Source organism: Bacillus sp. ISL-46 (assembly GCF_018613205.1).
This window is the reverse complement of sequence record NZ_JAGGQR010000047.1, coordinates 56,564-97,899: the sequence shown is the minus strand read 5'-3', so window position 1 is coordinate 97,899 and position 41,336 is coordinate 56,564. Positions and strand designations below refer to the sequence as shown.

Genomic DNA, 41,336 nt, shown 5'->3' with positions numbered 1-41,336 from the left:
TCACGTAGAGAGGTTCTACGTAACCGAAATCGAAGCAAAAGAGAGCTTCCGGTCACATAGAAGGTTTATCTATACCTAAAGAGTTGTTACATAGAAAGTGAGGATACAAGATGCGTTTTGATGAGGCTTATTCAGGGAATGTATTTATTAAGAGTCATCCAAATTTTGAGGAGAGTCAGGTTGTTCTGTACGGGATGCCGATGGATTGGACGGTTAGTTATCGTCCGGGGTCACGGTTTGGTCCGGCCCGTATCCGTGAGGTGTCGATTGGTTTAGAGGAGTATAGCGCTTATCTTGACCGGGAGCTGGAAGATATTAAGTACTACGATGCAGGCGATATTCCGCTACCATTCGGGAATCCACAAAAGAGCATTGACATCATTGAAGATTTTGTTGACCAAGTCCTTGCTGCCGGCAAGTTCCCGCTAGGCATGGGCGGCGAGCATCTGGTCTCTTGGCCGGTCATGAAAGCTATGTATAAAAAGTATCCGGATCTAGCGATTATCCATTTTGATGCCCACACCGATTTACGTGAGCAATATGAAGGCGAACCGTTGTCGCACTCGACCCCGATCCGCAAAATTGCGGAACATATTGGGCCGAGTAACGTATATTCGTTCGGAATCCGTTCAGGGATGAAGGAAGAGTTTGAGTGGGCGAAGCAAAACGGGATGCATATTTCGAAGTTCGAAGTGCTTGAGCCATTAAAAGAAATCCTGCCGACACTTGCCGGACGTCCGGTCTATGTCACGATTGACATCGATGTCCTTGATCCAGCGCATGCACCTGGCACAGGTACGGTTGATTGCGGCGGGATCACTTCAAAAGAGCTGCTTGCCTCTATTCATGCGATTGCCCGTTCTGAAGTGAACGTTGTCGGCGGGGACCTGGTTGAGGTTGCGCCAATCTACGACCCTTCCGAGCAAACAGCCAATACAGCGAGCAAGTTAATTCGTGAAATGCTGCTTGGCTGGGTGAAATAAATAGAAAAGCGGAAGCGCCTTGCCCAGGGGCGACAGGCATAAGACGAGCCGGCGAGAAGGTTGCTCTTTAACCTTCTTGACGGATTGGCTTATGACCCCGAGCGCCTAGGCGCTGGAGCTAGACAATTTTCAAATTTAAGTTGCCTGACCCTTTTTGAGGGCGGGCATTTTTTGATTTGTTCCCCATCAATGTTTATAATAGAAAAAGTATGCAATAGCGCAGTTAAGTCAATTACTAGGACTAGAACCATTCCAAAGAGTGTTACTGAGTTCCTTTTTAAAAAAGAAAAAAGGAAGTGCGATTTCGTTTGTCTAGTACGGAAATTCCTATGAAAATTAATGTGAAAACGACGATTCATCAGCATGGGGGCAAGGAAGTCTATGAGCTGGCGGTGTTTGGCCGTTATCTGCAAAAAGATGGGGCCTCGTTTCTTAAGTATGAAGAGGTGCAGGATGAGGGCAATGTTCGGACGATTGTGAAGGTGGCTGGGGATGAGGCGCTGATTTTGCGCGGTGGTGCGGTGAAGATGCGTTTGCCGTTTCGCTTGCACAAGAAGCTGCGCGGCAGTTATGAAATGCCGTTTGGTACCTTTGAGACGATGACGCTGGCAAAGTGGATTGAGCATTCGGATGGCTTGATTGATATCCTTTATGATTTTACGATGCAGGGCTCGCATGCCGGTACATACCATTTGGAAATTACCTTTCAGGAGGATAAACATGAACATAGTTGAACAAGTTCAAAGTAAGTTAAAGGAAGAGATTCGCGCGGCGGTGCTGAAGGCGGGTCTGGCAACGGAGGAGCAGATTCCTGCTGTTGTTCTTGAAACGCCGAAGGAGAAGGTGCACGGTGATTATTCGACGAATATGGCGATGCAGCTGACTCGTGTTGCGAAGAAGGCGCCAAGAGTGATTGCGGAAGCATTGATTGAGAATATAGACCGCTCAAAGGCTTCGATTGAAAAAATTGAACTGGCGGGGCCGGGGTTTATTAATTTTTATATGAATAATAGTTATTTAACGGAGCTGATTCCGACTGTTCTAAAGGCTGGTGAGCGGTACGGTGAGACCACGGTTGGCGGCAACGAGAAAATAATGGTGGAGTTCGTGTCTGCCAATCCAACGGGTGACTTGCACCTGGGTCATGCCCGCGGTGCAGCGGTCGGCGATTCGTTATGTAACATTTTGGACAAAGCGGGCTATGATGTTTCGCGTGAGTACTATATTAATGACGCTGGGAACCAGATTAATAATCTGGCACTGTCGGTGGAAGCACGGTATTTCCAGGCACTTGGTTTGGAAAAAGAAATGCCGGAGGGCGGCTACCATGGTGCTGATATTATTGGCATTGGGAAAACTTTGGCTGAAGAATTTGGAGACAAGTATGTGCATGTTTCCGTTGAAAAGCGCCAGGAATTTTTCCGTGAGTACGGTCTGAAATATGAAATGGCGAAGTTGAAGCAGGACCTTGAGGATTTCCGCGTTGGCTTTGATGTGTGGTACTCGGAAACGTCTCTTTATAAAAATGGAAAAATTGATGAGGCGTTGGCCGCATTGCGGGCGAGCGGTTATGTGTATGAGGAAGACGGTGCGACTTGGCTCCGCTCGACCGATTTCGGCGATGACAAGGACCGTGTGTTAATTAAGCAGGATGGATCGTATACGTATTTGACGCCGGATATTGCTTACCATAAGGACAAGTTGGGCCGCGGTTTTGAGAAGTTGATTAATATTTGGGGTGCGGATCACCATGGCTATATTCCAAGGATGAAGGCGGCGATTCAGGCGCTCGGGTTTAGCCGCGAGGCGCTTGAGGTGGAAATCATTCAGTTGGTTCACCTTTATAAAAATGGCGAGAAGATGAAGATGAGTAAACGGACCGGGAAAGCGGTCACGATGCGTGATTTGGTTGATGAGGTCGGCCTCGATGCGACGCGTTATTTCTTTGCGATGCGCAGCTCGGATACACATATGGATTTTGATTTGGATTTAGCTGTGTCGGAGTCGAATGAAAATCCGGTTTATTATGCTCATTATGCCCATGCACGGATTTCTAGTATTCTGCGTTCGGGTGAGGAGCAGGGTGTTCGCGTTGATGCGGATGCAGATTTTTCGTTAGTGGCATCGGAAAAGGAAATGGATTTATTGAAGAAGCTTGGTGAGTTCCCGTTGGCTGTTGGCGAGGCCGCACAGAAGCGCGTCCCGCACCGGATTACGAACTATATCTTTGATTTAGCGTCGACGTTCCACAGTTTTTATAATGCGGAAAAGGTGCTCGACCTTGATAATGTAGAGCGCACTAAGGCGCGCCTCGCGTTGGTGCGAGCGGTGCAGATTACACTCCGTAATGCGCTGGCGTTGATTGGCGTTTCTGCTCCGGAAAAAATGTAATTTCTCAGCTCCCTTACATGGTTAAGGGGGCTTTTTTTATTGTGGATGTTGTTATTGTTGTGTGAATATTCGGAATTATGAGGAGTGGACAGTAAACTTTTAATAATGGACAGTAAACTGGAAAAAGTGGACAGTAAGTTGATTAAAGTCGACAATAAATCGGAGAGTTGGACAGTAAACTAAGTAAACTGGACAGTAAAGGATCAAAACCTGACAGTAACTTGAAAAACAGGAAAAATTTATCTGGGTAAACTTGTCCATATTTATGAATATTACCTAATAAAAGGCAAATACTAGTAGGGAACTTTGAGCGAGGAGTGGATGAAGCGGATGAATGTGGGAAGAGCAAAGGAAATCGTCGAATCTGCCGATATGTTTAATGTCACTTACGAGGGGACGCCTGTGATCATTCAACATGTCGATGAGGCCACACAAGTGGCGCGAATATACTCAAGAACGGACCCCGATAATGAACGGGAAGTTCCTGTTTTAAACTTAATTGAGGAATAGAAAAGAGTCTTCGAAGTCGTTCGAAGACTTTTTTCTATTGTGTCTAGCCCAAGGACCCAGCGGCTAGTCTATTTCACCTCAACAGCACCGCCGCTGACCCGTTTAAAGCCGCGGATCCGGCTGAGATCTTCGATTAATTTCAGAGCGGCTTGATCCTTTGCTTTGGCCTCAATCATGAAATCAATATCCACACCGACTTCGCGTAGCATTTTCAAAAAAGGCATGATAAATTCAGGGTCAACAAAATCAGCGTGGGAGCGGAATTCCTTTTCGTTTTTGGGGGAGGAAATATGTACCTTCGGGATGTGGTGTGCATGCTTCCACGTCTGAAAAATCCTCGGCAGCAAATCCTCAAGTGCGGTTTCACACAGATTGGCGATATGGTGATGATAATCGAATACAAATGGTATCGTTTCCTTTTCACAGGCGGCTAACGTTTCTTCAGCATTATACGTTTTATCATCATTTTCCAGCGTCATCACGCGTTTAATCGGCGCTGGCAGCTTGGTTAAGTTTTGATGGAATCGTGGTAAAGTTTCCCGTTTATCACCATAAGCACCACCGATATGGATATTAATCAGTCCTTCCTGCTCCAGTCCCATCGCTTCAAACATTCGATAATGGTAGCTCATGTCGATCACGGCATTGTCGGTAATTTTCGTTTGCGATGAGGTAAACAAGGTAAATTGATTCGGATGAAAACTCACCCTCAGCCCTTTCCTTTTAACCAGTTCACCTATTTCCTGCCACACCAAGCGAAAGGGGGTCACAAAGTCCCAGTTCACTTCGGGATGGGTCGCTAGCGGGACAATCGAACTAGACATTCGATACAATTCAAGTTGATGAGCAATATTGTAGTAGAGCATCCTGAGGGTGTGGTCCAGATTTTGCTTTGTCACATCAAGCAATTTTTCCTGCCGTTCCTCGGGGCTTAACTGCTGATAGCGAGTAAATGTCAGCGTTTTAGCGGGCGAAGCATCCCATAAGCTAATCGCATGTGAAACATACCCAAACCGAATCTTCATAGACAAACTCCTTTTTTATAAAAAATAGGAAACGGCCGCAGCAATGCCTTCTTTGATGGTGCGGACAGGGTTCGGTTTGTTAAGTTCAGCTAATGTCAGAGGTTCTGAGTCATCGATGTCCTTTTTGAGAATATCCATCAAGCGCTCGATAAAGGCTGGGTCATAAATATAGCAATTGATTTCCTTGTTTAAATACATGCTTCGTTTATCAAAATTGGCGGTGCCGATATCGCAGAGTTTGTCATCAATGACGATTGTTTTGGCATGGTAAAAACCCTTTTTATATTGATACACTGCCGCCCCCGCTCGAATCAGCTTCCGTAAATAACGGAACGAAGCCTCTTGGACAAGCAGATGGTCAGCGGTATACGGGACGATGATGGAAAGCTGAACCCCTCGTTTTATGGCTTCAAGTAACTCGGCCAAAATCTTAGGACATGGAATAAAGTATGGAGTGCCAATGATCATCGAATGGGTTGCTTTTTGAATCAGACGAAGATAATTTTGCTCTAATTGATTGGCTTCCGTTGGAACAAACTGATGGCGGACAGGACCATCAGCCAGGGTCGGAAAATAGGCCGGATTCCCCATGATATCTTCCCCCGCATACTCGTGCCAATCAAACAGAAACTCACTTTGCAAAAAATTAACGCTCTGGCCGGTGATTTTTAAATGGTAATCGCGCCAGATCCCCAAGGAAGGCTCTTCGTCAATATATTCCTTCCCTACGTTAAAACCGCCGAGATACCCAATTTCCCCGTCAATAATCGTGACCTTGCGGTGATTCCGAATCTGCGAAGAATAAAAAAGGAAGGGAAGCTTGATTGTATTGCTAAAAGCAAATCGAACTCCCGCCTTCTGCAACGCCTTAACAGCCGCCTTCTTCACCTTCCAGCTGCCAAGCCGGTCAATAAGAAGCCGAACTTCGACCCCGGCCCGTGCCTTTTCTTTTAAAATAGAGAAAAACTCCTGACTAATCGCATCGTCTTTAACAATATAAAATAGCACATGAATATGCTTTTTCGCGTTCCGCAGTTCATGGAAATAGTCGGCGAATAACTTCTTTCCGTGGGTGAAAATATCAAAATTTCCATGTATGATGGCTGTTTCTCTTCGACTGACAATGGAAAGATGCTTCCTTTTACCTAAGATAAAATCTAATACAAGCCATAGAATGATGAAAAATAGGACTACGCTCGAAAAGAGTGCAAACGTCATCAGAATTCTTTCCTCCAATCAGTTTTGTTAGTTTTTCCGAAAGCGTTCATTTCTATAAGTTAGAGAAACTTTTCAAAAACTATTTGACTGAATGCTCATTCATAATATAATAGAGTTAAGTGTAGATTCTGAAAATTAATTATTTTCTAGAAGTTATCGGAAAGGGGCATTTGTATGAATGGTTTACTCTGGGTCAACCTGATTGCATTTCTCGCTGTAACCGCTTACGCAGTCAGTCTGTTTGTGTATGTCGTCAAAACCCGAATTGAATTTATTAAACTCGGGAAAAAGGTTGAGTTTGATAACAATGTGAAAGAGCGGCTTCAAAAAATTTGGGTCAATGTGTTTGGCCAAAAGAAACTGCTGAAGGATAAGAAAAGCGGGATCATGCACGTCATGTTCTTCTACGGCTTTATTCTGGTCCAATTTGGCGCGATTGATTTTATTATCAAAGGGATTAAACCTGGGGCACATTTGCCGCTTGGACCTCTTTATGCAGGGTTCACTTTTTTCCAAGAGCTTGTCACACTGATGATCTTAGTGGCTGTCATTTGGGCTTTTTATCGCCGCTATGTGGAAAAATTAGTCCGCCTAAAGCGGAACTTCAAATCCGGTCTTGTCCTTATATTTATTGGTGGTTTAATGCTTTCTGTTTTACTTGGTAACGGAATGGGTCTGATCTGGCACGGGGAAGAGGCTTCATGGACAGAACCGGTAGCCTCGACGATTTCGCTGATCTTTTCAGGGATAAATGAAACCGCCTCCATTGTAATTTTCTACATCGCTTGGTGGGCACACCTATTGTTCCTGTTAACGTTTTTAGTATACGTACCGCAGTCCAAGCATGCCCACTTAATTGCGGGACCAGCGAATGTTTATTTTAACCGGTTAGATAAACCAGGAAAGTTGAAAAAAGTTGATTTTGAAGATGAATCCCAAGAAACGTTTGGGGTTGGAAAAATAGAAGACTTTACGCAGCACCAAATGATCGATTTTTATGCTTGTGTTGAATGCGGCCGCTGTACGAATATGTGTCCGGCAACGGGAACAGGTAAAATGCTGTCACCGATGGACTTAATTGTCAAACTTCGTGACCACTTGACGAATCACGGTGCTGTGGTTACCTCGAAACAGCCGTGGGTGCCAACGATTGCATTTGCGAATACAAAGGGAAATCAACTGGCGCTTGCATCTGCAGGTCAAGGCGCACAGGAATCCGCTGCTACCCTTGCTTATAGCCCAAGCTTGATTGGCGATGTCATTACCGAAGAAGAAATTTGGGCATGTACAACGTGCCGGAATTGTGAAGACCAATGTCCAGTCATGAATGAGCATGTCGATAAAATTATTGACTTGCGCCGTTATTTGGTTTTAACCGAAGGGAAATTGGATGCGGATGCCCAGCGTGCGATGACGAATATTGAACGCCAAGGCAATCCATGGGGCTTGAACCGAAAGGAACGTGAAACTTGGCGCGAGGCCCGCGAAGATGTTCATGTGCCAACTGTGAAAGAGATGAATAAAGCCGGCGAAGAATTTGAATACCTTTTCTGGGTAGGCGCCATGGGCTCTTACGATAGCCGCAGCCAAAAGATTGCCTTATCGTTTGCGAAGCTGCTGAACGAAGCAGGCGTGAAATTTGCGATTCTTGGCAACAAAGAGAAAAATTCTGGTGACACACCACGTCGTCTCGGCAATGAATTCTTGTTCCAAGACCTGGCAGCGAAGAATATTGAGGAATTTGAAAAAGCAGAGGTCAAGAAAATCGTCACGATTGACCCGCATGCTTATAATATTTTCAAAAATGAATACCCTGATTTTGGCTTAAAGGATGTCGAAGTGTTCCATCATACCGAGGTTCTTTATGAGTTAGTTCGCGATGGCAAGCTCGTGCCGAAACACTCGGTCGATGAAACGATCACTTTCCATGATTCTTGTTACTTAGGCCGTTACAATGATGTCTATGATGCACCACGTGAGATTCTTAAATCTATTCCGGGCGTGAAGTTGATTGAAATGGAGCGGAACAGAGAGAAGGCGATGTGCTGTGGTGCTGGCGGCGGTTTGATGTGGATGGAGGAAGAAACCGGACACCGCATTAACGTGGCTAGGACCGAGCAGGCCCTGGCAGTTAATCCGTCGGTGATCAGTTCAGGCTGTCCGTATTGCTTAACGATGCTGTCAGATGGTACGAAGGCAAAAGAAGTGGAAGAAAAGGTTTCGACTTACGATGTGGCCGAGCTGCTTGAAAAAGCGGTTTGCGGGGAAGTGGCTTAGTTTTTAATGGGGAGCAGGAGTTCGATTTGTTTACATATTCATAAAATTTTTAAAATTTCGTGTAAAACAATTCAACTTCTGCTCTTTTTTATGTAGAATAAAGTATATGGATAAAAACGCTTACATTAACATTTTTTGAAAAAAGCAGGAGCCTGCGTTTCTTTTTTGGTTCCTACCCGAGCGAGCGTTCAGTCGCCGCGATTTTTTTTACAAAAGTTTGACTGAATATTAAGAAAAGGGAGAGTGTTTTGAATGGGAAGAACGGTCATTTTAAGCGGGGTTAGAACGCCTTTTGGAAAATTAGGGGGAACATTAAGCAGCTTTACTGCCTCCCAACTAGGGGGAATTGCCGTAAAAGAGGCATTAGTTCGTGCTGAAATGAAGCCTGAAGACGTACAGGAAGTCATTCTTGGAACTGTTTTACAAGGGGGACAGGGGCAGATTCCATCGCGCCAAGCAGTGCATCACGCCGGATTACCGTGGGAAGTGAAAACCGAAACGATCAATAAGGTTTGTGCGTCTGGGATGCGCAGTGTCACCTTGGCAGACCAAATCATCCGTGCTGGCGATGAAGAAGTGATTGTTGCAGGCGGAATGGAATCGATGAGCAATGCACCATATGTTTTACCAAAAGCACGCTGGGGCTTCCGAATGGGTGACGCGCAGGTCAAAGATTTAATGATTCATGATGGGTTAACCTGCAGCTTTACCGGCGCTCACATGGGCACTTACGGCAACGTAGCGGCTGCCGATATGGAAATTAGCCGGGAAGCACAGGACGAGTGGGCATTGCGAAGCCACAAGCGCGCGATTGCTGCAATGGAGAGCGGGAAATTTGCGGAAGAAATCGTATCGGTTGAGGTTCCACAACGAAAGGGTGCACCACTTGTTGTGGAGAATGATGAATCACCGCGTAAAGACACATCGATTGAACGGTTATCTAAATTAGCACCAGTATTTAATTCAACCGGCACGATTACAGCTGGAAATGCCCCAGGAGTCAACGACGGAGCAGCAGCCCTCGTGTTAATGAGTGAAGAGCGTGCAATTCGTGAAGGCAGGCAGGCGGAAGCTGTGATTATCGGCCATGCGGCGGTCGCTGTGGAAGCGAAGGATTTCCCGAAAACACCGGGACTTGTTATTAATGAGTTGTTACGAAAAACAGGGAAAACGTTGGCGGAAATAGATTTATTTGAAATCAATGAGGCCTTCGCTGCAGTTGCCTTAGTGAGCGGGAAAATTGCTGGGCTAGATCCAGAAAAAGTCAATGTCAATGGCGGTGCGGTTGCCTTAGGTCATCCGATTGGTGCCAGCGGGGCGCGCATTATCCTTACGTTAATGCATGAATTAAAGCGCCGCGGCGGCGGAATTGGGATTGCTGCAATTTGCAGCGGCGGCGGCCAAGGGGATGCCGTGATGATCGAGGTTCCGAAGGGCTGATCTCTAGGGTGAGATTTTAATTTGATTAATAGGAGTCGTGTTCAACGGAGGGTTCCTAAAAGCTAACTTTTGGAGTTAGTTTTTTCCAAATAATGTCTAATTGCACAAAACAGTTGAATTTTGGCACAAAACCATTCAAAAATGGCACAAAACCATCGGGAAATGGCACAAAACCTTGTCGGAATGGCACAAAACACCTAGAAACTCGTACAAAACACCTGAGATAACTCGAAAAGCTTGTTTGAAAAAACACAAAACACCTGAGATGGTACAAAAGCTTGTTTGAAAAAACACAAAACACCTGAGATGGTACAAAAGCTTGTTTGAAAAAACAAAAAGCACCTGAGATGACTCAAAAGTACTCTTAAAATAACACAAAACCGATGTAAAAATAGACAAAAACATAAAAAATCTAGGTCGGACTTGTTCCGGCCTTACTTCGGAGGGGAAAAAATGAAGATTTCAAAGCTTATGGTGATCGGTGCAGGACAAATGGGCTCAGGGATTGCTCAAGTTTGTGCCCAAGCGGGATACACGGTCATCTTAAATGATCTAAAACCGGAATTGGTGGAACGTGGCTTAGCAGGTATCAATAAAATACTAACACGGAACGTTGACAAAGGGCGCTTAACCAAAGAGCAAAAACAGGAAGTTCTCAGCAACATTACCACTTCAACCGACCTAAATGATGCCAGTGACGTCGATCTTGTCATCGAGGCTGCCGTTGAAAATATGGACATCAAAACAAAAATCTTTGCCCAACTCGATGACATTACCCCAGCACATACGATACTAGCAAGCAATACCTCATCACTGCCAATCACCGAAATTGCGGCGGCAACCAAGCGTCCGGAAAAAGTCATCGGCATGCACTTCATGAACCCAGTTCCAGTCATGAAGCTCGTCGAAATCATCCGCGGTCTTGCGACTGCTGACGAAGTGTACCAAGTTATTGAAGATATGACTAAAACCTTAAGCAAGGTACCGGTTGAAGTCAATGATTTCCCTGGTTTTGTCTCGAACCGAATTCTGATGCCAATGATCAATGAAGCCATTTATACGCTTTACGAGGGCGTGGCTACGAAGGAAGCGATCGACGAAGTCATGAAACTCGGCATGAACCACCCCATGGGACCGTTAACCTTAGCGGATTTTATCGGCTTAGATACATGCTTGTACATTATGGAAACGCTTCACCAAGGCTTTGGTGACGACAAATACCGTCCCTGCCCGCTCCTCCGCAAATATGTGAAAGCAGGCTGGCTCGGCAAGAAAACAGGACGCGGTTTTTATACATACCAATAAACATAGTTTCTTCGAAAAAGGGGTCGTGATGATGATGAGTACCACGATATTAGATTCCTCCAAAGGGGAGACCACCATGAATCTTTCATTCACCGAAGAGCAAGAAATGATGCGAAAAATGGTTCGCGATTTTGCCAACAGCGAAATTGCACCGTTTATTGAAAAGATGGAAAGAGGCGAATTCCCGCGCGAAATCCTCCGCAAAATGGGCGAACTTGGCCTGATGGGAATTCCTGTACCTGAAAAATACGGTGGAGCCGCGATGGACTTCACCTCCTATATCCTAGCGATTCATGAGCTTTCCAAGGTAAGTGCGACGGTGGGAGTGATTCTATCAGTCCATACCTCGGTCTGCACCAACCCGATCGTCTATTTCGGCTCAGAAGAACAGAAAAAGAAGTATGTGCCGAAGCTTGCTTCAGGGGAATACCTTGGTGCTTTTTGCTTAACCGAGCCAAGTTCCGGTTCCGATGCCGCCAGCTTAAAATCCCGTGCGGTCAAGAAGGGTGATCATTACGTCATCAATGGCTCAAAGGTGTTCATTACGAACGGCGGCGAGGCCGATGTCTATATTGTTTTTGCCAAAACGAATCCGGAACAGGGCAGCAAGGGTATTTCTGCGTTTATTGTTGAAAAAAATACCCCTGGCTTTATCGTCGGTAAGGATGAGAAGAAAATGGGCTTACATGGTTCGAGAACTGTCCAGCTCACGTTCGAGGACATGCAAGTTCCAGCAGAGAACCTTCTCGGCGTCGAAGGCGAAGGCTTTAAAATCGCCATGGCGAACCTGGATGTCGGCCGCATCGGAATTGCGACCCAAGCACTGGGGATTGCGGAGGCCGCACTGTCAGCCGCAACCACCTATGCCCAAGACCGCCAGCAATTTGGCAAGCCGATCGCCCGCCAACAAGGGATTGGTTTCAAACTAGCCGACATGGCGACAAGTGTCGAAGCGGCAAAACTATTAGTCTATCGGGCTGCTTATTTACGAACTCATGGGTTGAAATGTACCTTGGAGGCGTCGATGGCGAAATTGTTCGCGACCAAAACAGCGGTCGAGGTAACAACCGAAGCGATCCAAGTATTTGGCGGTTACGGCTATACCGAAGATTATCCGGTTGAACGCTATTTCCGTGACGCGAAAATAACCGAAATTTATGAAGGCACGAGTGAAATTCAACGGATTGTGATTAGTAAGCATCTTTAAAGAAAAGCGGAAGCGCCTTGCCCAGGCGCTGGAGCTAGACAGTAATCTAAGTTCAAATCTTAATCTTTTAATATATATTCATCCAAATAGGGGGACTTGAAATGAACTTTAAACTTTCTGAAGAACATGAAATGATCCGGAAAATGGTACGGGATTTTGCGCGCAATGAAGTAGCACCGACCGCCGCAGAGCGGGATGAGGAAGAGCGCTTTGACCGCGAGATTTTTGACAAAATGGCGGAGCTTGGCTTAACCGGGATTCCGTGGCCGGAAGAATACGGCGGGATTGGCAGCGATTATCTTGCTTACTGTATTGCCGTTGAGGAGCTGTCGCGTGTTGATGCATCGACAGGCGTGATGCTCTCCGCCCATACTTCTCTAGCCGGCTGGCCGATTTATAAATTTGGCAGTGAGGAGCAAAAGCAAACCTATCTGCGCCCATTGGCAGAAGGAACCAAAATTGGCGCGTACGGCTTAACAGAGCCGGGCAGCGGTTCAGATGCAGGCGGGATGAGAACAACCGCACGCCTAGAAGGAGATCACTATGTCCTCAATGGTTCGAAAATCTTTATTACAAACGGCGGCGTGGCCGACATTTATGTCGTGTTTGCACTAACCGATCCAACAAGTAAACAAAGAGGAACGACCGCGTTTATTATCGAGAGCGACTTCCCAGGCTTCTCGGTTGGAAAAAAGGAAAAGAAACTCGGCATTCGTTCCTCACCAACAACAGAAATTATTTTTGAAGATTGCAAGGTTCCTGTTGCCAATCGACTCGGCGCAGAAGGCGAAGGCTTTAAAATTGCAATGCAGACGCTTGATGGCGGCCGCAACGGCATCGCTGCGCAAGCCGTGGGAATTGCTCAAGGGGCGCTCGATGCTGCCGTGGATTATGCAAAGGAACGCCATCAATTTGGTAAACCAATCGTCGCCAATCAAGGAATCGGCTTTAAGCTGGCGGATATGGCAACCGGGATTGAGGCATCGAGATTATTAACCTATCAAGCCGCATGGCTGGAGTCACAAGGTCTGCCGTACGGCAAGGAGTCAGCGATGTCCAAGTTATTTGCTGGCGATACAGCGATGAAGGTAACAACCGAGGCCGTACAAGTTTTTGGCGGGTATGGCTATACAAAGGATTATCCTGTTGAGCGATTTATGCGCGATGCAAAAATCACGCAAATTTACGAGGGAACGCAAGAAATTCAACGCCTCGTTATCTCACGGATGATCACGAAATAAGGCGGTTAGAGCATGATGAAAAAGCGGGAAGTACTGGCTTCTGTAAAGGATGAACGCCTGGTTCAGAAAAGGCGTGATCAAATGATCAAAGGGGCCGTCAGCCTTTTTAAGGAAAAGGGATTTCATCGGACGACAACAAGGGAAATCGCGAAAGCGGCCGGTTTTAGCATCGGGACACTTTATGAGTACATCCGCTCCAAGGAAGACGTCCTTTATCTCGTATGCGACAGTATCTATGATCATGTTCGCGAGCGCCTCGAGCAGGATCTCGAGCAGAAAAAGGGCACGCTTTTGAGCCTGAAGATGGGTGTCCGTCATTATTTCCGAGTGATTGATGAGATGCAGGATGAGGTTCTTGTCATGTATCAAGAAGCCAAATCGCTGACGAAGGATGCCCTTCCCTATGTACTGAAAAAAGAAATGGAAATGGCGGCGATGTTTGAGAGCTTGATCACAAGGTGCGTCGACAATGGCGAGCTGCAGTTATCAGAAAAGCAGATCGAATTGATTTCCCATAACATTATTGTTGAGGGCCAAATGTGGGCGTTCCGCCGCTGGGCGCTGCAAAAATTATATACACTTGATGAATACATTGAACTGCAAACCGATCAATTATTTCACGGCATTCATTCGTCCACACAAGCAAGGTCGTAATGCTAGACGTATGGCGAACAGTGAATGGAGTTCATTTTTATAAAATGTTTTGAAACGGCTAAAAGTAGATGCGTTTATTTTTATAAAAATAGTTTAAAAGGAGGACTACGATGGGGAATTATCAGCCGAAGCATCATATTCGCTTTGTCACGGCTTCGAGTTTGTTTGACGGGCATGATGCTTCCATCAATATTATGAGGCGTATTCTTCAGGCAAGCGGGGCCGAGGTCATTCATCTTGGCCATAATCGCTCGGTTGAGGAGGTTGTGAACGCGGCGATTCAGGAGGATGTGCAGGGGATTGCGATTTCTTCGTATCAAGGCGGTCATGTTGAATACTTTAAATATATGTACGATTTACTGAAGGAAAAAGGGGCGCCGAACATCCGCATTTATGGCGGCGGCGGCGGTGTGATTATCCCGCGGGAAATAAATGAGCTGCATGAGTACGGGATTGCGTGGATTTTTTCACCGGAAGATGGCCGGAAGTTAGGGCTTCAAGGGATGATTGACCGGATGATGGAGGAGTGCGATTTTGCGACGGTTCCGCTGGATGTGGCTGAACAAATGGAGAAGCTTCCGACGGGTGATGTGAATGCGGTGGCGAAGTTGATCACCTTGGCAGAACTTCATGTTGATAAACGGAACGAGGCGGCGGCAACGGTTGAGCAGGTGCTTGACCAAGTAAAGTCACTGGAGAAGCGGATTCCAGTCGTCGGAATCACGGGTACGGGCGGAGCCGGAAAAAGTTCCTTGACCGATGAATTGATCCGCCGCTTTATTAATGAATTGCCGGATAAAAAGGTGGCGATTCTGTCGGTGGATCCAACCAAGCAAAAGACGGGCGGTGCGCTGTTAGGGGACCGGATCCGCATGAATGCGATTTTTTCGCCGAATGTGTATATGCGCAGTCTGGCGACAAGGCATTCGAAAAGTGAATTATCACTGGCGATCAGCGATGCGGTTGCCGTAACGAAGGCTGCTGGCTTTGACCTCGTGATTGTCGAAACGAGCGGGATTGGCCAGGGGGATGCGGAAATCACGGAGATTTGCGATGTTTCCTTGTACGTGATGACGAGTGAATTTGGAGCGCCGTCCCAGCTTGAAAAGATTGATATGATTGATTTTGCTGACCTGATTGTCATTAATAAGTTTGAGCGCAAGGGCTCGGAGGATGCGAGGCGTCAGGTGCAAAAGCAGTACCAGCGGAGCCATATGCTGTTTGAAAAAGACATCGATGATATGCCGGTTTATGGAACGATTGCGAGCCAGTTCAATGACCTGGGCACGAATGCATTGTTCGCGGCCTTGATTGAAAAAATTAATGACAAAATGGGCACGGGCTGGGTGACTTCTTTTAGTAAAAATGCCCTTGTGGAGAAGCAAAATGTGATTATCCCAACCGACCGTCGTTATTATTTACGTGAAATATCCGAAACGGTGCGCGGTTATCATAAGAAAGCTGAAGAACAGGCGAATATTGCCCGGAAGTTATTTCAGTTAGAAGGGGCGATCGAAGCGGTAAGCGCTGCGGCGGCGATTGCTGCTTTAGAAGTGGTGAAGCAAGAAACCGAGGCGCGTCTGACACCAGAATCACGGAAAATTCTTGATTCGTGGGCACAGACAAAGGCGGACTATTCTGCCGATAAGTTTGTGACAAGGATTCGTGATAAAGAGATTATCACGGTGTTAAAAGCGAAAAGCCTTTCAGGACTCGACATTCCGAAAGTGGTGCTTCCGAGGTATAAGGATTATGGTGAAATTCTGCGCTGGGTCTACCAGGAAAATGTGCCGGGTTCGTTCCCGTATACGGCGGGGGTATTCCCGTTCAAGCGTGAGGGGGAAGATCCGAAACGGCAGTTTGCTGGCGAGGGGACACCGGAGCGGACGAATCGCCGCTTCCATTATTTATCGAAGGATGATGAGGCGAAACGGTTAAGTACCGCGTTTGACTCTGTGACGCTTTACGGTGAAGACCCGGATTACCGCCCGGATATTTTCGGGAAAATCGGGGAGAGCGGCGTCAATGTTTGTACTCTAAATGATATGAAAAAGCTATATGCCGGTTTTGACCTGTGCCATCCGTCGACATCGGTTTCGATGACGATTAATGGACCAGCACCGATTATTTTAGCGATGTTTATGAATACAGCGATCGACCAGCAGGTGCAGCGGAAGGAAGCGGAACTTGGCCGTGTGTTAACGGTTGAGGAGTATGCGGAGGTACGGGCCTATACGTTACGGACGGTGCGCGGTACGGTGCAGGCCGATATTTTAAAAGAAGACCAAGGACAAAATACATGTATTTTTTCAACCGAGTTTGCTCTAAGGATGATGGGTGATATTCAGCAATATTTCATCGAACATCTAGTCCGCAATTATTATTCAGTGTCGATTTCGGGCTATCATATTGCGGAAGCCGGTGCGAATCCGATTTCGCAGCTGGCGTTTACATTGTCAAATGGGTTTACGTATGTGGAATACTATTTAAGCCGCGGCATGAACATTGATGATTTTGCCCCGAACTTATCGTTCTTTTTCTCGAATGGCTTGGATCCAGAATATACGGTGATTGGCCGTGTCGCACGACGAATTTGGGCAACGGTGATGCGCAATAAATACGGCGCCAACGAGCGCAGCCAAAAATTAAAGTACCATGTCCAGACGTCTGGCCGTTCGCTCCATGCGCAGGAAATTGACTTTAATGATATCCGGACGACACTGCAGGCATTAATGGCCCTGCAGGATAACTGTAATTCGCTTCATACAAATGCATATGATGAAGCCATTACGACGCCGACGGAAGAATCAGTACGCCGGGCGATGGCGATTCAGATGATTATTACCAAAGAACATGGTTTAGCGAAAAATGAAAATCCGTTGCAAGGTTCGTTTATTGTCGAGGAGCTAACGGATCTGGTCGAGGAAGCGGTACTACAAGAGTTTGAGCGTTTGAATGACCGCGGCGGTGTGCTTGGTTCGATGGAAACACAGTATCAGCGCGGTAAAATTCAAGATGAATCGATGTACTATGAAATGAAAAAGCATACCGGCGAATTACCGATTATCGGTGTGAATACGTATTTGAACCCGAATCCTCCGTCAGCGGAAGATGTCAACAATATGGAAATAGCGCGCGCATCCTACGAAGAGAAGGAACTGCAGATCGTCAATTTACGTGCCTTCCAGGAAAGTCATGCAGATGCTTCAGGGGCAGCATTGAAGCGCTTAAAAGAGGCCGCCGTCAACAATGGCAATATTTTTGCCGAATTAATGGAAACCGTTAAAGTAGCCAGCCTTGGGCAAATCACGAGAGCCTTGTACGAAGTGGGCGGACAATATCGACGAAATATGTAGAGTACGGTGTCAGGCACCATGTGAATGTTTCACATGGTGCCTGACACCAATTTTTGTAATAAAACTTTTTTTATGAGATATTAATATTTGCGTTAATCTTATATAATCGATTTAGCGTACATACTCCGAGGGTTTTGGGCAGGTGAGCAAATGAAGGTAAGTCATATATTGGTGGTTTTAATTGTTTGTGCCTGGCCATTAAATTATCTCTATCAACGTCAGTTAGGCGCGATTTCGTTCCTGCTGCTAGCAATCTTCTTTCTAGTGATATCTATTAAGGAGATGAAAAAGCAGAAGCAAGCCAAGAAAACGGATAGTGAAAAGGCTCATCCGCAAAAATTCAAGTGAAACAACGACTAGCACTAGCATAAACCGGAAGAATTTGTTTATAATGAAGAATATGTATTTTTAAGAGAAAAACGGAAGCGCCCGTTAGCGAAGTACGCTAGTTGCTGGAGCTGGAGAATTCTCAAGTTTATATTAATCAACCTTATTGCTATGTCCGTTAATCACTCATTTAAGAGTGTTAAATAGAGAAAGGAAGTGCCCATATTGAGTTTAGCACAATACTCAAAAGAGGAATTAAAAGAGTTTTCCCTTATGGAAATGGCTTTTGAATTTTTGAAAAATAGTAAGGAGCCGATTGCCTTTAGTGATCTATTAAAAGAAATTAAGAAGGCATCGGGGATTACTGAGCAAGAAATTCAATCAAGACTTGCACAATTTTACACTGACATAAATGTAGATGGCCGTTTCCTTTCATTAGGAAGTAACCGCTGGGGACTTCGCGTTTGGTATCCAGTTGATACTGCTGAGGAAGAAGTTGTCACCGTTGTGAAGCCTAAGAAGAAAAAGGCGAAGAAGGTTGTCGACGAAGAAGATTTCGATGAAATCGATGAAGTGGAAGAAATTGAAGATGATTTTGATGACTTTGATGATGAAGATGATCTCCTTGACGATGAGGATGATCTTGATATCGACGAAGTAGATGAGTTTGACGAAGACGATGATGATGATGTGATCGAGGATGAGCTCGAGATTGACCTTGATGAAGAAGACGAAGACCTCGATGATGATCTTGAGGAAGAAGAAGTATTCGATGATGAGGAAGAAGTAGAAAAAGATTAATCAACTTGACTTTTTTTGCATGCCCTTGTAGAATCACTTTTGGGCTCCTTAAAAAAGGACGATACGTTATTTACTTATAATACGCTCCCTACCAAGAGTAGGAGAGCGTTTTTTATTGTTCCAAATTTTTTCGGGCGTAAGGAAAATATTTTTTTACAAAAACCCTTAAACAAACTGAATAATGTACAAACTGTATAAGAGGGGGAAATATTTATGACAAAATATATTTTTGTAACTGGTGGTGTGGTTTCATCACTAGGAAAAGGAATTACAGCAGCATCTTTAGGGCGCTTATTGAAAAATCGGGGCGTGAATGTAACCATTCAAAAATTCGACCCTTACATTAACGTCGACCCTGGAACAATGAGTCCGTACCAGCACGGTGAAGTATTCGTTACCGGTGATGGCGCTGAAACCGATTTGGACTTAGGTCACTATGAGCGTTTTATTGACATCAACTTAAACAAGTACAGCAATGTAACAACCGGAAAAATTTATTCGACGGTTTTACGGAAAGAGCGCCGCGGTGATTATTTGGGTGCAACCGTACAGGTTATTCCACATATCACCAATGAAATTAAGGAGCGCTGCTTCCGCGCCGGTAAAGAAACGAATGCCGATGTCGTGATTACGGAGATCGGCGGAACGGTAGGCGATATTGAATCACTTCCATTCCTTGAGGCAATTCGCCAAATCAAGAGTGATATCGGCTCGGAAAATGTGATGTACATTCACTGTACGCTGATTCCGTATATTAAAGCAGCGGGTGAAATGAAAACCAAGCCGACCCAGCACAGTGTGAAAGAGCTTCGCAGCCTTGGTATTCAGCCAAACATTATTGTCGTGCGTACGGAAATGCCGGTTTCACAGGATATGAAGGATAAAATTGCCTTGTTCTGCGATATTGATGCAAAAGCTGTAATCGAATGTCGCGATGCCGATACGCTTTATTCGATTCCACTAGCGCTTCAAGATCAAAATATGGACCAAATCGTCTGCGATCATTTGAAATTAGTTACGAACGAAGCGGATATGACGGAGTGGAAAGCACTCGTTGACCGCGTCATTAACCTTTCGAATAAGACGCGCATTGGTCTTGTCGGAAAATATGTTGAGCTTCAGGATGCCTATATTTCTGTCGTGGAAGCGATGAAACATGCCGGTTATGCGTTTGATACCGATGTTGAAATTAAATGGATTAATGCCGAAGAGGTTACACGTGAAAATGTGGCTGAGTTATTGAATGATGTCGACGGTGTCCTTGTTCCGGGCGGCTTTGGTGACCGCGGGATTGAAGGGAAAATTGAAGCGACTCGCTATGCTCGTGAAGTGAAGAAGCCATTCCTTGGCATTTGTTTAGGAATGCAGCTGGCAACGATTGAATTTGCCCGCAATGTGCTTGGACTTCAAGGTGCGCATTCTGCAGAATTTGATGCGGATACAGCTCATCCGATTATTGATTTGCTTCCAGAGCAGAAGGATGTTGAGGATTTGGGCGGCACGCTGCGTTTAGGTCTTTATCCTGCGCGTATTGTTGAGGGCTCGAAGGCGTTTGAAGCGTATGAAGAAGAGGTTATTTATGAGCGCCACCGCCATCGTTATGAGTTTAACAATCATTATCGTCAAGACATGGAAGCTCGCGGCTTTGTGTTCTCTGGGACAAGTCCGGACGGCCGTTTAGTGGAGATTGTGGAACTGAAGGACCATCCGTGGTTTGTAGCGTCGCAATTCCATCCGGAATTCGTCTCTAGACCAACACGTCCACAGCCCTTGTTCCGTGACTTTATTAAAGCAACGATTCAAAAATAAGTTATGTGGTCAGGACCAGTTTAGTTTGCTGGTCCTGTTTTTTTATCTTTGGGTTTTTATAAAAAGGGTATTTGTGTCAGGTTATACAAAGGTGATTTTTATAAAAAGGAAACTCGCAGTGAAATATATATAGGGAATTTTTGTAAAAGTGGTATTATAATTGTGTGGGTAATTTCCATTTATTGTCTAATTACACAAAACTACTTCAAAATGGCACAAAACCCTTTGGAAATGGCACAAAAGCATGCCAAAAATGCACAAAACCACCTGGAATTGGCACAAAATCACCCCGAAATGGCACAAAAGCCAAAAGTCTATATTTTTGACCTCCTAACCCCCCGGGAAATAATCAAGGGCAATAAAAAAACAGGGTTATTCACCCCGTTTTACTCCTCATACTCTGCTAAAATCTCTTTAATGGTAAATTTCAAGCCGAAATAAACGAATAATGCTGCCATCGATGACGGATATCCATAACGGTTTCCAAAATCATCGGGGAGGAGGCCTTTCGTCAGCCGTAAATCGATATGGAGATCAGCCAACTCTTGCAATTTTCCACCCTCCGGTACAGCCGTGGAAACAGCCACAAAAGGAATCGCCTTTTCCTGAAGTTGAGCGGCCACCTCCATGGCGTCTTCATCACTTGAATACCGCGAGAAAATCAGCACCCGATCAGAGTCAGTTAGCTCCCCGACACGCTTAAACACCTTCACGCCCTTTAACGGTTCGGCACCCTCCAAAGCTTCAAACTCAACCGCTTTCATTTCCTTCGTGGCAAAAATATATATCGGCCCTTGCGCAAGCAAGCGGGCACCATCTTCAAAGGAATATTCCTCTTTTTCCTCAATCCGCTTCAACAGACCGGTTAATTGAGTAGTAAACATTTTTAACATAAAAACCCTCCTATTCACCCTCTTATTATAAGCATTTTTTCGCCACTGCAAAAATAAAAGAAAAATATCAAAATTTCTGCAGGAGAATTTCTCTTTCAGCGAGAAATATAACAAGTGAGAGATATAGGGATAATAAAAAAGCAATTTAAAAATAAGGAAGAGGTGGAGTTATGAAAGAGAAAATTTTAATCGTTGATGATCAGTTTGGCATTCGAATCCTGCTAAATGAAGTGTTTCAAAAAGAAGGGTATCAGACCTTTCAGGCTGCCAATGGCATTCAGGCCCTTGAAATTGTAACAAAGCATGACCCCGACCTTGTCCTATTGGATATGAAAATTCCTGGAATGGACGGAATCGAGATTTTAAAAAGAATGAAAGTAATCGATCCGGACATTCGCGTCATTATCATGACTGCTTATGGCGAGTTGGATATGATTCAAGAAGCGAAGGACCTTGGCGCGATCACTCATTTTGCCAAGCCTTTTGACATTGATGATATTCGTGCAGCTGTTCGAAAACACATCCCTCAAAAGATGAATTAACGTCATTTTTTTATAAAAAACATAAGAACTGTGGGAATAGTTAAATGGACGCGCTTTCATTATGAAAGTTTATAAAACTCTGTCTTTTTAATGGCATTTCGAACCTTGGTTTGATATGATACATATGAACTTTTCACTGGTTGGTTATCTTTTTCAGTAATACATAATCCGTAAAATTGAGGGAAAACCTTAATATGGAAGGCCCATTTTTGAAAAAGATAGCGACCTAAACTAAGGAGGAAGAGAAATGCCATTAGTTTCAATGAAAGAAATGCTCATCAAAGCAAAAGCAGAAGGATATGCGGTTGGGCAATTTAACTTAAATAACCTAGAATTTACACAAGCCATTCTTCAAGCTGCACAAGCTGAAAATTCACCAGTTATCCTTGGGGTATCTGAAGGTGCTGCCCGTTATATGTCCGGCTTCAAAACCGTTGTGAAAATGGTTGAAGGCTTAATGGAAGACTTGAAAGTGACAGTACCAGTGGCCATTCACCTTGACCACGGTTCAAGCTTTGAAAAATGTAAAGAAGCGATTGATGCAGGCTTCACATCTGTTATGATCGATGCTTCTCACCACCCATTTGAAGAAAATATCGAAATTACTTCTAAAGTAGTTGACTATGCTCATTCAAAAGGTGTTTCTGTTGAAGCGGAATTAGGAACTGTTGGCGGCCAAGAAGACGATGTTATCGCTGAAGGCGTCATTTACGCAGATCCAAAAGAATGTGAAGAACTTGTAAAACGCACAGGTATCGACTGCCTTGCACCTGCATTAGGTTCTGTTCACGGTCCTTACAAAGGTGAACCAAACCTTGGTTTCACTGAAATGGAAGAAATCGGCAAGATTACAGGTCTTCCATTAGTCCTTCACGGCGGAACTGGTATCCCATTAAAGGATATCCAAAAATCTGTTTCACTTGGAACAGCAAAAATCAATGTGAATACAGAAAATCAAATCGCTTCTGCAAAAGCTGTTCGTGAATCATTAGCTGCTAAACCTGAAGAATACGATCCACGTAAATATTTAGGACCAGCTCGTGATGCCATCAAAGCAACCGTTATTGGCAAAATTCGCGAATTCGGTTCTTCAGGCAGAGCGTAAGACAATTCTGAAAAACGGGAACAATGTCGATTTCTTATTTGTTCCAATTTATGATAAAATGAAAACCGTCCTTACCAAAGGGCGGTTTCAGTCTGTATAAGAAAACTGAAAATTTAGTCGAAAAAATGGAGGAGAAACGATGAAATTTTTTATTGATACGGCCAATTTAGAAGAGATCCGCGAAGCGCATGACTTAGGCTTATTAGCAGGGGTAACTACCAACCCATCATTAGTTGCTAGAGAAAAAGGTGTTTCTTTTCATGAACGTATCAAAGAAATTGCTGCCCTTGTTCCGGGTTCAGTAAGTGCGGAAGTCATTGCCCTTGATGCAGAAGGCATGATCCGTGAAGGTAGAGAACTTGCAGCGATTGCTCCTAATATTACTGTGAAAGTTCCGATGACTCCAGATGGTTTAAAGGCGACTCATGCTTTTGCGCAAGACGGAATCAAAACAAACGTGACCCTCATTTTCAGTGCGAACCAAGCCTTACTAGCTGCAAGAGCTGGTGCAAGCTATGTTTCTCCATTCCTCGGCAGATTAGATGATATCGGCCAAAATGGCTTAGACCTAATTTCAACAATTTCAGAAATCTTCAACGTGCATGGCATTGAATCAGAAATCATTGCAGCCTCCATTCGTAATCCAGTTCACGTGACAGAAGCCGCATTAAGAGGCGCTCATATTGCAACCATTCCATACAAAGTATTAATGGGATTATTCCATCATCCATTAACAGATAAGGGCATTGAAGGCTTCCTAACAGACTGGAAAGCTCGTACAGAGGCATAAATTTCCAGTTTTATGAAAAAATTTTTCATTGCCATACATGAAAATAGAATTTTGGTGTAAACTAAAGGATAGACAAACTGTCGGATTTTGACTTTTCATGATGGAAAAATATACCTAGAGCCTCATTCAGTAATAAGCGGATGCGTACCGATTGACTTACAAGGGCTTAGAAGGGAGTCGGAAAATGGAAAAACTTAAAATTGCGGGTGGATATCCGTTAAAGGGAACTGTACGGATCAGCGGGGCAAAAAACAGTGCCGTCGCGTTAATTCCTGCAACAATTTTAGCGGAATCACCAGTGACAATTGAGGGATTGCCGGACATTTCAGATGTTGAAATCTTGAAGGACCTTCTTGAAGAAATCGGCGGAAATGTTCAGCTCTCTGACAACGATATGACGGTCGACCCATCTACGATGATTTCCATGCCCCTGCCAAACGGGAAAGTAAAAAAGCTCCGTGCTTCTTATTACTTAATGGGTGCGATGCTCGGCCGGTTTAAAAAGGCGGTAATTGGCTTGCCTGGCGGCTGCCATTTAGGACCAAGACCGATTGATCAGCATATTAAAGGTTTCGAAGCACTTGGGGCCCAAATCACCAATGAACAAGGTGCGATTTATTTACGGGCGGACGAGCTTCGCGGCGCACGGATTTATCTTGACGTCGTCAGTGTGGGAGCAACGATTAACATCATGTTGGCGGCTGTTCGGGCCAAAGGCCGGACGGTGATTGAAAATGCGGCGAAAGAGCCAGAAATCATTGATGTGGCGACGCTGCTAACAAGTATGGGTGCGAAAATTAAAGGCGCAGGAACCGACGTGATCCGTATCGATGGTGTGGAATCACTCCATGGCTGCCGCCACACCATTATTCCTGACCGAATTGAAGCTGGCACGTATATGATTTTAGGCGCAGCGGTGGGCGAAGGCGTGTTAATCGATAACGTCATCCCGCAGCATTTAGAATCATTAATTGCTAAACTGCGCGAAATGGGTGTTCGTGTCGAATCCGGCGATGATCAAGTGTTTGTTGACGGGTCAACAAAATTAAAGGCTGTCGACATTAAAACGCTTGTTTATCCTGGGTTTCCGACCGATTTACAGCAACCGTTTACAACACTTCTGACAAAAGCTGCCGGCTCAAGTGTTGTGACAGACACGATTTACGGTGCCCGCTTTAAGCATATCGATGAACTAAGAAGAATGAACGCCAATATCAAGGTGGAAGGACGCTCAGCCATCATAAATGGCCCGATTCAGCTTCAAGGTGCCAAAGTGAAGGCAAGCGATCTCAGGGCAGGAGCCGCTCTTGTCATTGCCGGTTTGATTGCCGAAGGAATTACTGAAGTAACCGGTCTTGAACATATCGACCGCGGCTATAGTGACCTTGTCGGAAAATTAAACGGACTCGGTGCAACCATTTGGCGGGAAGCGTTGACAAAAGAAGAAGTAGAACAGATGAAGAACACATAGAAAAGCGGAATCGCCTTGCCCAGGGGCGACAGGCATAAGACGAGCCGGCGTGAAGGTTGCTTTTTGACCTTTTTGACGGATTGGCTTATGACCCCGAGCCCCTAGGCGCTGGAGCTAGACAATAGAAAAGCGGAAGCGCCGGTTTAGCCGCTGAGCGCTGTAGCCTAGACAGAAAGCAAAGTTCGGGAGATAAACGTAAGACATAGGGAGATGGAGACCGATGGAAAGAAGTTTAACGATGGAGCTTGTCCGTGTCACAGAAGCAGCAGCACTAGCTTCAGCCCGTTGGATGGGCCGTGGGAAAAAAGATGAGGCCGATGGTGCAGCTACTTCTGCCATGCGCGATGTGTTTGACACCGTGCCAATGAAAGGTACAGTTGTCATTGGTGAAGGGGAAATGGATGAAGCACCAATGCTTTATATTGGTGAAAAACTTGGGACAGGCTACGGACCACGCGTCGATGTTGCCGTTGACCCGCTCGAAGGTACCAATATTTTAGCATCAGGCGGCTGGAATGCTTTAGCGGTTCTTGCGATTGCTGACCATGGCAACCTTCTTCATGCTCCTGATATGTACATGGAAAAAATCGCGGTTGGGCCCGAAGCAGTCGGACATATTGATATTAATGCCTCTGTTCTAGACAACTTAAAAGCCGTTGCCAAAGCGAAAAATAAAGATATCGAGGATGTCGTGGCGACTGTTTTAAATCGTGAGCGCCATGAGCATATCATTGCCCAGCTTCGTGAAGCAGGGGCAAGAATCAAGTTAATTAATGATGGTGACGTGGCAGGTGCCATTAATACGGCATTCGACAATACCGGCGTGGATATTCTCTTTGGTTCTGGCGGTGCTCCTGAAGGCGTTTTGTCTGCTGTTGCCTTAAAATGTCTTGGCGGCGAAATCATCGGTAAACTATTGCCGCAAAATGATGCGGAGCTTGAGCGCTGCATCAAGATGGGCCTCGATGTCAATCGCGTCCTGCGGATGGAGGACCTTGTCAAAGGCGATGACGCCATTTTTGCTGCGACAGGGATTACCGACGGAGAATTGCTGCGCGGTGTTCAATTCAAAGGATCCTACGGTTCGACCCACTCAATCGTTATGCGTGCCAAATCAGGCACCGTCCGCTTTGTCGAAGGTCGTCATAGTTTAAAGAAAAAACCTAATTTAGTGATTAAATAGGCGATGCCGCAAGGAGGGTGCCTGACACCAGTGCGTGTCAGGCACCCTTCATGGCATAAAGTCTCTCCTAAATTAAAAAACTCCTATTACACTCGATTAGGAATTTTGAAAGAACTCCTTCACAGAAAAAATTCCCAATGAATGAGAATAGAAAATTTAGTTGATTAATTTTTTGCATAGAGGGTAAAATAGTAATTGTTTTATGCATTTTTCTGCAATTCTATTCATTTCTTACTGCTTCTATTTCAATTCCTCAACTCTCTTAATTATTATCTGATTGAAAAAAATAAAAGTGTGGTGCACAGATGGACTTAACAATTTCAAGTTTAGAAAATATGAAGCTGAAGGAGCTTTATGAGCTTGCTCGCGAATATAAAGTGACTTATTACAGCAAATTAACAAAAAAAGAATTAATTTTTGCCATCCTGAAATCTCGTGCGGAACAGCAGGGGTACTTTTTCATGGAAGGCGTCTTGGAAATCATCCAATCAGAAGGATTTGGATTCTTACGACCAATTAACTACTCGCCAAGCTCAGAGGATATCTATATTTCTGCTTCGCAAATCCGCCGCTTCGACCTTCGTAATGGGGATAAAGTTTCCGGTAAGGTAAGACCTCCAAAGGAAAATGAGCGTTATTATGGACTATTGCACGTGGAGGCTGTCAACGGGGAAGATCCGGAATCAGCGAAAGAACGGGTGTACTTCCCAGGCCTCACACCATTATATCCAAACAGACAGATGAAATTAGAAACGACTCAAAAACATCTATCGACAAGAATTATGGACGTTGTCGCACCGGTTGGTTTTGGGCAGCGTGGCTTAATCGTCGCTCCGCCAAAGGCCGGTAAAACAATGCTATTAAAAGAAATTGCGAACAGCATTACCACGAACCACCCTGAAGTGGAATTAATCATGCTGTTAATCGATGAACGTCCGGAAGAAGTGACCGACATCGAGCGTTCGGTTGCCGGTGACGTGGTTAGTTCGACGTTTGACGAAGTACCTGAAAACCATATTAAAGTAGCGGAGTTAGTGCTTGACCGCGCGATGCGTTTAGTCGAACACAAACGCGATGTTGTGATCCTGATGGATAGTATTACACGTCTGGCTCGTGCTTATAACCTTGTAATTCCACCAAGCGGAAGAACGCTTTCTGGTGGTATTGACCCAGCAGCCTTCCACCGTCCAAAGCGTTTCTTCGGGGCAGCCCGTAATATCGAAGAGGGCGGAAGTTTGACGATTCTTGCGACGGCTTTAGTCGATACAGGCTCACGGATGGATGACGTGATTTATGAGGAATTTAAAGGGACAGGTAATATGGAACTGCATCTTGACCGACAGCTGGCTGAACGTCGTATTTTCCCTGCGCTTGATATCCGTCGTTCGGGAACGCGTAAGGAAGAGCTGCTGATTCCGAAGGATCATTTGGATAAATTATGGGCGATTCGGAAATCAATGTCAGATTCACCAGATTTTGCGGAACGCTTCTTGAAAAAATTAAGACAAACTAAGTCGAATGAAGAATTCTTCGCGCAACTAGGGGAAGAGCTGAAATCTAGACGTTCGTAGTCGATGCGGTGAAGCGGTCAAATTAAGCCGGTCCTTGTCCATTAGGTATCGGACAACTCTGGTAAAGGGGGCATGATGGGTTCCTTTTTAAAAAAGAAACCAATAAATCCCAACTTGCCAAAGATGGCTTTGCTTGTTATAATGGGTGCAGTGTGTTTTTAGTATTTCAGTGCTTGTTTTTACAAGTGCTTTATATAACTCTGTTTCGAAAGATTCAGGGCGGAAGGAGATGAAAAGAATGAAAGCAGGAATTCATCCAAATTATAAAACGATAACGGTGACTTGTGCATGCGGAAACACTTTTGAAACTGGTTCAGTGAAGAAAGAAATTCGCGTTGAAACTTGTTCAGAATGTCATCCATTCTATACTGGTCGTCAAAAATTCGCTGAAGCTGGCGGACGTGTTGACCGTTTCAACAAGAAATACGGCATCAAGAGCCAACAGCAACAATAATTGTAAAAAGTACAGGCAAGCAGCAATTTACTTGCCTGTTTTTTATTTTAAATAAAATTCAAATAATTGATAGATATTTAAGGATTTGCTTGGAAGGAGACGCCGTTTTATGTATTTAATGAAGCAAAGCGGATGGGTTGAGGTTATCTGTGGCAGTATGTTTTCTGGGAAATCGGAGGAATTGATTCGCCGCGTTAGACGTGCTCAGTTCGCCAAACAAAAGATAGCTGTTTTTAAGCCGAAAATTGATAATCGCTATCACGATCAATCTGTCGTTTCTCATAATGGATCTTCTTTTGATGCGAAGCCAATTACTCATTCGATTGAGATTCTTCACCATGTGGAAGCGGATATAGATATTATCGCCATTGATGAGGTTCAGTTTTTTGATGAGGGGATTCTCAGGGTTGTTCAGCGGCTGGCTGACAGCGGTCATCGGGTGGTTTGTGCGGGTCTTGATATGGATTTCCGTGGTGAGCCGTTCGGGCAGATGCCTGCGTTGATGGCAATTGCTGAATCGGTGACGAAGCTGCAGGCGGTCTGTTCTGTTTGTGGTTCGCCTTCAAGCCGGACGCAGCGTCTGATTGATGGACGTCCAGCCTCTTACCATGACCCAGTCATATTAGTGGGTGCCTCCGAAGCGTACGAGCCCCGCTGCCGTCATCATCACGAAGTCCCTAAAACGGCGTCCTATACCGTTCATGCATAAAGAAGTAACAAATGAATGTCAGGGTTGGTTGAGTTTACATAATTAGTGCCTGACACCATTGGAAAAACTGTCTGAGAAGGGATTCTCAGGCAGTTTTTTTGTTGCCGGACTTGGAAAGAATTCTCTCGACCTGTTGTTGCCGTGACCGGGCATGATAGTAATGGGAGGTGTAAGATGCAAAAAATTATGTTGTTTCTCTCATTAAGTATGTTGTTTTTAGTAAGCGGCTGTAACGGAAATCAGGGTGGGAATCATGGGAATGAAGAAGCTTATGACCTACGGAGTGACCAATCCGCACCCAATTATATGTCCAATCGTGGCAATGACCGCAACACGCCGACGAATATGTCGGATCGGGGCAAGAATAAGCAGCATATGGTCGAAGATGATATCACCAATCAAAATCCGAACTTCCTTGACCTGAAGGGGACAGGAAGCGGCGGCGAAGCCGGTGCGAACAATCAAGGCAACGATATCGAAAAGGCCAAGCAAGTCATCGCGGATTCCAATGAATTTGAGGCAGATTCCGTCTGGATCAATGGCGACCGGATGTGGGTTTCTGTTTATAAAAAAGGAATGCAGTCAGAGCAGGGAAAAATTAAGGCCGAAGCACGACTCCATCGGAAACTAATCCAGGCCTTACCGCGTTATAACATTGAAGTGCGTGTCAAAGAAGATCGAAGGTAGCATGCTCTGATTATCAGGGCATGTTTTTTCTACGGCCGTAGCTTGAGTTCCTTTTTAAAAAAAGGATTTTGACCTGAAAAATCACTCCGCGAAAAAATTTCCCCTTAATTTGGTTTTGACGGTTGTTTCCACCTATACTATAATTAGAATGTTATGGACAAAAAATTGAGGTGAATAGACCGTGTTTGATCGTCTTCAATCGGTGGAAGATCGTTATGATAAGTTGAATGAACTTTTGAGCGACCCACAAATTATTAATGATTCAAAGAAACTTCGTGAATATTCAAAAGAACAATCTGATATACAAGAAACTGTACTAACTTACCGTGAATATAAAGAGGCGCGAGAACAGCTTCAGGATGCCAAGGCGATGCTTGATGAGAAGCTGGATGCGGATATGCGTGAAATGGTGAAGGAAGAAGTTAATGAGCTGGAAGCGCAAATCGTTGAATTGGAAGCTAAGATGAAACTATTGCTGATTCCAAAGGATCCGAATGATGACAAGAACGTTATCTTTGAAATCCGCGGGGCAGCGGGCGGGGACGAAGCGGCCTTGTTTGCTGGGAATTTATATCGCATGTACAGCCGTTATGCGGAAGCGCAGGGCTGGAAGACGGAATTGATTGATGCGAACCCGACTGGTCTTGGCGGTTATAAGGAAATTAGTTTTATGATCAACGGGCAGGGTGCCTATTCGAAGTTGAAGTATGAGAACGGCGCACACCGTGTGCAGCGTGTTCCGGAGACGGAGTCAAGCGGCCGGATTCATACGTCGACGGCGACGGTTGTCTGTTTGCCGGAAGCGGAAGAATTAGAAGTGGAAATCAACGATAAAGATATCCGTTTTGATGCGTTTGCGTCAAGTGGCGCAGGCGGACAGTCCGTTAACACGACGATGTCAGCGGTTCGGTTAACGCATATTCCAACTGGGATTGTGGTTTCGATTCAGGATGAGAAATCGCAGCACAAGAACAAAGATAAAGCGATGAAGGTTTTACGCGCACGAATTTATGATAAGTATCAACAGGAAGCACAGGCGGAGTACGATTCTGTCCGTAAATCTGCGGTTGGTACGGGTGACCGTTCGGAGCGGATTCGTACGTATAACTTCCCGCAAAACCGGGTGACGGACCACCGCATCGGCTTGACGATTCAAAAGCTCGATCAAATTTTAGAAGGCAAGCTCGATGATGTCATCGATGCGTTGATTATGGATGATCAAGCGCGCAGGCTGGAAAGTGCCTCTAATGAGTAAAAAAGTCTATGAAGCTCTCCAATGGGCTTCTTCTTTTTTAGTTTCAGCGCGTCGTGATGAGAATGCCGGGGAGCTGTTACTTCGCCATTTTACGGGGATGTCGCGGGCGCAGTTGTTTGCGAATGTCCGCGATGACCTAGCGCCGGGCGTGTGGGAAGTCTTTGAAAAAGCGGTTGGTGAACACGTGAAGGGTGTGCCGGTCCAATATATCATCGGCACGGAGGAGTTTTACGGGCGGCCGTTTATCGTCAATGAAGAGGTGCTGATCCCGAGGCCGGAAACGGAAGAACTTGTCTACGGTGCACTTCAACGGATCAAGCGGCTGTTCAGTGGAGAGCAGGTTATCAGGTTAGCGGATATTGGGACCGGGAGCGGCGCGATTGCGATTACGATGAAGCTGGAAGAAGCGGAACTTCGGGTGTCAGGCACCAAAAATCCTATCAAGCTAGGGGAAATGGTGTCAGGCACCAATAGTCCTGTCGAGCCGTTGGAAATGGTGTCAGGCACCAATTCTCCTATCGAGCCAGTGTTATTGGTGTCAGGTACTGATATTGCGGAGGTGTCGCTGGCTGTGGCGCGGGAGAATGCGGCCCGGCTTGGGGCGGAGGTGGAGTTTGTTCAGGGGGATTTGCTTGGGCCGTTTATTGAGAGCGGGGCTCGGTTTGATGTGATCCTCTCGAATCCACCGTATATTCCGCTCGGAGATATGACGGCGATGTCGGAGGTTGTGACGGAGCATGAGCCGCACCGGGCTTTGTTTGCGGGGACGGATGGTTTGGATTTTTACCGCCGCTTTATGGTCGAGCTGCCGCAGGTACTAGAGAGGCGCGCGCTGGTTGGATTTGAAATTGGGGCCGGTCAGGGCGAAGCGGTAGCGGAGCTTTTTCAAAAAGCTTTTGCGAATGCAAAGGTTGAGGTTGTGAATGATTTGAATGGCAAGGACCGGATGGTGTTTGCGGAGATCGGCTTCGGGGCTTAGGTTCCGGTCATGTGGCGAATTTACTATAATGAAAATCATAAAAAAGCTCAGAGGATGATGGCTCTGAGCTTTTTTATAGTTCAATTAGATAGGATGTCATTTCTTTTATTTTGGAGTTATTACGGGAACTGGCAAATTGGTATACGTTACAGAATGCATATTTCTTTTTGTTTTCTACGATTTGGGTACCGTTAACTGAGCCGTGATAGCCGTGGGTGATAATGGTGTTAATCTGCAGTTCGGTTACTTTATGATTCTGGTTTTGTTTGAGGATTTCGATCACTTTTTCTTTTCCTTGGATCTGATGTTGACCGATGATATTCCAGTGAAAATCGTAGGTGATATTCTCTGATAGAAAAGCGAGGTCTTTGTGTGCATAAGCGATGCTAAATTCTTTGAGAAATGCTTTTTTGGGTGCGTTGCCGCAATCGTCGGGGCAAATTACTTTTAAGTCCACGTATTCCGATTTTGAATGATCCATTTTTTACACTCCATTTTCAGTAGATTAATTTTTAATTCGATAATGACGCCAATAGGGGCGATTGGATGCAATTTATAGAATTTTTATCGAAAAAATGATGCCAATAAGCCTGATTGGATGCAATTTATAGAGTTTTTATCGAAAAAATGATGCCAATAAGCCTGATTGGATGCAATTTATAGAGTGTTTACCGAAAAAATGTTGCCAATAAGCCTGATTGGATGCAATTTATAGAGTTTTTATTGAAAAAGTAATGCCAATAAGCCTGATTGGATGCAATTTATAGAGTTTTTATCGAAAAAATGATGCCAATAAGCCTGATTGGATGCAATTTCAGCACTTTTTATCTGAAAATAGTGGCCAATGAGCAAATTACCATTCGCAGGACAGACCATCCACTTATTTTAACATTCATTTAGATTTTATCCTTTTGAGTGGAAGTACATACAATCGTTTCTTTGGAAAATATCAAAATTTAATAGTTTAAGATTCTGGCATTTTGTCCAAAATGAAGGTATCGAAGGGACGGTGCTAGAATTGAAAAGTAAAGTGATTGTTTGGGGATATCTTATCGTTTTGTCTTTAGGGACGATGTTGAGTTTATATATGCCGAAGACGGAAGCCGCGTCAAAAGAATCGATTGTGATTCCTGGTGAAGCAATTCGGCTTAGGATTCTTGCGAATAGTGATTTTGAAGAGGATCAGGCCATTAAACGGAAAGTGCGCGATGCGGTGAATGCGCAGATTACCCTGTGGGTTCAGGATTTAACGTCGATGGAAAAAGCAAGAACGGTCATCAAGTCTAAGCTTCCTGAGATTCAAGCGATATCGGAACAAGTGGTCCGCGACCAAGGGTCTGATCAATCGGTGAAAGTGGAGTTTGGCAAGGTTCAGTTTCCGACGAAATTATATGGTCAATTTTTATATCCTGCCGGAGAATATCAAGCGATTTTGATTACGCTCGGGAGCGGGGAAGGCGCGAACTGGTGGTGCGTGCTTTACCCGCCATTATGCTTCCTTGACTTTTCAAATGGTGTAGCGGTGAGTGAGGGCTTTGAGGGAGAGAAAAAGGCGAAGGCAAAAACAGTGATACCTGCTAAATCGGAGGAAAAGGTTGAAAAGGCAAAAACGGTGGCAACGGTTGAAAAGGTAAAAGAAGAAGCAAGCTCAGTTGAGGATACGAAAGAGGTTGCGGTTAAGGTAGAAAAAGAGGTTGAGGTAAAGGGTGAAAAAGAGGAAAAAGCCACAACTGTGGACGAAGAAGAAATGAAGAAGCCGGAGAGGCTGATTGAAAAAGATGCGCCAGTGTTCAATGAGATAATGGTTGAGGTTGATGATGAGCCAGTGAAGTTGGCTAAAAAGGATGCGCCTGTTTATACCGCTGATGATGAAAAGCCGGTGGAAGTGAAGTTTTTCGTCGTAGAGATGTGGGAGAAGATGTTTAATTAGACCAGTTCCAGCAATGGGGCTGGTTTTTTGTGTGGAAAAATGCGGCGAGGCTGAGGTCGTTTCTTCAATAAAATTTTACTAGATTCCCAAATCTAGCGGTTCTATTTGTTCTAGCTCATCCATATTCATAGAGTAGAATCTTAAAAAAAGAGGTGGAAGCGATGCAGGCATTGATTCGCAGAGCAAATAAACAAGACTTGGGCAGTTTACGACAGTTTTTATCCAGAGCCAATCTGGGGACGGATGGACTAACAGATGAAACGATTGACTATTTTTTGCTGCTAGAGAATGAGGAGGGCACCTTAAAGGGTTCGCTTGGCATGGAGGCCTTCACGGAGTTCGGGCTCTTGCGCTCCCTCGTTGTTACACCTGGACAAGCTGAAAAGGAAATCTTCGTTCTTTTTGATCAAATGGTCCAATTAGCGAAAGAAAAAGGGATGAAAGGTTTGTTTTTGGCAACAAATAAGAGCGTAGCCTTACCATTTTTCGAAATAATGGGCTTCCAGAGGATTGACCGGGCAGAAATACCCAGCGAATTTTATCAATCTGAACATATTCGACACGTTTTAAATGTGGATAACTCTATATTTTTGAAATTTTCATTATAATTGTGGATATACCCACAAAGTTATCCACTATTTCAAGGAAGTTGTGCACAATTTGTGGATAACACTTGTATTTATGCCCACCTTCTTTTATACTTTCAAACGTATTGAGCTAAAAATATGAGTCTAGGTGACTAAATTCGCCAAATTTCGCTAGAAGACTCATTCGTGATAAAGGTGGATAATTATGAACACAAAGGTTTGGAAAGTGGATAAGTATGTGGATAATCTTGAAAATAATCCACAGGTTGTGGATGCAGCGAATTTTTTACGGGATAACGAAGTGGTTGCCCTGCCGACAGAGACGGTTTATGGTCTTGGCGGGAACGCGAAAAGTGATCTGGCGGTTGGGAAGATTTTTGCAGCCAAAGGAAGGCCGAGTGATAATCCACTAATTATCCACATTGCTGAAAAAAAGCAGCTGAGCACGTTTGTAACTGAGGTTCCCGACAAGGCTGAAGTGTTGATGGATGCGTTTTGGCCGGGACCACTGACGATTATTTTTAAAAAGAAAGAAGGCGTCCTAGCGGAAACAGCCACGGCGGGATTGTCGACGGTTGCGGTAAGGATGCCGGACCACCCTGTCGCACTGGCATTGTTGAAAAGTTGTGGACTGCCGATTGCTGCCCCGAGCGCCAACAGTTCGGGCAAACCAAGTCCAACGAAGGCCCAACATGTCATGGACGATTTAAATGGGAAAATTGCTGGGGTGATCGACGGCGGGGCAACAGGAATTGGCGTTGAATCAACGGTCATCGATTGCACCGAAGCGATTCCGGTTATCTTAAGACCGGGCGGGGTAACGAAGGAGCAGCTTGAGGCCGTCCTTGGTGAAGTTCGTTTCGATGCCGCGTTAACAGATGAGGCGGCGCGGCCGAAAGCCCCAGGCATGAAATACCAACACTACGCCCCGAATGCACCGCTATTTATGGTGTCAGGCACCACGAAATTTCTCCAGCGTCTAATAGAAGAAAAACGGATGGAGGGTTTGCGGGTCGGGGTGCTGACTACGGAAGAGCAGGCGGATGTGTATGAAGCGGATGTGGTACTAGCATGCGGGAAGCGGGCAGAATTGGAGACGGTTGCCGCGGCGCTTTATGATACGCTGCGAAGATTTAATCTAGAAAAGGTCGATGTCATTTACAGTGAGATATTTCCGAACGAAGGTGTCGGAAATGCAATCATGAACCGCCTTCAGAAAGCCGCTGGAAATAAACTGATCGCTGAATAAACACTAGGTTCTCCGGTGAGGGGACCTGGTGTTTTTTTTTTCGGTGTCAGGCACCGATTTTGGGTGTAGTGTAATGTTTTGAATTTTTTTGGCGGATTTTTGGTGTCAGGCACCGATTAAATGTGGCCGCAAACACTATTATGTAACAAATTTTGGAATTAGAAACGTGGAAGAAGCGGTATAATAGACGTAAGCGGCCAATATTCCAGTTCCCGAGCAAGACTTCTAAATTAGTTTGGACGTGCATATGCTAGGGTAGTTAGTCCAAGGAGGCGGGGTCCGAATGTCTGAAATGATTGGCGAAATAGTAACTCTTATGTTAATGGCGTTTGCACTAGGGATGGATGCATTTTCAGTCGGACTTGGCATGGGGATGTACAAACTTCGGCTCAAGAAAATTATTAATATTGGCATCACGATCGGTTTGTTCCATGTATGGATGCCGCTGCTTGGCTTAATTGCTGGGAAATTTTTATCAGATAAGTTTGGTACCTTTGCGACCTTTATCGGCGGTTTTCTGCTGATTTTACTCGGTGTGCAAATGGTGTGGTCCACCCTCAAAAAGAGCGATGAGAAGGTTATTTCCCCAATTGGTTTCGGCCTGCTGCTCTTTGCCTTGAGTGTGAGTCTTGATAGTTTTTCCGTAGGGCTTACCTTAGGCATTTACGGTGCGAAGACGATTATGGTTATTTTGTGTTTTGGAATCATGGCAACCATCCAAACATGGGCGGGACTGCTGCTTGGCCGCAAGATGCAGGGCTGGGTCGGGTCATATAGTGAGGCACTTGGTGGAGCTATTTTACTTGCCTTTGGCTTAAAGCTGCTCGCTCCCTTCTTTTAACGGGCGGATCGGCCAACCTTTTCGAATCCCTAACTTAAATATGATAAAATAAATTACATAAGAATCTTGTAAGGAGGCAAACACATTGCAGCGCATTTTGTTTGTATGTACAGGAAATACGTGCAGGAGTCCAATGGCAGAAGCAATTTTGAAAAATAAAGCGGTCGACGCGATCGAAGTGAGGTCGGCAGGCATTTATGCTGCGAACGGCAGTGAGGCATCGCCACATGCAAAAAGGGTGTTGGAGGACAATGGGATCGTGCACAATCACCGTTCCAGTCTGTTAACGAGTGATGAGGTCGAATGGGCCGACCTCATCCTAACGATGACATCCTCACATAAGTTGGCCATTCTGCAGCAATACCCTCATGAGGGTCAGAAGGTATATACTTTAAAGGAATACAGCGGGGAAGGCTTCAATCATGATGTCGTCGACCCGTACGGCGGACCGCTCGCCATGTACGAAGAAACCTTTCGTGAACTAAATGGATTAATTGATAAAGCAATTGGAAAACTAAAGTGACAAATGCTCTCTTTTCGAAGAGGGCTTTTATTTTTTGATTGAAACTTTATATTTTTGTGGCAGTATGTCAAAATTAATCAGGAGAGCAAAGCCCCTTTTCGTGACGGACACTAGTGGCGAGGAGCTAGGGCTAGTGTGTAAAAGATAAATAGAGTAGAGGAGGCATTTAACATGAAAGTGGCACTAGCATCAGACCATGGCGGAGTGAATCTTCGCAAGGAAATTGCGCAATTACTTAACGAACTGGGGATTGAATTTGAGGATTTTGGCTGTGACTGTGAAACATCGGTGGATTATCCAGATTACGCGCTGCCAGTTGCTGAGAAGGTAGCGAGCGGCGAGTTTGACCGCGGGATTCTGATTTGCGGAACGGGAATTGGCATGAGTATTGCCGCTAATAAGGTGAAAGGGATTCGCTGTGCCTTGGTCCATGATACGTTTAGCGCCAAAGCAACGCGGGCTCATAATGATTCAAACATCATAACGATGGGTGAACGCGTCATTGGCCCTGGCCTGGCCCGAGATATAGCTGAAATCTGGCTGACGGGTGAATTTGAAGGCGGCCGTCATGCGAACCGGATAGGAAAAATTGGTGAATACGAGGATAAGCACCTCTAATTTAGCTCGGGCTGGACTGGAAATCTTTTTTAGTGGAGGTCAAGGCGTATGATTCAAGCGTGTGAACAAGAACTGGAAGCGATTTTAACGGAATTCAAAGAGCAGGGCGCGTTAAAACAAGGGCAGCTGTTAGTGGTTGGCTGCAGTACGAGTGAGGTAATTGGGGAGCGGATTGGCACCTCTGGCACGGTTGAAGTGGCGGAAATGATTTACCGCTGTTTGAAAAACCTTCAAGCGGAGACGGGGATCACGCTTGCCTTCCAATGCTGCGAGCATTTAAACCGGGCCTTGGTCGTCGAACGTGCGGTTGCAGAGGAAAGGCGGTTCGATGAAGTGTCGGTTGTCCCTGTCCGTAAAGCAGGCGGGGCGATGGCCACTTACGCGTTTGGAGCGATGGACAACGCGGTTGTAGTAGAGTTCGTGAAGGCGGATGCCGGGATTGACATCGGCAACACACTCATCGGGATGCACTTAAAACATGTTGCCGTTCCAGTCCGCGTGAAGCAAAAAAGCATCGGACAGGCCCATGTAACACTCGCCAAAGTACGCCCGAAACTGATCGGCGGCGCAAGAGCCGTATACGAACGGAATCAGGAAAACTCGAGCTGCTCTTAATAAACTTGGGTGTCAGGCACCATCATTAAAGTTTTTTATAAGCTGGAAAATTTTGATGAACAAGAAAAAGTTTTATTGAAAACACGAACGTTATTATAATATAAAATATTTTCGTTCGGAAAATAAACTCAATACGTATGAAAACGCTCACTTAAAGTAAAAAAAATAATTAAAATCCGAAGAATGTTTCCCTTTCAATTTGAGGGTATTTCGTGTAAAATAAAAAAGAATTTTCGAAATTATCAATAGCTACTTAACATATAAGGGGGATTTTTGTCATGAAGCATTTGCCACAAGCTGATGAACAGGTTTTTCAAGCGATTCAAAAGGAATTAGGTCGTCAACGTTCAAAAATCGAATTAATTGCCTCAGAAAACTTTGTAAGTGAAGCAGTCATGGAAGCCCAGGGTTCTGTTTTAACGAACAAATATGCAGAAGGATATCCTGGCCGACGCTATTATGGCGGCTGTGAATATGTTGATATCGTCGAAGACTTAGCACGCAACCGCGCGAAGGAAATCTTCGGAGCAGAATATGTGAACGTGCAGCCTCACTCAGGTGCACAAGCTAATATGGCGGTTTACTTCACAGTTCTAGAGCAAGGTGACACCGTGCTTGGCATGAATTTATCCCACGGCGGCCACTTAACACACGGCAGCCCAGTTAACTTCAGTGGTGTTCAATATAACTTTGTTGAATATGGTGTGGACCAAGAAACGCACCGCATCAATTATGATGATGTGCGTGCAAAAGCACTCGAGCACAAGCCGAAAATGATTGTAGCTGGTGCTAGTGCATACCCGCGTGCGATTGACTTTGCAAAGTTCCGTGAGATTGCCGATGAAGTCGGTGCATACCTCATGGTGGATATGGCGCACATCGCTGGACTTGTTGCAGCAGGCTTGCATCAAAACCCAGTACCGTACGCTGATTTTGTTACTACCACTACGCATAAAACATTACGCGGTCCACGCGGCGGGATGATCCTTTGCAAAGAGGAATTCGGCAAGAAAATTGATAAATCAATCTTCCCTGGAATTCAGGGCGGTCCGCTAATGCATGTCATTGCTGCGAAAGCTGTTGCGTTCGGCGAAGCATTACAGGAAAGCTTCAAAGAATATGCTGGTCAGATTATCACGAATGCTCAGCGCTTAGCTGAAAGTCTTCAAAAAGAAGGCTTGAAGTTAGTATCCGGTGGAACGGATAACCACCTCTTGTTAGTAGACGTAACGACGCTTGGATTAACTGGCAAGGTTGCTGAAAAGGTACTGGATGAAGTTGGCATCACGGTTAACAAAAACACAATTCCATTTGACCCGCAAAGTCCGTTTGTAACAAGCGGTGTCCGTATCGGTACGGCGGCAGTGACAAGCCGTGGTTTTGTTGAAGCGGATATGGACGAGATCGCTTCAATTATCGCGTTTACCTTGAAGAACCATGAAGATGAGGCGAAACTTGAGGAAGCGCAAGGTCGTGTCGAGGCCTTAACAAGCAAATTTACTCTTTATCCAGAATATTAATAAGAAAAGCGCAAGCGCCCTGTTCAGCGGCGTATGGCCTGGAGCGCTCCAACTGAGATAAAGGAAACACGAAGAGCCGAAGGTGATTCGATGTTGACTTATCGTAGGGTGGAGAGCGAAGGACACTAGCCGCTAGGGCGCTGGAGCTAGACAGTTGTCTATGTTCAAAAACTAATACTTTCTTATTTTAGCAGCAGAGAATCGGCCTATCGTAGGCCGATTTTTTTTGAAAAATCTAACTAGTTGAAAGTGCTGAATTCTATTTGCTCATTGCCTTTTTTTTCTGTAAAATGAGACGAAGTGTTTATAATTTAAAATAAGGAGCGATGATTATGGCCAAGGTATTCGTTTTCGACCATCCACTCATTCAACATAAACTAACTTACATACGTGATAAAAACACAGGAACAAAGGAGTTCCGCGAGCTTGTCGATGAAGTCGCGACGCTGATGGCGTTTGAAATTACCAGAGATATGCAGCTTGAGGATATCGATATCGAAACACCTGTCTGCCCAGCGAAATCTAAGGTACTATCCGGTAAGAAAATCGGGATTGTGCCCATTTTGCGTGCAGGAATCGGAATGGTTGATGGCATCTTGAAATTAATCCCAGCTGCGAAGGTGGGCCATATCGGTTTATACCGCGACCCTGAAACCTTGATGCCGGTTGAGTATTATATTAAGCTCCCAAGTGATGTGGAAGAGCGTGATTTCATTGTGGTTGATCCGATGCTTGCAACAGGCGGTTCGGCGATTGAAGCAATTCGCTCCTTGAAGAAGCGCGGTGCGAAACATATCAAATTTATGTGTTTAATTGCAGCACCAGAAGGCGTGGAAGCAGTAAAGTCAGCCCACCCGGACGTGGATATCTATATCGCTGCATTAGATGAGAAATTAAATGACCACGGCTACATCGTCCCAGGCCTTGGTGATGCAGGAGATCGGTTGTTTGGAACGAAATAGGATACCGTTTGAAAAAAAGTCGGGCTTACTCGGCTTTTTTTGTTGGTTTTATTAAAAATAGGTCATTTTTTTTTGGGGGAAAAATAATGAGATTGGGAGCCTGAATTGTTTTTTTTGGGGAAATAAAAAATCGGTTTTGGAATTCCAATTATTTTTCTTAAAAAAGGAAAATCCGTACTGGAACCCAAATTGTTTTTCGAAAAATACAAAATCCTTTTTGGAACCCGATATATTTCTCGAAATAAGAGAAAATCCATACTGGAACCAATTTATTTTTTAAAAAAAAGGGCTCGCTTTTGGGAAAATAT

38 protein-coding genes are annotated in these 41,336 nt (G+C 45.0%); 34 read left to right on the top strand and 4 right to left on the bottom strand.

Annotated features, from left to right (window positions below; all coding sequences use genetic code 11):
* Positions 1-110: 110 nt before the first annotated feature.
* The 4 genes from speB to J7E67_RS22350 all read left to right on the top strand — a co-directional run bounded on the left by speB (position 111) and on the right by J7E67_RS22350 (position 3,884).
* Positions 111-983 (top strand): agmatinase, encoded by an 873-nt coding sequence (gene speB / locus J7E67_RS22365; RefSeq protein WP_214711983.1) that lies wholly within the window; start codon positions 111-113, stop codon positions 981-983.
* Between the two features lie 329 nt (positions 984-1,312).
* Positions 1,313-1,717, top strand: a complete 405-nt coding sequence (locus tag J7E67_RS22360) for a YwiB family protein (protein ID WP_214712070.1) — start codon at positions 1,313-1,315, stop codon at positions 1,715-1,717.
* On the top strand, positions 1,704-3,374 hold the full coding sequence (gene argS, locus J7E67_RS22355; RefSeq protein ID WP_214711984.1) for an arginine--tRNA ligase: 1,671 nt from the start codon (positions 1,704-1,706) through the stop codon (positions 3,372-3,374). The genes J7E67_RS22360 and argS overlap by 14 nt, the downstream gene beginning before the upstream one ends.
* A gap of 330 nt (positions 3,375-3,704) precedes the next feature.
* Positions 3,705-3,884 carry an H-type small acid-soluble spore protein gene (locus tag J7E67_RS22350; protein WP_088084773.1) on the top strand — a complete coding sequence of 60 codons (180 nt, stop codon included), beginning with the start codon at positions 3,705-3,707 and terminating at the stop codon, positions 3,882-3,884.
* Between the two features lie 68 nt (positions 3,885-3,952).
* On the opposite strand, the gene uvsE is transcribed toward J7E67_RS22350, so the two are convergent.
* On the bottom strand, positions 3,953-4,909 hold the full coding sequence (uvsE, locus tag J7E67_RS22345) for a UV DNA damage repair endonuclease UvsE (RefSeq protein WP_214711986.1): 957 nt from the start codon (positions 4,907-4,909) through the stop codon (positions 3,953-3,955).
* A 15-nt stretch (positions 4,910-4,924) separates the two neighbouring features.
* Positions 4,925-6,127, bottom strand: coding sequence for a cardiolipin synthase (gene cls / locus J7E67_RS22340; protein ID WP_214711987.1), 1,203 nt, complete (start codon positions 6,125-6,127; stop codon positions 4,925-4,927).
* Between the two features lie 174 nt (positions 6,128-6,301).
* On the opposite strand from cls, the gene J7E67_RS22335 reads away from it, so the two are divergent.
* The 10 genes from J7E67_RS22335 to J7E67_RS22290 all read left to right on the top strand — a co-directional run bounded on the left by J7E67_RS22335 (position 6,302) and on the right by J7E67_RS22290 (position 20,544).
* The gene (locus J7E67_RS22335; RefSeq protein ID WP_214711988.1) at positions 6,302-8,404 is read left to right on the top strand and encodes a (Fe-S)-binding protein; all 2,103 of its coding nucleotides are present in this window, start codon (positions 6,302-6,304) and stop codon (positions 8,402-8,404) included.
* A gap of 252 nt (positions 8,405-8,656) precedes the next feature.
* The gene (locus tag J7E67_RS22330; RefSeq protein WP_214732861.1) at positions 8,657-9,844 is read left to right on the top strand and encodes an acetyl-CoA C-acetyltransferase; all 1,188 of its coding nucleotides are present in this window, start codon (positions 8,657-8,659) and stop codon (positions 9,842-9,844) included.
* A gap of 453 nt (positions 9,845-10,297) precedes the next feature.
* The gene (locus J7E67_RS22325) at positions 10,298-11,149 is read left to right on the top strand and encodes a 3-hydroxybutyryl-CoA dehydrogenase (RefSeq protein WP_214712071.1); all 852 of its coding nucleotides are present in this window, start codon (positions 10,298-10,300) and stop codon (positions 11,147-11,149) included.
* Between the two features lie 76 nt (positions 11,150-11,225).
* On the top strand, positions 11,226-12,356 hold the full coding sequence (locus J7E67_RS22320) for an acyl-CoA dehydrogenase (RefSeq protein ID WP_214712072.1): 1,131 nt from the start codon (positions 11,226-11,228) through the stop codon (positions 12,354-12,356).
* A 101-nt stretch (positions 12,357-12,457) separates the two neighbouring features.
* On the top strand, positions 12,458-13,597 hold the full coding sequence (locus J7E67_RS22315) for an acyl-CoA dehydrogenase (RefSeq protein ID WP_214711990.1): 1,140 nt from the start codon (positions 12,458-12,460) through the stop codon (positions 13,595-13,597).
* A gap of 15 nt (positions 13,598-13,612) precedes the next feature.
* Complete coding sequence (locus J7E67_RS22310; protein WP_214712073.1) at positions 13,613-14,251, top strand: TetR/AcrR family transcriptional regulator; 639 nt, start codon at positions 13,613-13,615, stop codon at positions 14,249-14,251.
* 110 nt (positions 14,252-14,361) lie between these two features.
* Positions 14,362-17,607, top strand: a complete 3,246-nt coding sequence (gene icmF / locus J7E67_RS22305) for a fused isobutyryl-CoA mutase/GTPase IcmF (protein WP_214732860.1) — start codon at positions 14,362-14,364, stop codon at positions 17,605-17,607.
* A gap of 150 nt (positions 17,608-17,757) precedes the next feature.
* Positions 17,758-17,955, top strand: a complete 198-nt coding sequence (locus tag J7E67_RS22300; RefSeq protein WP_214711993.1) for a hypothetical protein — start codon at positions 17,758-17,760, stop codon at positions 17,953-17,955.
* A gap of 195 nt (positions 17,956-18,150) precedes the next feature.
* Positions 18,151-18,735 (top strand): DNA-directed RNA polymerase subunit delta, encoded by a 585-nt coding sequence (gene rpoE / locus J7E67_RS22295; protein WP_308160353.1) that lies wholly within the window; start codon positions 18,151-18,153, stop codon positions 18,733-18,735.
* A gap of 213 nt (positions 18,736-18,948) precedes the next feature.
* Entirely contained in the window at positions 18,949-20,544 is a 1,596-nt protein-coding gene (locus J7E67_RS22290) for a CTP synthase (protein WP_214711996.1), read from the top strand.
* 386 nt (positions 20,545-20,930) lie between these two features.
* Here the strand turns inward: J7E67_RS22290 and J7E67_RS22285 are convergent, their stop codons facing one another.
* Positions 20,931-21,437: a DUF2529 domain-containing protein gene (locus J7E67_RS22285; protein ID WP_214711997.1), complete on the bottom strand. Its 507-nt coding sequence runs from the start codon at positions 21,435-21,437 to the stop codon at positions 20,931-20,933.
* 170 nt (positions 21,438-21,607) lie between these two features.
* Here J7E67_RS22285 and J7E67_RS22280 point away from each other — a divergent pair, with 170 nt between their 5' ends.
* From J7E67_RS22280 to prmC, 11 genes are all read left to right on the top strand, one after another.
* Positions 21,608-21,979 carry a response regulator gene (locus J7E67_RS22280; RefSeq protein ID WP_066248710.1) on the top strand — a complete coding sequence of 124 codons (372 nt, stop codon included), beginning with the start codon at positions 21,608-21,610 and terminating at the stop codon, positions 21,977-21,979.
* A gap of 247 nt (positions 21,980-22,226) precedes the next feature.
* Complete coding sequence (locus tag J7E67_RS22275; protein ID WP_214711998.1) at positions 22,227-23,084, top strand: class II fructose-bisphosphate aldolase; 858 nt, start codon at positions 22,227-22,229, stop codon at positions 23,082-23,084.
* 139 nt (positions 23,085-23,223) lie between these two features.
* Positions 23,224-23,874 (top strand): fructose-6-phosphate aldolase, encoded by a 651-nt coding sequence (gene fsa, locus J7E67_RS22270; protein WP_214711999.1) that lies wholly within the window; start codon positions 23,224-23,226, stop codon positions 23,872-23,874.
* Between the two features lie 184 nt (positions 23,875-24,058).
* Positions 24,059-25,345 (top strand): UDP-N-acetylglucosamine 1-carboxyvinyltransferase, encoded by a 1,287-nt coding sequence (locus tag J7E67_RS22265; RefSeq protein WP_168241299.1) that lies wholly within the window; start codon positions 24,059-24,061, stop codon positions 25,343-25,345.
* Between the two features lie 220 nt (positions 25,346-25,565).
* Positions 25,566-26,528 carry a class II fructose-bisphosphatase gene (gene glpX / locus J7E67_RS22260; protein ID WP_088090225.1) on the top strand — a complete coding sequence of 321 codons (963 nt, stop codon included), beginning with the start codon at positions 25,566-25,568 and terminating at the stop codon, positions 26,526-26,528.
* A 305-nt stretch (positions 26,529-26,833) separates the two neighbouring features.
* Positions 26,834-28,099 carry a transcription termination factor Rho gene (gene rho, locus J7E67_RS22255; protein WP_088090224.1) on the top strand — a complete coding sequence of 422 codons (1,266 nt, stop codon included), beginning with the start codon at positions 26,834-26,836 and terminating at the stop codon, positions 28,097-28,099.
* A 238-nt stretch (positions 28,100-28,337) separates the two neighbouring features.
* Complete coding sequence (gene rpmE, locus J7E67_RS22250; RefSeq protein WP_168241298.1) at positions 28,338-28,553, top strand: 50S ribosomal protein L31; 216 nt, start codon at positions 28,338-28,340, stop codon at positions 28,551-28,553.
* A 109-nt stretch (positions 28,554-28,662) separates the two neighbouring features.
* Positions 28,663-29,262, top strand: coding sequence for a thymidine kinase (locus J7E67_RS22245; RefSeq protein WP_214712074.1), 600 nt, complete (start codon positions 28,663-28,665; stop codon positions 29,260-29,262).
* Positions 29,263-29,436: 174 nt separating this feature from the next.
* The gene (locus J7E67_RS22240) at positions 29,437-29,949 is read left to right on the top strand and encodes a hypothetical protein (protein ID WP_214712000.1); all 513 of its coding nucleotides are present in this window, start codon (positions 29,437-29,439) and stop codon (positions 29,947-29,949) included.
* A 181-nt stretch (positions 29,950-30,130) separates the two neighbouring features.
* Entirely contained in the window at positions 30,131-31,204 is a 1,074-nt protein-coding gene (prfA, locus tag J7E67_RS22235) for a peptide chain release factor 1 (RefSeq protein ID WP_168241296.1), read from the top strand.
* The gene (gene prmC / locus J7E67_RS22230) at positions 31,197-32,183 is read left to right on the top strand and encodes a peptide chain release factor N(5)-glutamine methyltransferase (RefSeq protein WP_214732859.1); all 987 of its coding nucleotides are present in this window, start codon (positions 31,197-31,199) and stop codon (positions 32,181-32,183) included. The genes prfA and prmC overlap by 8 nt, the downstream gene beginning before the upstream one ends.
* A gap of 73 nt (positions 32,184-32,256) precedes the next feature.
* Here the strand turns inward: prmC and J7E67_RS22225 are convergent, their stop codons facing one another.
* On the bottom strand, positions 32,257-32,664 hold the full coding sequence (locus tag J7E67_RS22225) for a hypothetical protein (protein ID WP_214712002.1): 408 nt from the start codon (positions 32,662-32,664) through the stop codon (positions 32,257-32,259).
* Positions 32,665-33,201: 537 nt separating this feature from the next.
* On the opposite strand from J7E67_RS22225, the gene spoIIR reads away from it, so the two are divergent.
* The 9 genes from spoIIR to upp all read left to right on the top strand — a co-directional run bounded on the left by spoIIR (position 33,202) and on the right by upp (position 41,028).
* On the top strand, positions 33,202-34,113 hold the full coding sequence (gene spoIIR, locus J7E67_RS22220; RefSeq protein WP_214712003.1) for a stage II sporulation protein R: 912 nt from the start codon (positions 33,202-33,204) through the stop codon (positions 34,111-34,113).
* 161 nt (positions 34,114-34,274) lie between these two features.
* Positions 34,275-34,721 (top strand): GNAT family N-acetyltransferase, encoded by a 447-nt coding sequence (locus J7E67_RS22215; protein WP_214712004.1) that lies wholly within the window; start codon positions 34,275-34,277, stop codon positions 34,719-34,721.
* Positions 34,722-34,905: 184 nt separating this feature from the next.
* On the top strand, positions 34,906-35,949 hold the full coding sequence (locus tag J7E67_RS22210; protein WP_214712005.1) for an L-threonylcarbamoyladenylate synthase: 1,044 nt from the start codon (positions 34,906-34,908) through the stop codon (positions 35,947-35,949).
* A gap of 283 nt (positions 35,950-36,232) precedes the next feature.
* Positions 36,233-36,790 carry a manganese efflux pump MntP gene (locus J7E67_RS22205; protein WP_214712006.1) on the top strand — a complete coding sequence of 186 codons (558 nt, stop codon included), beginning with the start codon at positions 36,233-36,235 and terminating at the stop codon, positions 36,788-36,790.
* Positions 36,791-36,875: 85 nt separating this feature from the next.
* Entirely contained in the window at positions 36,876-37,313 is a 438-nt protein-coding gene (locus J7E67_RS22200) for a low molecular weight protein arginine phosphatase (RefSeq protein WP_214712007.1), read from the top strand.
* A gap of 171 nt (positions 37,314-37,484) precedes the next feature.
* Positions 37,485-37,931 carry a ribose 5-phosphate isomerase B gene (gene rpiB / locus J7E67_RS22195; RefSeq protein ID WP_088090213.1) on the top strand — a complete coding sequence of 149 codons (447 nt, stop codon included), beginning with the start codon at positions 37,485-37,487 and terminating at the stop codon, positions 37,929-37,931.
* Between the two features lie 48 nt (positions 37,932-37,979).
* Positions 37,980-38,546, top strand: coding sequence for a TIGR01440 family protein (locus J7E67_RS22190; protein WP_214712008.1), 567 nt, complete (start codon positions 37,980-37,982; stop codon positions 38,544-38,546).
* Positions 38,547-38,824: 278 nt separating this feature from the next.
* Positions 38,825-40,066, top strand: coding sequence for a serine hydroxymethyltransferase (glyA, locus tag J7E67_RS22185; RefSeq protein WP_214712009.1), 1,242 nt, complete (start codon positions 38,825-38,827; stop codon positions 40,064-40,066).
* 332 nt (positions 40,067-40,398) lie between these two features.
* Positions 40,399-41,028: a uracil phosphoribosyltransferase gene (gene upp, locus J7E67_RS22180; RefSeq protein ID WP_168241286.1), complete on the top strand. Its 630-nt coding sequence runs from the start codon at positions 40,399-40,401 to the stop codon at positions 41,026-41,028.
* Positions 41,029-41,336 lie beyond the last annotated feature (308 nt).

Coding starts and splice junctions, on each gene's coding strand:
- J7E67_RS22240 (WP_214712000.1), top strand. CDS start 29,437: ATGCAAAAAATTATGTTGTTTCTCTCATTAAGTATGTTGTTTTTAGTA.
- J7E67_RS22265 (WP_168241299.1), top strand. CDS start 24,059: ATGGAAAAACTTAAAATTGCGGGTGGATATCCGTTAAAGGGAACTGTA.
- J7E67_RS22350 (WP_088084773.1), top strand. CDS start 3,705: ATGAATGTGGGAAGAGCAAAGGAAATCGTCGAATCTGCCGATATGTTT.
- prmC (WP_214732859.1), top strand. CDS start 31,197: ATGAGTAAAAAAGTCTATGAAGCTCTCCAATGGGCTTCTTCTTTTTTA.
- J7E67_RS22330 (WP_214732861.1), top strand. CDS start 8,657: ATGGGAAGAACGGTCATTTTAAGCGGGGTTAGAACGCCTTTTGGAAAA.
- J7E67_RS22300 (WP_214711993.1), top strand. CDS start 17,758: ATGAAGGTAAGTCATATATTGGTGGTTTTAATTGTTTGTGCCTGGCCA.
- J7E67_RS22285 (WP_214711997.1), bottom strand. CDS start 21,437: ATGTTAAAAATGTTTACTACTCAATTAACCGGTCTGTTGAAGCGGATT.
- J7E67_RS22275 (WP_214711998.1), top strand. CDS start 22,227: ATGCCATTAGTTTCAATGAAAGAAATGCTCATCAAAGCAAAAGCAGAA.
- J7E67_RS22325 (WP_214712071.1), top strand. CDS start 10,298: ATGAAGATTTCAAAGCTTATGGTGATCGGTGCAGGACAAATGGGCTCA.
- rho (WP_088090224.1), top strand. CDS start 26,834: ATGGACTTAACAATTTCAAGTTTAGAAAATATGAAGCTGAAGGAGCTT.
- speB (WP_214711983.1), top strand. CDS start 111: ATGCGTTTTGATGAGGCTTATTCAGGGAATGTATTTATTAAGAGTCAT.
- icmF (WP_214732860.1), top strand. CDS start 14,362: ATGGGGAATTATCAGCCGAAGCATCATATTCGCTTTGTCACGGCTTCG.
- J7E67_RS22225 (WP_214712002.1), bottom strand. CDS start 32,664: ATGGATCATTCAAAATCGGAATACGTGGACTTAAAAGTAATTTGCCCC.
- cls (WP_214711987.1), bottom strand. CDS start 6,127: ATGACGTTTGCACTCTTTTCGAGCGTAGTCCTATTTTTCATCATTCTA.
- J7E67_RS22190 (WP_214712008.1), top strand. CDS start 37,980: ATGATTCAAGCGTGTGAACAAGAACTGGAAGCGATTTTAACGGAATTC.
- J7E67_RS22310 (WP_214712073.1), top strand. CDS start 13,613: ATGAAAAAGCGGGAAGTACTGGCTTCTGTAAAGGATGAACGCCTGGTT.
- fsa (WP_214711999.1), top strand. CDS start 23,224: ATGAAATTTTTTATTGATACGGCCAATTTAGAAGAGATCCGCGAAGCG.
- J7E67_RS22335 (WP_214711988.1), top strand. CDS start 6,302: ATGAATGGTTTACTCTGGGTCAACCTGATTGCATTTCTCGCTGTAACC.
- argS (WP_214711984.1), top strand. CDS start 1,704: ATGAACATAGTTGAACAAGTTCAAAGTAAGTTAAAGGAAGAGATTCGC.
- glpX (WP_088090225.1), top strand. CDS start 25,566: ATGGAAAGAAGTTTAACGATGGAGCTTGTCCGTGTCACAGAAGCAGCA.
- rpmE (WP_168241298.1), top strand. CDS start 28,338: ATGAAAGCAGGAATTCATCCAAATTATAAAACGATAACGGTGACTTGT.
- J7E67_RS22320 (WP_214712072.1), top strand. CDS start 11,226: ATGAATCTTTCATTCACCGAAGAGCAAGAAATGATGCGAAAAATGGTT.
- J7E67_RS22245 (WP_214712074.1), top strand. CDS start 28,663: ATGTATTTAATGAAGCAAAGCGGATGGGTTGAGGTTATCTGTGGCAGT.
- J7E67_RS22205 (WP_214712006.1), top strand. CDS start 36,233: ATGTCTGAAATGATTGGCGAAATAGTAACTCTTATGTTAATGGCGTTT.
- J7E67_RS22280 (WP_066248710.1), top strand. CDS start 21,608: ATGAAAGAGAAAATTTTAATCGTTGATGATCAGTTTGGCATTCGAATC.
- J7E67_RS22290 (WP_214711996.1), top strand. CDS start 18,949: ATGACAAAATATATTTTTGTAACTGGTGGTGTGGTTTCATCACTAGGA.
- glyA (WP_214712009.1), top strand. CDS start 38,825: ATGAAGCATTTGCCACAAGCTGATGAACAGGTTTTTCAAGCGATTCAA.
- upp (WP_168241286.1), top strand. CDS start 40,399: ATGGCCAAGGTATTCGTTTTCGACCATCCACTCATTCAACATAAACTA.
- J7E67_RS22360 (WP_214712070.1), top strand. CDS start 1,313: ATGAAAATTAATGTGAAAACGACGATTCATCAGCATGGGGGCAAGGAA.
- J7E67_RS22215 (WP_214712004.1), top strand. CDS start 34,275: ATGCAGGCATTGATTCGCAGAGCAAATAAACAAGACTTGGGCAGTTTA.
- J7E67_RS22315 (WP_214711990.1), top strand. CDS start 12,458: ATGAACTTTAAACTTTCTGAAGAACATGAAATGATCCGGAAAATGGTA.
- rpiB (WP_088090213.1), top strand. CDS start 37,485: ATGAAAGTGGCACTAGCATCAGACCATGGCGGAGTGAATCTTCGCAAG.
- uvsE (WP_214711986.1), bottom strand. CDS start 4,909: ATGAAGATTCGGTTTGGGTATGTTTCACATGCGATTAGCTTATGGGAT.
- J7E67_RS22210 (WP_214712005.1), top strand. CDS start 34,906: ATGAACACAAAGGTTTGGAAAGTGGATAAGTATGTGGATAATCTTGAA.